The organism is Bradyrhizobium sp. MI1.3 (assembly GCF_055811695.1).
Genome location: NZ_JBVVPQ010000013.1, coordinates 94,150 through 150,364, shown reverse-complemented (window position 1 = coordinate 150,364; position 56,215 = coordinate 94,150). Strand labels below are relative to the sequence as shown.

54 protein-coding genes (2 of these 54 running past the window's edge) are annotated in these 56,215 nt (G+C 64.6%); 23 read left to right on the top strand and 31 right to left on the bottom strand.

The features are described from left to right. The 16 genes from AC0L3A_RS12605 to eno all read right to left on the bottom strand — a co-directional run. Positions 1 to 538 carry the 5' portion of a tripartite tricarboxylate transporter substrate binding protein BugD gene (locus tag AC0L3A_RS12605; RefSeq protein ID WP_473254453.1) on the bottom strand. Its footprint begins 431 nt before the window's first position, so 538 of the gene's 969 nt are visible here — the first part of the coding sequence; the start codon lies at positions 536 to 538; its stop codon lies beyond the left edge, outside the window. An 87-nt stretch (positions 539 to 625) separates the two neighbouring features. Continuing rightward, the gene (locus AC0L3A_RS12600; protein WP_219683165.1) at positions 626 to 1,867 is read right to left on the bottom strand and encodes a threonine synthase; all 1,242 of its coding nucleotides are present in this window, start codon (positions 1,865 to 1,867) and stop codon (positions 626 to 628) included. 130 nt (positions 1,868 to 1,997) lie between these two features. Continuing rightward, a complete protein-coding gene (gene lpdA, locus AC0L3A_RS12595; RefSeq protein ID WP_007590627.1) occupies positions 1,998 to 3,416 on the bottom strand; it encodes a dihydrolipoyl dehydrogenase in 1,419 nt (472 codons plus the stop codon). Positions 3,417 to 3,433: 17 nt separating this feature from the next. Continuing rightward, complete coding sequence (locus AC0L3A_RS12590; protein ID WP_007590626.1) at positions 3,434 to 3,661, bottom strand: hypothetical protein; 228 nt, start codon at positions 3,659 to 3,661, stop codon at positions 3,434 to 3,436. 20 nt (positions 3,662 to 3,681) lie between these two features. After that, a complete protein-coding gene (locus AC0L3A_RS12585; RefSeq protein ID WP_007590625.1) occupies positions 3,682 to 5,031 on the bottom strand; it encodes a pyruvate dehydrogenase complex dihydrolipoamide acetyltransferase in 1,350 nt (449 codons plus the stop codon). 61 nt (positions 5,032 to 5,092) lie between these two features. Then, a complete protein-coding gene (locus AC0L3A_RS12580) occupies positions 5,093 to 5,545 on the bottom strand; it encodes a nucleoside deaminase (protein WP_007590624.1) in 453 nt (150 codons plus the stop codon). Between the two features lie 2 nt (positions 5,546 to 5,547). Beyond that, on the bottom strand, positions 5,548 to 5,850 hold the full coding sequence (locus AC0L3A_RS12575) for a DUF5076 domain-containing protein (RefSeq protein WP_007590623.1): 303 nt from the start codon (positions 5,848 to 5,850) through the stop codon (positions 5,548 to 5,550). 3 nt (positions 5,851 to 5,853) lie between these two features. After that, positions 5,854 to 7,236 (bottom strand): pyruvate dehydrogenase complex E1 component subunit beta, encoded by a 1,383-nt coding sequence (locus tag AC0L3A_RS12570; RefSeq protein WP_473254452.1) that lies wholly within the window; start codon positions 7,234 to 7,236, stop codon positions 5,854 to 5,856. A gap of 29 nt (positions 7,237 to 7,265) precedes the next feature. Further along, positions 7,266 to 8,288, bottom strand: coding sequence for a pyruvate dehydrogenase (acetyl-transferring) E1 component subunit alpha (gene pdhA, locus AC0L3A_RS12565; protein WP_007590620.1), 1,023 nt, complete (start codon positions 8,286 to 8,288; stop codon positions 7,266 to 7,268). A gap of 267 nt (positions 8,289 to 8,555) precedes the next feature. Further along, entirely contained in the window at positions 8,556 to 10,073 is a 1,518-nt protein-coding gene (adh, locus tag AC0L3A_RS12560) for an aldehyde dehydrogenase (protein ID WP_473254451.1), read from the bottom strand. A gap of 294 nt (positions 10,074 to 10,367) precedes the next feature. Further along, positions 10,368 to 11,330, bottom strand: coding sequence for a helix-turn-helix domain-containing protein (locus tag AC0L3A_RS12555; protein ID WP_473254450.1), 963 nt, complete (start codon positions 11,328 to 11,330; stop codon positions 10,368 to 10,370). 167 nt (positions 11,331 to 11,497) lie between these two features. After that, a complete protein-coding gene (locus tag AC0L3A_RS12550; protein WP_007590617.1) occupies positions 11,498 to 11,815 on the bottom strand; it encodes an FtsB family cell division protein in 318 nt (105 codons plus the stop codon). Between the two features lie 236 nt (positions 11,816 to 12,051). Next, positions 12,052 to 12,603, bottom strand: a complete 552-nt coding sequence (locus AC0L3A_RS12545) for an NADPH-dependent FMN reductase (protein WP_219682164.1) — start codon at positions 12,601 to 12,603, stop codon at positions 12,052 to 12,054. Positions 12,604 to 12,778: 175 nt separating this feature from the next. Continuing rightward, complete coding sequence (locus tag AC0L3A_RS12540; protein ID WP_473254449.1) at positions 12,779 to 13,777, bottom strand: MBL fold metallo-hydrolase; 999 nt, start codon at positions 13,775 to 13,777, stop codon at positions 12,779 to 12,781. A 121-nt stretch (positions 13,778 to 13,898) separates the two neighbouring features. After that, positions 13,899 to 15,032: a zinc-binding dehydrogenase gene (locus AC0L3A_RS12535; RefSeq protein WP_473254448.1), complete on the bottom strand. Its 1,134-nt coding sequence runs from the start codon at positions 15,030 to 15,032 to the stop codon at positions 13,899 to 13,901. A 34-nt stretch (positions 15,033 to 15,066) separates the two neighbouring features. After that, positions 15,067 to 16,350, bottom strand: a complete 1,284-nt coding sequence (gene eno / locus AC0L3A_RS12530) for a phosphopyruvate hydratase (protein ID WP_007590612.1) — start codon at positions 16,348 to 16,350, stop codon at positions 15,067 to 15,069. Positions 16,351 to 16,473: 123 nt separating this feature from the next. Between eno and queF the strand changes: the two genes are divergently transcribed. Both queF and AC0L3A_RS12520 read left to right on the top strand, forming a co-directional pair. Next, on the top strand, positions 16,474 to 16,950 hold the full coding sequence (gene queF, locus AC0L3A_RS12525) for a preQ(1) synthase (RefSeq protein ID WP_007590611.1): 477 nt from the start codon (positions 16,474 to 16,476) through the stop codon (positions 16,948 to 16,950). A 16-nt stretch (positions 16,951 to 16,966) separates the two neighbouring features. After that, a complete protein-coding gene (locus tag AC0L3A_RS12520; protein WP_473254447.1) occupies positions 16,967 to 17,764 on the top strand; it encodes a substrate-binding domain-containing protein in 798 nt (265 codons plus the stop codon). 12 nt (positions 17,765 to 17,776) lie between these two features. Here AC0L3A_RS12520 and glsA read toward each other — a convergent pair whose 3' ends face one another. The 4 genes from glsA to AC0L3A_RS12500 form a co-directional block, all read right to left on the bottom strand. Continuing rightward, a complete protein-coding gene (gene glsA, locus AC0L3A_RS12515) occupies positions 17,777 to 19,651 on the bottom strand; it encodes a glutaminase A (RefSeq protein WP_473254446.1) in 1,875 nt (624 codons plus the stop codon). A 144-nt stretch (positions 19,652 to 19,795) separates the two neighbouring features. Beyond that, the gene (locus tag AC0L3A_RS12510) at positions 19,796 to 21,004 is read right to left on the bottom strand and encodes an MFS transporter (RefSeq protein ID WP_473254445.1); all 1,209 of its coding nucleotides are present in this window, start codon (positions 21,002 to 21,004) and stop codon (positions 19,796 to 19,798) included. Further along, a complete protein-coding gene (kdsA, locus tag AC0L3A_RS12505; protein ID WP_354170770.1) occupies positions 21,004 to 21,867 on the bottom strand; it encodes a 3-deoxy-8-phosphooctulonate synthase in 864 nt (287 codons plus the stop codon). The genes AC0L3A_RS12510 and kdsA overlap by 1 nt, the downstream gene beginning before the upstream one ends. A 125-nt stretch (positions 21,868 to 21,992) precedes the next feature. After that, positions 21,993 to 22,319, bottom strand: coding sequence for an NIPSNAP family protein (locus tag AC0L3A_RS12500; RefSeq protein WP_007610789.1), 327 nt, complete (start codon positions 22,317 to 22,319; stop codon positions 21,993 to 21,995). A gap of 198 nt (positions 22,320 to 22,517) precedes the next feature. On the opposite strand from AC0L3A_RS12500, the gene AC0L3A_RS12495 reads away from it, so the two are divergent. The 3 genes from AC0L3A_RS12495 (at position 22,518) to AC0L3A_RS12485 (ending at position 25,331) form a co-directional block, all read left to right on the top strand. Beyond that, positions 22,518 to 23,192, top strand: a complete 675-nt coding sequence (locus tag AC0L3A_RS12495; RefSeq protein ID WP_007590606.1) for a response regulator transcription factor — start codon at positions 22,518 to 22,520, stop codon at positions 23,190 to 23,192. Beyond that, the gene (locus tag AC0L3A_RS12490) at positions 23,189 to 24,565 is read left to right on the top strand and encodes a sensor histidine kinase (RefSeq protein ID WP_473254444.1); all 1,377 of its coding nucleotides are present in this window, start codon (positions 23,189 to 23,191) and stop codon (positions 24,563 to 24,565) included. Before AC0L3A_RS12495 ends, AC0L3A_RS12490 begins: the two co-directional genes overlap by 4 nt. Before the next feature lie 103 nt (positions 24,566 to 24,668). Continuing rightward, complete coding sequence (locus AC0L3A_RS12485; protein WP_219682174.1) at positions 24,669 to 25,331, top strand: class I SAM-dependent methyltransferase; 663 nt, start codon at positions 24,669 to 24,671, stop codon at positions 25,329 to 25,331. Positions 25,332 to 25,336: 5 nt separating this feature from the next. On the opposite strand, the gene AC0L3A_RS12480 is transcribed toward AC0L3A_RS12485, so the two are convergent. From AC0L3A_RS12480 to tpiA, 3 genes are all read right to left on the bottom strand, one after another. Next, entirely contained in the window at positions 25,337 to 26,968 is a 1,632-nt protein-coding gene (locus tag AC0L3A_RS12480; RefSeq protein ID WP_007590604.1) for a CTP synthase, read from the bottom strand. A gap of 166 nt (positions 26,969 to 27,134) precedes the next feature. Next, positions 27,135 to 27,521 carry a preprotein translocase subunit SecG gene (secG, locus tag AC0L3A_RS12475; RefSeq protein WP_007590603.1) on the bottom strand — a complete coding sequence of 129 codons (387 nt, stop codon included), beginning with the start codon at positions 27,519 to 27,521 and terminating at the stop codon, positions 27,135 to 27,137. Between the two features lie 141 nt (positions 27,522 to 27,662). Further along, positions 27,663 to 28,418 (bottom strand): triose-phosphate isomerase, encoded by a 756-nt coding sequence (gene tpiA, locus AC0L3A_RS12470; protein WP_473254443.1) that lies wholly within the window; start codon positions 28,416 to 28,418, stop codon positions 27,663 to 27,665. Between the two features lie 223 nt (positions 28,419 to 28,641). Between tpiA and AC0L3A_RS12465 the strand changes: the two genes are divergently transcribed. Genes AC0L3A_RS12465 through moaC form a run of 4 tightly spaced genes read left to right on the top strand, consistent with a single transcriptional unit; the run spans position 28,642 to position 32,906 of the window. Continuing rightward, on the top strand, positions 28,642 to 30,540 hold the full coding sequence (locus AC0L3A_RS12465; RefSeq protein WP_219682177.1) for a peptidylprolyl isomerase: 1,899 nt from the start codon (positions 28,642 to 28,644) through the stop codon (positions 30,538 to 30,540). 14 nt (positions 30,541 to 30,554) lie between these two features. Further along, positions 30,555 to 31,568 (top strand): anthranilate phosphoribosyltransferase, encoded by a 1,014-nt coding sequence (gene trpD, locus AC0L3A_RS12460; protein ID WP_007590600.1) that lies wholly within the window; start codon positions 30,555 to 30,557, stop codon positions 31,566 to 31,568. 7 nt (positions 31,569 to 31,575) lie between these two features. Next, positions 31,576 to 32,394: an indole-3-glycerol phosphate synthase TrpC gene (gene trpC, locus AC0L3A_RS12455; RefSeq protein ID WP_473254442.1), complete on the top strand. Its 819-nt coding sequence runs from the start codon at positions 31,576 to 31,578 to the stop codon at positions 32,392 to 32,394. Then, a complete protein-coding gene (gene moaC, locus AC0L3A_RS12450; RefSeq protein ID WP_007590598.1) occupies positions 32,394 to 32,906 on the top strand; it encodes a cyclic pyranopterin monophosphate synthase MoaC in 513 nt (170 codons plus the stop codon). Before trpC ends, moaC begins: the two co-directional genes overlap by 1 nt. A gap of 11 nt (positions 32,907 to 32,917) precedes the next feature. Here the strand turns inward: moaC and AC0L3A_RS12445 are convergent, their stop codons facing one another. Continuing rightward, positions 32,918 to 33,643: a CGNR zinc finger domain-containing protein gene (locus AC0L3A_RS12445; RefSeq protein ID WP_246648828.1), complete on the bottom strand. Its 726-nt coding sequence runs from the start codon at positions 33,641 to 33,643 to the stop codon at positions 32,918 to 32,920. Here AC0L3A_RS12445 and AC0L3A_RS12440 point away from each other — a divergent pair. Next, complete coding sequence (locus AC0L3A_RS12440; RefSeq protein WP_473254441.1) at positions 33,642 to 35,057, top strand: amidase; 1,416 nt, start codon at positions 33,642 to 33,644, stop codon at positions 35,055 to 35,057. The genes AC0L3A_RS12445 and AC0L3A_RS12440 overlap by 2 nt on opposite strands. After that, positions 35,054 to 36,310, top strand: coding sequence for an MFS transporter (locus AC0L3A_RS12435; RefSeq protein WP_473254440.1), 1,257 nt, complete (start codon positions 35,054 to 35,056; stop codon positions 36,308 to 36,310). Before AC0L3A_RS12440 ends, AC0L3A_RS12435 begins: the two co-directional genes overlap by 4 nt. On the opposite strand, the gene AC0L3A_RS12430 is transcribed toward AC0L3A_RS12435, so the two are convergent. Continuing rightward, positions 36,291 to 36,407 (bottom strand): Flp family type IVb pilin, encoded by a 117-nt coding sequence (locus AC0L3A_RS12430; protein WP_245286067.1) that lies wholly within the window; start codon positions 36,405 to 36,407, stop codon positions 36,291 to 36,293. The two genes, AC0L3A_RS12435 and AC0L3A_RS12430, sit on opposite strands and share 20 nt — an antisense overlap. A gap of 193 nt (positions 36,408 to 36,600) precedes the next feature. On the opposite strand from AC0L3A_RS12430, the gene AC0L3A_RS12425 reads away from it, so the two are divergent. The 4 genes from AC0L3A_RS12425 to AC0L3A_RS12410 all read left to right on the top strand — a co-directional run bounded on the left by AC0L3A_RS12425 (position 36,601) and on the right by AC0L3A_RS12410 (position 41,173). Next, complete coding sequence (locus tag AC0L3A_RS12425) at positions 36,601 to 39,333, top strand: bifunctional diguanylate cyclase/phosphodiesterase (protein WP_473254439.1); 2,733 nt, start codon at positions 36,601 to 36,603, stop codon at positions 39,331 to 39,333. A 172-nt stretch (positions 39,334 to 39,505) separates the two neighbouring features. After that, the gene (locus AC0L3A_RS12420; protein ID WP_245285849.1) at positions 39,506 to 40,066 is read left to right on the top strand and encodes a TetR/AcrR family transcriptional regulator; all 561 of its coding nucleotides are present in this window, start codon (positions 39,506 to 39,508) and stop codon (positions 40,064 to 40,066) included. A gap of 69 nt (positions 40,067 to 40,135) precedes the next feature. Next, positions 40,136 to 40,987, top strand: a complete 852-nt coding sequence (locus tag AC0L3A_RS12415; protein WP_473254438.1) for a DMT family transporter — start codon at positions 40,136 to 40,138, stop codon at positions 40,985 to 40,987. A gap of 54 nt (positions 40,988 to 41,041) precedes the next feature. Beyond that, entirely contained in the window at positions 41,042 to 41,173 is a 132-nt protein-coding gene (locus AC0L3A_RS12410; RefSeq protein WP_256375787.1) for a hypothetical protein, read from the top strand. Between the two features lie 75 nt (positions 41,174 to 41,248). Here AC0L3A_RS12410 and AC0L3A_RS12405 read toward each other — a convergent pair whose 3' ends face one another. Then, positions 41,249 to 42,586, bottom strand: coding sequence for a S41 family peptidase (locus AC0L3A_RS12405; RefSeq protein WP_007590590.1), 1,338 nt, complete (start codon positions 42,584 to 42,586; stop codon positions 41,249 to 41,251). Between the two features lie 306 nt (positions 42,587 to 42,892). On the opposite strand from AC0L3A_RS12405, the gene AC0L3A_RS12400 reads away from it, so the two are divergent. The 6 genes from AC0L3A_RS12400 (at position 42,893) to AC0L3A_RS12375 (ending at position 48,226) form a co-directional block, all read left to right on the top strand. Next, positions 42,893 to 44,026: an alpha-hydroxy acid oxidase gene (locus tag AC0L3A_RS12400; RefSeq protein ID WP_473254437.1), complete on the top strand. Its 1,134-nt coding sequence runs from the start codon at positions 42,893 to 42,895 to the stop codon at positions 44,024 to 44,026. Positions 44,027 to 44,034: 8 nt separating this feature from the next. Continuing rightward, positions 44,035 to 44,667: an HAD family hydrolase gene (locus AC0L3A_RS12395; RefSeq protein WP_027567128.1), complete on the top strand. Its 633-nt coding sequence runs from the start codon at positions 44,035 to 44,037 to the stop codon at positions 44,665 to 44,667. A gap of 168 nt (positions 44,668 to 44,835) precedes the next feature. Beyond that, on the top strand, positions 44,836 to 45,027 hold the full coding sequence (locus AC0L3A_RS12390; RefSeq protein WP_007590586.1) for a hypothetical protein: 192 nt from the start codon (positions 44,836 to 44,838) through the stop codon (positions 45,025 to 45,027). 222 nt (positions 45,028 to 45,249) lie between these two features. Then, positions 45,250 to 46,461 (top strand): molybdopterin molybdotransferase MoeA, encoded by a 1,212-nt coding sequence (locus AC0L3A_RS12385; protein WP_473254436.1) that lies wholly within the window; start codon positions 45,250 to 45,252, stop codon positions 46,459 to 46,461. A 176-nt stretch (positions 46,462 to 46,637) separates the two neighbouring features. Beyond that, positions 46,638 to 47,339: a transcriptional repressor LexA gene (gene lexA / locus AC0L3A_RS12380; protein ID WP_007590583.1), complete on the top strand. Its 702-nt coding sequence runs from the start codon at positions 46,638 to 46,640 to the stop codon at positions 47,337 to 47,339. 452 nt (positions 47,340 to 47,791) lie between these two features. Continuing rightward, the gene (locus AC0L3A_RS12375; protein WP_007590582.1) at positions 47,792 to 48,226 is read left to right on the top strand and encodes a hypothetical protein; all 435 of its coding nucleotides are present in this window, start codon (positions 47,792 to 47,794) and stop codon (positions 48,224 to 48,226) included. 137 nt (positions 48,227 to 48,363) lie between these two features. On the opposite strand, the gene AC0L3A_RS12370 is transcribed toward AC0L3A_RS12375, so the two are convergent. The 5 genes from AC0L3A_RS12370 to AC0L3A_RS12350 all read right to left on the bottom strand — a co-directional run bounded on the left by AC0L3A_RS12370 (position 48,364) and on the right by AC0L3A_RS12350 (position 53,808). Then, entirely contained in the window at positions 48,364 to 50,643 is a 2,280-nt protein-coding gene (locus AC0L3A_RS12370) for a ComEC/Rec2 family competence protein (RefSeq protein ID WP_473254435.1), read from the bottom strand. Between the two features lie 95 nt (positions 50,644 to 50,738). Beyond that, the gene (locus tag AC0L3A_RS12365) at positions 50,739 to 50,972 is read right to left on the bottom strand and encodes a DUF2171 domain-containing protein (RefSeq protein WP_007610829.1); all 234 of its coding nucleotides are present in this window, start codon (positions 50,970 to 50,972) and stop codon (positions 50,739 to 50,741) included. Between the two features lie 86 nt (positions 50,973 to 51,058). Beyond that, positions 51,059 to 51,445, bottom strand: a complete 387-nt coding sequence (locus tag AC0L3A_RS12360) for a YybH family protein (protein WP_473254434.1) — start codon at positions 51,443 to 51,445, stop codon at positions 51,059 to 51,061. 19 nt (positions 51,446 to 51,464) lie between these two features. Then, positions 51,465 to 53,141 carry a glutamine--tRNA ligase/YqeY domain fusion protein gene (locus AC0L3A_RS12355; RefSeq protein ID WP_219682186.1) on the bottom strand — a complete coding sequence of 559 codons (1,677 nt, stop codon included), beginning with the start codon at positions 53,139 to 53,141 and terminating at the stop codon, positions 51,465 to 51,467. A 79-nt stretch (positions 53,142 to 53,220) separates the two neighbouring features. After that, a complete protein-coding gene (locus tag AC0L3A_RS12350) occupies positions 53,221 to 53,808 on the bottom strand; it encodes an NAD(P)H-dependent oxidoreductase (RefSeq protein WP_007603660.1) in 588 nt (195 codons plus the stop codon). 67 nt (positions 53,809 to 53,875) lie between these two features. On the opposite strand from AC0L3A_RS12350, the gene gltX reads away from it, so the two are divergent. Beyond that, positions 53,876 to 55,306, top strand: a complete 1,431-nt coding sequence (gltX, locus tag AC0L3A_RS12345; protein WP_473254433.1) for a glutamate--tRNA ligase — start codon at positions 53,876 to 53,878, stop codon at positions 55,304 to 55,306. A gap of 183 nt (positions 55,307 to 55,489) precedes the next feature. After that, a protein-coding gene (gene gltA / locus AC0L3A_RS12340) for a citrate synthase (protein ID WP_007603656.1) crosses the window boundary here: on the top strand, positions 55,490 to 56,215 show its 5' portion. The gene runs 579 nt beyond the window's last position; only the first 726 of its 1,305 coding nucleotides appear in the window; it begins with the start codon at positions 55,490 to 55,492; its stop codon lies beyond the right edge, outside the window.

Genomic DNA, 56,215 nt, shown 5'->3' with positions numbered 1-56,215 from the left:
ACGGCACGTATTGCAGCTTGATGCCGCTGACGCTCTCGAAATAGACCCCGGCGATGTGGCTGCCCGAGCCCGCGCCGGCGGTGCCGGCGGTCGGCGGCGAAGGCCGCGACTTCAGCCAGTCCAGCAGCTCCTTCAGCGAGGTCGCGGGCACCGCGTTCTTGCTGACGACGATCATCGGATTGCTCGGCAGCAGCACCACCGGCTCGAGGTCCGCGACCAGGTCGTAATTGAGCTTGTAGACGGCGCCGTTGGCAACGTGGGTGCCGAGATGGCCGAACGAGATCGTGTAGCCGTCGGGGGCCGAATGCACGGCACGGCCGACGCCGATCGAGCCGCCCGCGCCAGTGACGTTCTCGATCACCAGCGGCTGGCCGAGCGCCGTCCGCATCCGCTCGGCAAGCACTCGTGCCATCGCATCTGACGGACCGCCGGCGGCGAAGGGCACGATGATGGTGATAGGACGGGAAGGATAATCGTCGGCGCGCGCGACCCCTGCAAGAGCGAGAATAGCAATCAGCGCAGCCCAGGCGGCCTTCATTGTGTTCTCCCCAGCAATGTCATTGTTGTTTTTGTCTCTTCCCGCGTACGGGAAGAGGGATCGTTCGTGAAGGGACGAAATGCCGCGCTAGAACTGCGAATAGTCGATCGGCTTGTGGCGATCGAGTGTGCGGGTGACCGGCGGCAGCGGGTATTTCAGGCCGGTGGCGCAGTTGAACAGCATCACGCGGTCACCCTTCGAGACGCGGCCGTCGGCGAGGCTGTCCTTGTAGGCGGCGTAGGTCGCAGCACCTTCAGGGCAGAGCAACAGCCCCTCCTCGCGCGCGACCTCGTTCAGCGCGGCAGAGATCTTGTCGTCGTCGACTGCAATGGCAAAGCCCTTGCTCTCGCGCACCGCGCGCAAAATGAGAAAGTCGCCGATCGCCTGCGGCACGCGAATGCCTGACGCGATGGTGTGGGCGTCCTCCCAGCGTGTGGCATGCTCGGTGCCCGCTTCGTACGCGCGCACCATCGGCGCGCAGCCGGAGGCCTGCACCGCGACCATGCGCGGGCGCTTGCTTCCGATGAAGCCGATCTTTTCGAGCTCGTCGAAGGCCTTCCACATGCCGATCAGGCCGGTGCCGCCGCCGGTCGGATAGAAGATCACGTCGGGCACGTCCCAGCCGAGCTGCTCGGCCAGTTCGAGCCCCATCGTCTTCTTGCCTTCGATCCGGTACGGCTCCTTCAAGGTCGAGGTGTCGAACCAGCCGACTTTCGCCTTGCCCTCGCCGACGATCTTGCCGCAATCGTCGATATAGCCGTTGACGCGGTAGACGGTCGCGCCCTGAAGCTCGATCTCGCTGACGTTCACCTCAGGCGTATCGGCCGGGCAGAAGATCGTGGTCTTGATGCCACAGGAGGTCGCATAAGCCGCGAGCGCCGCGCCGGCATTGCCGTTGGTCGGCATCGCCATGTGCTTGATGCCGAGCGCCTTGCCCATCGACACCGCCATCACGAGGCCGCGCGCCTTGAACGAGCCGGTCGGCAGCCGCCCCTCGTCCTTGACGATGATCTCGCCGCCGCCGAGCTTCTTGCCGAGTTTGGGCAACCGGATCAGCGGCGTGGTGACTTCGCCGAGCGAGACGATGTCCTGGCATTTGCGCACGGGCAGCAGCTCGCGGTAGCGCCACATGTCGGCGGGGCGCTGCGCCAACGCGTCCTTGGTCAGCGCCTTCTTCACACCGGCGAGGTCGTAGCGCACCAGCAGCGGCTTGCCGGCCTTGGAGAGGTTGTGGACCTGATCGGCAGCGTAGTGATCGCCTTCCATCGCGCATTCGAGATGGGTGACGAAGGTCGGGCGTTCGATGGTGAGATTGTCGTTGTCTTGCATGGGGTGATTTCCTTCTTGTTTTGCAGGCCCTACTGCTCGTCATTGCGAGCGTAGCGAAGCAATCCAGACTGCCGCTGCGGAAAGATTCTGGATTGCTTCGCTGCGCTCGCAATGACGGCGGCAGTGGTCGTCAAAGATTCAGCACCCGTCCATACGCATCCAGCACGGCTTCCTTCATCATCTCCGACAGCGTCGGATGCGGGAACACGGTGTGCATCAGCTCTTCTTCCGTGGTCTCCAGGTTCATGGCGACGACGTAGCCCTGGATCAGCTCGGTGACCTCCGCGCCGACCATATGGGCGCCGAGCAGCTGACCGGTCTTCTTGTCGAAGATGACCTTGACCATGCCCTGGTCCTCGCCGAGCGCGATCGCCTTGCCGTTGCCGACAAAGGGAAAGCGGCCGACGCGGATCTCGCGGCCATTCTCCTTGGCCTTGGCTTCGGTCAGGCCGACCGAGGCGACCTGCGGGTTGCAATAGGTGCAGCCGGGGATCATCAGCTTGTCCATGGGGTGCGGATGCAGGCCCTTGATGGCCTCGACGCAGATCACGCCCTCATGCTCGGCCTTGTGGGCCAGCATCGGGGGACCCGCGACGTCACCGATGGCATAGATGCCGGGAACGTTGGTCTTGCCGTAGCCGTCGATCACGATGCAGCCGCGCTCGGTTTTGACGCCGAGCTTTTCGAGGCCGAGATACTCGATGTTGCCGACCACGCCGACGGCAGAGATCACGCGCTCGAACTCGGCGGTCTGCTTCGCCTTGCCGTCGTCGAGCGTCGCGACCACGCTGTCGCTCTTCTTTTCGAGCTTCGTCACACCCGTGTTGGTGAGGATCTTGATGCCCTGCTTCTCGAGGCGCTTGCGGGCAAGTCCGGCAATCTCCGCGTCCTCGACCGGCAGGATCTGCGGCAGCACCTCGACCACCGTGACATCCGACCCCATCGTCTTGAAGAACGATGCGAACTCGATCCCGATCGCACCCGAGCCCATCACCAGCAGCGATTTCGGCATCCGCTCCGGCACCATCGCTTCAAAGTAGGTCCAGATCAGCTTCTTGTCGGGCTCGAGTCCCGGCAGCACCCGCGGCCGCGCTCCGGTCGCGACGATGATGTGCTTGGCCTGATAAGCCCCCTCGCCGAGCGCGCCCTTGGGCCCCTCGACGTCGGACTTCTTTACCGTCACCTTGCCGGGCGCGTCGATCGAAGCCGCGCCCCAGATCACGCTCACCTTGTTCTTCTTCATGAGGAAGCCGACGCCGTCGTTCAGCCGCTTCGAGACGCCGCGCGAGCGCTGCACCACGGCCTTCGGATCGAACGAGACGTTATCGGCCGACAGGCCGTAATCCTTGGCGTGCTGCATGTAGTGGTAGATCTCGGCGGAGCGCAGCAGCGCTTTGGTCGGGATGCAGCCCCAGTTCAGGCAGATGCCGCCGAGATAGGATTTCTCGACAATCGCGACCTTGAAGCCGAGCTGGGCGGCCCGGATAGCGGTGACATAGCCGCCGGGACCGGAGCCGATGATGATGATGTCGAAGGATGTATCGGCCATGGCGGCTCCCGTTCAACTCAAGAGGTGCCGCGGGCGCGGCGCCTGGAAATCAAAACCCTGACCAGCCATTCGAGCAGGATCGCGCCGGCCATGATAGCCAACGCGATCATAATGACCGCCTGGCCGATGCTCCGTGCCAGCTGCTCGCCGGCAAAGAACGCGGAATGCAGAATATCGAGCCCGACCGGATTGAGTGCAACCACAGCCGAGAGCAACAAGGAGATCCAGGGCCAACGCGTCCGCATTCACCCCGCGCCTCCCCGGGCTACACCATCATCATGACGGGATTTTCGATCAGCTGCTTGAAGGCCCCGATCAGCTCGGCACCGAGAGCGCCGTCGATGGCGCGGTGATCGCACGACAATGTCACGCTCATCATGTTGGCGATCTCGATCTTGCCGCCGCGGACCACAGGCCGCTCCTCGCTGGTGCCGACCGCGAGGATGGTCGCATGCGGCGGGTTGATCACGGCGGTGAAGTGGCTGATGCCGAACATGCCGAGGTTCGAGACGGCCGTCGTGCCGCCCTGGTATTCTTCGGGCTTCAGCTTGCGCGAGCGGGCGCGGGTCGCAAAATCTTTCATCTCGTTGGAGATGGTCGACAGCGTCTTGGTCTCGGCCTTGCGGATGATCGGCGTGATCAGGCCGCCGGGCATCGCCACCGCAACGCCGACGTCGGAATGATGGTGCTTGACCATGCCGCTTTCGGTCCAGCTCACATTGCAATTCGGGATCTTCTGCAGCGCCACCGCCATCGCCTTGATGACGAAGTCGTTGACCGAGATCTTGTAGAGCGGCTTCTTCTCCTTGTCCTTGGGAGCAGCCGCATTGATCTCCTCGCGCGCGGCGAGCAGCTTGCCGATGTCGCAGTCGATGGTGAGGTAGAAGTGCGGGACGTTCTGGATCGACGCGGTCAGGCGCTGCGCAATCGTACGGCGCATACCGTCATGCGGGACGACCTCGTAGGAGCCGGGTTCGAACAGCGACAGGATCTGCTTGTCCGACATGGTCGGCGCGGTCGAGGGCGCGCCCGACGGCGCCGCCGCGGGTGCCTTCAGGCCCTTGCCGGACTTGGCCTGCTCCACGTCGCGCGCGACGACGCGGCCGTGCGGGCCGGTGCCGGTCACCATCGCAACATCGACGCCAGCTTCCTTGGCGAGCCGGCGCGCCAGCGGCGAGGAGAACACGCGGCCGGCGTGGCCGTTGCTCTGCGCAGCCGGTGCTGCGGCCTGCGGTGCAGGTGCGGCGGCGGGCGCCGGCGCGGCCTTGGGCGCGGCAGGCGCAGCAGCCGGCGCAGCAGCGGGAGCTTCAGCCGCTTTCGGAGGCACGGCCGAAGCGCTGGGCTTGGCGGCGCCTGCCGCCTTCACGTCCTCGCCCTCGCCGGCCAGCACAGCGATCACGTCATTGACCGGCACGTCCTGCGTGCCCTCTGGCACGAGGATCCTGGCGATCGTGCCCTCGTCGATGGCCTCGACCTCCATGGTCGCCTTGTCGGTCTCGATCTCGGCGATGACGTCGCCGGATTTGACCTTGTCGCCTTCCTTCTTCAGCCACTTGGCGAGGTTGCCCTTCTCCATCGTCGGCGAAAGAGCGGGCATCAGGATGTTGATGGGCATGCTGACCTCAAGAAGAACTTTGCAAAAATCCGTCTCCGGACCGGAGACGAACAGACCAGGTTTAGTTGCCGATGTCGCCCTGCCACAGGCGCTCATTGGCCGGGATGGAACGCCAATTCTTCATCATGGTGATGGAGCGGTCGTCGGCAAGGTCGATCCACGGGATGCCGAACTTGTCGAGAATGTCCTTGGAGCCTTCGAAGGTGACGGACTCTCCGATCACCACGAGCTTGACCTTGAACAGCGCGAGCGCACCGGCGCACATCGCGCATGGCGACAGCGTCGTGTACATGACGGTATCGTGGAACGAGATCGCACCCGCCTCGCGCAGGCAACTCATCTCGCCGTGCAGGATCGGATTGTTCTCCTGCACGCGGTTGTTGTGGCCGCGGGCGATGACCTTGTTGTCGCGGGTCAGCACGGCGCCGATCGGCAGGCCGCCTTGCGCGATCGAGGCTTCCGCCTCGCGGATCGCCTCCAGCATGAAATCGAAATGATAGGATTCGATCGCCACGGTCAGTGCCCCTTCCCGCGCGGCGTCGTGGTGCCGGTGTCGGTGGGACGCTCGATCTCGGCCTGGAACATCTCGATGATCCGGTTCAGCGCGTCCTCCTCGGTGTATTCGCTCTCGCGCGCATAGGCGCGCGCGGCGTGACGGGCGAGATCGACGAGCAGCAGGCCCCACATGTCGGGTTCGTCGAAGGCCCGCTGAAACGCCATCGACAGCCCGCCGTCCAGCACGAACACGCGCAGGATCTCGACCGCATCATCGCGGACGAGAACGTCGGGTGGTAGTGGCTGCTCCTTCGGACCCGCCATGGTCTACCTGTAGCAGACGGCTTTGGCGGCCTCGACCACTTCGGCAGCCGAAGGCAGCGCGAGCTTTTCCAGGTTCGCGGCATAGGGCATCGGCACGTCCTTGCCGGAGACGCGGGTTACAGGCGCATCCAGATAGTCGAAGGCATGCTCCATGATCCGCGCGGCGATCTCGGCGCCGACACCGCTCTGGGCCCAGCCCTCTTCCACCGTGACGGCACGTCCCGTCTTCTTGACCGAGTTGACGATCGTCTCGGTGTCCATCGGGCGCAGCGTGCGCAGATCGATCACTTCGGCCTCGATGCCGTCCTTGGCGAGTTCGTCGGCGGCCTTCAGCGCGTAGCTCATGCCGTTCGACCACGAGATGATCGTGACATGGCTGCCGGAGCGCACGATGCGCGCCTTGCCGATCGGAATCACGAAATCGTCGAGCTTCGGCACCTCGCCAGTGTGACCGTAGAGCATCTCGTTCTCGAGGAAGATCACCGGGTTGGGATCGCGGATCGCAGCCTTGAGCAGGCCCTTGTAATCAGCGGCCGAGAACGGCGCGACGACCTTGAGGCCCGGGACATTGGAATACCAGGACGAATAATCCTGGCTGTGCTGGGCGGCCACGCGGGAAGCGGCGCCATTGGGCCCGCGGAACACGATCGAGCAGCCCATCTGGCCGCCGGACATGTAGAGCGTCTTGGCCGCGGAGTTGATGATCTGGTCGATCGCCTGCATGGCGAAGTTGAAGGTCATGAACTCGACGATCGGCTTCAACCCGCTCATCGCGGCGCCGACTCCGATGCCGGCAAAGCCGTGCTCGGTGATCGGCGTGTCGATCACGCGCTTGGCGCCGAATTCCTGAAGCAACCCTTGCGTCACCTTGTAGGCGCCTTGGTATTCGGCGACCTCTTCGCCCATCACGAAGACGTCGGCGTCACGGCGCATCTCTTCGGCCATGGCATCGCGCAGGGCTTCGCGGATGGTCTGCGTCACCATTTCGGTGCCGGCAGGCACTTCCGGGTCGGGCTCTGCGACGGCCTGCGGTGCCGGCGCAGCCTTGGGAGCTGGCGCTTCGGCTTTTGCAGCGGCGGGGGCTGCGGATTCGGCAGCCTTCTGCTGCGGAGCGGGCGCCTTGGCGAGATCGGCGGCACTCTCGCCATCGGCGAGAATCGTCGCAATCGGCGTGTTCACGGCAACGTCGGCTGTGCCCTCGGGGATCAGGATCTTGCCGAGCGTACCTTCATCGGTCGCCTCGACCTCCATGGTCGCCTTGTCTGTCTCGATCTCGGCGATGACGTCGCCGGACTTGATCGTCTCACCCTCTTTTTTCAGCCATTTGGAGAGGTTGCCCTTCTCCATCGTGGGCGACAACGCGGGCATCAGCACTTGAATTGGCATATCGACTCCAAAAGAAAGCTTGCGCGCGTTCAGCGGTAAATATCGGTCCAGAGCTCGGCGGCATCCGGCTCGGGATCATGCTGGGCGAAATCGGCGGACGCATTGACGATGTCGCGCACCTCGGCGTCGATCGCCTTCAGATCCTGCTCGCTGACCTTGGCGGCCAACAGGCGGTTGCGCACCTGCTCGATCGGATCCTGGTCGTGGCGGACTTTCTCGACCTCCTCGCGCGTTCTGTACTTTGCGGGATCGGACATCGAGTGGCCGCGATAACGGTAGGTCTGCATCTCCAGGATGAAGGGTCCCTTGCCGGCGCGGCACCAGGCCGCAGCTTCGTCGCCGGCGGCCTTGACGGCACGGACGTCCATGCCGTCGACCTGCTGGCCGGGAATGTTGAAGGAGGCGCCGCGCTTGGAGAAATCCTGCTGCGCCGAGGCGCGCGAGACCGAAGTGCCCATGGCGTAGCGGTTGTTCTCGATGACGTAGATCACCGGCAGCTTCCAGAGCTCCGCCATGTTGAAGCTCTCATAGACCTGGCCCTGGTTGGCCGCACCGTCGCCGAAATAGGTGACGCTGACATTGTCGTTGTCGCGATAGTGATTGGCGAAAGCGAGCCCGGTGCCGAGCGAGACCTGGGCGCCGACGATGCCGTGGCCGCCGTAAAAGTGCTTCTCCTTGCTGAACATGTGCATGGAGCCGCCCTTGCCCTTGGAATAGCCGCCGCGACGGCCCGTGAGCTCGGCCATGACGCCGTTGGCCTCCATGCCGGTGGCGAGCATATGGCCGTGATCGCGATAGCCGGTGATGACCTGATCGCCCGGCTTCAGGGCCATCTGCATCCCGACCACCACGGCCTCCTGGCCGATATAAAGGTGGCAGAAGCCGCCGATCGCGCCCATGCCGTAGAGCTGGCCGGCCTTTTCCTCGAACCGCCGGATCAGGAGCATGTCGCGGAGCGCCTTGAGCTCCTGCTCTCTGGTGAATTCCGGGGGCGAACCGCCGTCGGTCTTGTCCTGTGCAGTGCTTGCGGCGGCTTTCTTGGGTGCGGCCATGGGAATTCCGGGTCAGAGAAAACTTCAGCCCTCTCTAACCCAAGTCAAACGCCCTTGGAAAGCACCGCGGCGGCATGGCACGACTTTCATTATGCCGCACTGCAACGTGATCGTAATATTGCAAAATCTTTGACGCGGATCGGGCAACAAATCGACACGGTCGCCGCACGCGCAGATTCGTGGCCGCGTCAAGCAACCTTGAGCCAACGCGGTCCCGACATTTGGAACGGGCGGCGCAGAACGGCGCCGCCCTCTCCGCCCGCCCGATCAGAAGAAGCCGAGCTTCTTGGGGCTGTAGCTGACCAGCAGGTTCTTGGTCTGCTGGTAGTGATCGAGCATCATCTTGTGGGTCTCGCGCCCGACGCCCGACTGCTTGTAGCCGCCGAAGGCCGCATGCGCGGGATAGGCATGGTAGCAGTTGGTCCAGACCCGGCCGGCCTGGATCGCCCGGCCGAAGCGATAGCAGCGGTTGGCGTCGCGGCTCCAGACGCCGGCCCCCAGGCCATAGGGCGTGTCGTTGGCGATCTCGAGCGCCTCTTCGTCGCTCTTGAAGGTCGTGACCGAAACGACGGGGCCGAAGATCTCCTCCTGGAAGACGCGCATCTTGTTGTTGCCCTCGAACACGGTCGGCTGGACGTAGAAGCCGCCGGCGAGATCGCCGCCAAGCTCGGCGCGTCCGCCGCCGGCCAGCACCTTTGCCCCCTCTTGCTTGCCGATGTCGATGTAGGAGAGAATTTTTGCGAGCTGCTCGCCCGACGCCTGCGCGCCGATCATGGTGTCGGCCGCGCGCGGGTCGCCCTGCTTGATCGCGGCGACGCGCTTCAGCGCCCGCTCCATGAAGCGGTCATAGATATCGGCATGGACCAGCGCCCGGCTCGGACAGGTGCAGACCTCGCCCTGGTTCAGCGCGAACATGACGAAACCTTCGATCGCCTTGTCGAAGAAATCGTCGTCTTCGACGGTGACGTCGCTGAAGAAGATGTTGGGCGACTTGCCGCCTAGCTCGAGCGTGACGGGAATGAGGTTCTGGCTGGCATATTGCATAATCAGCCGGCCCGTCGTGGTCTCGCCGGTGAAGGCGATCTTGGCGATGCGCGGGCTGGACGCGAGCGGCTTGCCGGCTTCCAACCCAAAGCCGTTGACGATGTTGAGGACGCCGGGCGGCAGAATGTCGCCGATGATCTCGGCCCAGACCATGATCGAGGCCGGGGTCTGCTCGGCCGGTTTGAGCACAACGCAATTGCCGGCGGCGAGCGCGGGCGCGAGCTTCCAGCAGGCCATCAGCAGCGGGAAGTTCCAAGGAATGATCTGGCCGACCACGCCGAGCGGTTCGTGGAAATGATAGGCGACGGTGTCGTGATCGATCTCGGAGAGACTGCCTTCCTGGGCGCGGATGGCGCCGGCGAAATAACGGAAGTGGTCGATCGCCAGCGGCAGGTCGGCGGCGCGGGTCTCGCGGATCGGCTTGCCGTTGTCCCAGGTCTCGGCGATGGCGAGACGCTCGAGATTGTCTTCCATGCGGTCGGCGATCCGGTTCAGCATCGCGGCGCGCTCGGCGACGCTGGTGCGGCCCCAGGCGGCCTTCGCGGCATGCGCTGCATCGAGGGCTGCTTCGACGTCCTGCGCGTCGGAGCGCGCGATCTTGCAGACGATCTGGCCCGTCACCGGCGAGGCATTGTCGAAATACTTGCCGGCGATCGGCGCGACGAATTTGCCGCCGATGAAATTGTCGTAGCGTTCGGCGAAGGGAATTTTGGTGACGCTGAGGAATTCTACCTTGTTCATTGATCGCTCCCGATGTTTGCTGTTTGCGCAATTCGTCGCGTGGTCGCGACTTGCGCCAACGATGTCGCGGGAGGCGTGTTCTGTCAGCCCTGATGGGAGCGATGACGGAGCCGACCTGTCGCAGTTCTGCGACAGGTGTCGAGGCTGCACGTCATGCCGCCGCACATACTGACCTCATCCTGAGGAGCGCGCTCGTGCGCGCGTCTCGAAGGATGGCTGGTGGTGACAGCAGGGCCTCTTGTGGTTCGCGACGACCGCTTCGCGGTCTCCTCACCATGAATATCTACCAGCAGCTCAATGCGCGTTCAGCTCGAACCGCTTGAGTTTTCTGTGCAGCGTGGCGCGGCTGACGCCGAGGGCCTTGGCGGCCGCCGACACGTTGCCACCGGCGCGCAGCAGTGCCCGCTGCAACACCGCGCGTTGACCGCCGGCAAGATGGTCGCGCGCGGTGTCGCCGCCAAGGAGATCGGCCGCAGGCACTGGTCGCAACGCCCGACCCGGCGCGAGCCCCAGTCCCGCCCGGGCAGTCCTGGTCGCGCCGATCACGAGATCGTCCGCATCGACCGCAACGAGGCCGCCGCACTGGCCGTCCGCAGCTTGCGTCAGCACGATGCGGGCGTGGGCGAAGGCCCTGCGAAACAGATCGGCCTCGATACGCTTGGCCGCCTCGCCGGCCGCGAGCGCGATCAGATTGGAAAACAAGTCAGTGCGGTCGGCGCGGCAGGAGGAGACGTCGAGCACGCCCGCGAACGCAGCCTCATGGTCGTAGATCGGAACGGCAGTGCAGCTCAGAAGCGTGTTTCGGGTGAAGAAATGCTGGTCGCGGTCGATCGTCAGCGGGCGCTGCTCGACGAGGCAGGTACCAATGCCGTTGGTGCCCTCATGCTCCTCGCTCCAAAGCGCGCCGGTCCAGAGGCCCCAGGACTGAAATGTCGCATCGTCCGCCGGGGTGCCGCGGCGATCGACCGGCACGCCCTCGCCGTCGGCGAGAAGCACGCAGCAGCCGCTGGCGCCGACCGCCTGGTAGAGCCGGTCCATTGCACCTCGCGCAGCGGCGAGCAGCGGCGCGACGCGTTCGCGCGCGCGGTGCAGCTCGGCTTCACTCAGCCGGTTCGGTGAGCTGCGGCCGGCGGGATCGAGACGATGCAATCTGGACGAACGGCGCCACGAGGCCACAAGCGACGAGCGTGCCGCCTGGCCTGACGCAATGGCGGCCTCGACACGGGCCGCGTGATGCCGGGGGGATTGCCCATTCATCACTGTTTCCTCCGGGTGGCAATCTAAACGGTGCCGGCACGGCCCGGTTGATCTGCGTCAACCCTGGCCATGGCGCTGGCAGCCATGAGCCCTTTGCGGCGCTGCCGTCAAGGCGGCAGTCCGGTTCCAGGCTTCAACTTGGAAGTCTTCAACTTTAGGAAGAGTGGTTAGTTCGCCGGGATCGTCCGGACGAGATCGCGCGGATTGACGTAGTCGAGCTGGAAGCGCGCCCGCTCGTCCAGCATGTCGGGGTCGATCTTCGCGGAGCGCAGCAGCGAAACGCGCTGCTCGCTCCTGGCACGCTCGCGCTTGAGCTGAGCCAGCTCGCTGGTCAGCGCCACGATCTCCTGGTCGAGCTCCTGGCGGGCGTTGAGGCCGTATTTGCCGGTATAGGCGTTGACACCGAAATAACCGACGATGGCAGCCGCCATCGCATAGAGGGCAAGACCGGTCAGGATCGATTTCAGGCGCGCGCGGGAGACCATCTTGGGAAGATGGGACAGGTTGGTTAAGGGCGTGCTAATTTCCGGCCGCTGGCCCCGCGCGCGACGCTAGCGGACCCTCATGGCGAGGAGGCGCAAAGCGCCGTCTCGCGGACGATGCTTCGCATCGCCGCGAGAACCATGAAGGCACGGCAGTTTCCCGGAGCCATCCTTCGAGACGAACGCTTCGCGTTCTCCTCAGGATGAGGGCCTATGCTGTGGCTGCGGGCGATTTGGCCTCAGCCGTGATGCTTCGCGACGTGCACCGCAAACGCGTCGATATAGGCCTGGAGCACGGGCTTCAGGGACTCCTTGGTCAGGTTGCCCTCAGCGTCGAACGCGTCGCCCACCCCGTTCAGATAGGCCTCCGGCTGCTGCATGATCGGACCGGAAATGCCCGGCAGGATGTTCTGCAGCGTCTTGGCGGCGCTGACGCCGCCGAGCGGGCCCGGCGAGTTCGCGATGATGCCGACCGGCTTGCCGTTGAACGAGCTCTTGCCATAGGGCCGCGAGGCGACGTCGATGGCGTTCTTCAGCACGCCCGGGATCGCCCGATTGTATTCCGGCGTGACGAAGATGACGCCGTCCGATTTCTGGATCTTTTCGCGGAAAGACAGCCAGTCGGCCGGCGGCGCGCCCTCGAGGTCCTGATTGAAGAACGAGATGCCGGCCGGCGTGATGACCTCGAGCTTGAGCGAGGCCGGCGCGAGCTTGGCGAGCGCATTGGCGATCTTCAGCGAAAAGCTGTCCTTGCGCAGGCTGCCGGCGATCGTGACGATATTGTAGGCCATGGAGTGTCCTCGAAATCTTCAGCGGGAGTGCCGGGGCGGCACTTAAGCGATCCCGAGTGATGGATGCAAGTGCATGGACTGGTCGGATTTGGAAACGCTGGGTTTCTGAACGGTTGCCCAAACCATCAGGCCGCCAAGTGGCGGCCTGAGTCGTTGGTGCAATCCGCAAATCGGTTCAGATCGTCGGATTCCACGCCGACGGCATCAGGCGATATTTGGCGCCGTCCTTCTCGACATGGCCGACCGAGGGAAACGTGAAGTGGAAGCCGATCACGGTCGCCTTCTCGGCCGCCGCCATGTCGTAGAACTTGTGACGCGTCTCCTGCGCCAGCGCAGCATCGGTATCGAACACCACATGCCAGTCCGGATTGCGCAGGAAGAACTCCGGGATGTTGGTGACGTCGGACTGGATCAGCACCTTGGCATCGCCCGAGGCGACCGCAAACGAGGTGTGGCCCGGGGTGTGACCGGGCGTCGCGATCGAGGTGATGCCCGGCGCGACCTCCTTGCCCCAGGCGTACTTCGTCACCTTGGATTCGAGGCCGGCAAAGGTCTTCTTCACGTTGGCGAAGTAGTTCTTCATCATCGCGTTGGACTCGGCCTTGGCGGCGTTGTCCTCGCTGGTCCAGAACTCCCAGTCCTTGCCCGGCACCATGATCTCCGCATTGGGGAAGGCAAGCGCGCCGTCGGCGAGACGAATGCCGTTGGTGTGGTCGGGATGCAGATGCGAGAGCAGCACGACATCGATGCTCTTGAGGTCGACGCCGGCGGCCTGGAGGTTCTGCAGCGTGCGGCCGACCGCGCCCTTGCTGGGCTCGAGATTGGCGACACCGTTGCCGGTATCGATCAGCACGAGCTTGGAGCCGGTGTTGATGAGCTGCGGGTTGAACGGCACCGTGACCATGCCCTTCGGCATGTAGGCCGCCTCGCCCGCGGCCAGCGCTTCCTCCTTCGACGCGTTGACGACGAACTTGTCCGGCATCGGGAAAGTGCGCGCACCGTCATTGATCGAGGTGCACTCGTAGCTGCCGACCTTGTAGCGGTAGAGGCCCGGCGCCTGCGTGCCGGCTTGCGGCACCGCGGCATTGGCGGTGGTCAATCCAAGCTTGGTCATCGCAGCCGCACCGAGGACGGCGGCGCCTGCGAGCAGATGGCGGCGATTGAGATCGGTCATGGAGAAGTCCCCTTCTGAGCGCGCCTTGCGGTTTTGTCCGCTTTCGATGGCGGCGGAATAATCTCCCGCTTCGCTCAGAAGGCAAGACCTTCTTTGGGTGACGTGCCGTCGCACGTGCCGATTATTTATTTGGGTTGATGAGGAATTTTTCGCCGGTGGCGCGTTTGGCGTAGACCGCGATGTTGACGGGATCGAGCGCCTCAGAAAGCGACACCACCTTGGTGTAGTGGCTGGCAAACGTGGTCTTCAGTTCGTCGATGACGCGCTGGCGCAGCCTGGCCCCGTCCGCCTGCCCGATCTTCATCAGGAACGGAAACAGCAGCCAGCCGCCGACGCCCCAGGCCATGCCGAAGCCGCGCGGCAGCTCGATCGGGCGGACATCGAGCGCGCCATAGACGTAGACCTGCTTGTGCACGTTGGAGCCGTAGCGGCTGTATTCCTTCGCGGTCTTGTTGATCGCGACTTCCATGCAGTTGAGGATGTCGCCGGCGAGCTTGCCGCCGCCGATGGCGTCGAAGGCGATGGTGGCGCCGGTCTCCACCAGCGCATTGGTGAGATCGCCGAGGAAGCTCGGCGCGGTGGAATCGACGACATATTTGGCGCCGATCTTGTGCAGGATGTCGGCCTGCTCCTTGCTGCGCACGATGTTGACCAGCGGGATCCCGTCCTTGATGCAGATCTTGTTCAGCATCTGGCCGAGATTGGATGCGGCCGCAGTGTGCACCAGCGCCTTGTGACCCTCGCGCCGCATGGTCTCGGTCATGCCGAGCGCGGTCAGCGGATTGACGAAGCAGGAGGCACCTTCGGCCGGCGTGGTGCCCTCCGGCAGCGGCAGGCACTCGCGCACTTTCAGCGTGCGATACTGCGTGTACATCGCGCCGCCGATCATGGCGACGGTCTTGCCCATCAGCGCCTTCGCGGCATCGGACGAGCCGGTCCTGATCACGACGCCCGCGCCTTCGTTACCGACCGGCATGGATTCGTCGAGCCGGCCTGCCATCGCCCGCATCGCGCCTTCCGGCACCTTCGCGGTGATGACGGGAGCACCCTTGTCGCCGGAAGCCTTTGCCGTGCTCATATCGGCTGCGCCGATCAGGAGCCCGAGGTCGGACGGATTGATCGGCGCCGCCTCGACGCGGACGACGACCTCGTCCGCGGCGGGCTCGGGGGTCGGCACGTCGAGCAGCGAGATTTCGAGCTCACCGCTCTTCTTGATCAGCGAACGCAGTTGCAGGCCGTTCTTGCCGTCGCTCATGTCGATCCTCCCCTGTCCTTGTCCGAGCGCTGGCTTATGCCAGCGCCTTCAGTGCCGCCTTGCCGCCGTAGAGCGCCTGCTTGCCGAGCTGCTGCTCGATGCGCAAGAGCTGGTTGTATTTGGCGGTGCGATCGGAGCGCGCAAGGGAGCCGGTCTTGATCTGTCCGCAATTGGTGGCGACCGCGAGGTCGGCGATGGTGGAATCCTCGGTCTCGCCGGAGCGGTGCGACATCACCGAGGTGTAGCCGGCCTTGTGCGCCATCTCGACGGCGGCGAGAGTCTCGGTCAGCGTGCCGATCTGGTTGACCTTGATCAGGATCGAGTTGGCCCGTCCGGCCTTGATGCCTTCAGCGAGCCGCTTGACGTTGGTGACGAAGAGATCGTCGCCGACGAGCTGGCACTTCTTGCCGACGAGGTCGGTCAACTCCTTCCAGCCGTCCATGTCGTCTTCCGACATGCCGTCCTCGATGGTCACGATCGGATAGCGCGAGACCAGGTCGGCAAGGTACTTGGCCTGCTCGGAGATCGAGCGGGTCTTGCCCTCGCCTTCGTAGACGTACTTGCCGTCCTTGAAGAACTCGGTCGAGGCGCAGTCGAGGCCGATGACGATGTCGGAGCCCGCCTTGTAACCGGCCTTGCCGATCGCGTTCATGACGAATTCGAGCGCGGCGTCCGCGGACGGCAGGTTCGGGGCGAAGCCGCCCTCGTCGCCGACATTGGTGTTGTGGCCGGCCTTCTTCAATTCGGACTTCAGAGTGTGGAAGACCTCCGCGCCGTAGCGCAGGCCCTCGGCGAAGGAGGACGCGCCCACGGGAAGGATCATGAACTCCTGGAAGTCGATCGGGTTGTCGGCGTGCATGCCGCCATTGATGATGTTCATCATCGGCACCGGCAAGAGACGCGCGGAGGTGCCGCCGACGTAACGGTACAGCGGCATGTCGAGCGAGTTCGCGGCCGCCTTGGCGCAGGCGAGCGACACGCCGAGGATGGCGTTGGCGCCCAGCCGGCTCTTGTTCGGCGTGCCGTCGAGGTCGATCATGATCTGGTCGAGCTGGGCCTGCTGCTCGACATCGAGGCCGCTCAGCGCCTCGAAGATCTCGCCGTTGACGGCGCCGACCGCCTTGGTGACGCCCTTGCCGAGATAGCGGGCCTTGTCGCCGTCGCGCAGTTCCACCGCCTCATGGGCACCGGTCGAGGCGCCTGACGGCACGGCGGCACGGCCGAGCGCACCATCTTCCAGCACGACGTCGACCTCGACGGTGGGATTGCCACGGCTATCCAGGATTTCGCGTCCGATGATGTCGATGATGGCGGTCATGAGGGCCTCTTTTCGGGGACTAAGCAGTCAGTTGGGGTGCTTCTACCGCAATGCATCGAAACGGAAAAGGCCGGGTGACGGCCGCACGATGATTGGCTAAGAGGGCGCCACGGAGGCGGCCTGATGTCGAAAAAACCCAGCAAATCGAACAACTCCCCTGCTTTGCAGCTTGGCCGCGCCGTGGAATGGCCGGATGCGCCCGAGAAGGCAAAACTCGACCGCGTGCCCAATCCGCAAGGAGGCACCGATTATCTGGTCCGTTTCACCGTGCCCGAGTTCACCTCGCTCTGCCCGGTCACCGGACAGCCGGATTTCGCACATCTGATGATCGACTACGCCCCCGGCCAATGGTTGCTGGAGTCGAAATCGCTCAAGCTCTACATCGCGAGCTTCCGCAATCACGGCGCCTTCCACGAGGATTGCACGGTGATGATCGGCAAGCGCATCGCAAGCGAGATCAAGCCGAAGTTCTTGCGCATCGGCGGCTATTGGTATCCGCGCGGCGGCATCCCGATCGACGTGTTCTGGCAGACCGGCCGCGCGCCCAAGGGATTGTGGGTGCCGGAACAGGGCGTCGCGCCCTATCGCGGAAGGGGTTAGTGGGAGAGGAACAACAATGAAATCGACCTCAGCAACATTCCGAAACCTTGGATTGGGCCTTCTGGGCATCCTGTGGCTGACCGGCGCGGCCGAGGCTGTCGAAGTCCGGGTGATGATCTCGGGCGGCCTGACGGCCGCCTACAAGGTGCTTGTGCCGGAGTTCGAGAAGGCCACCGGCAACAAGGTGCTGACGGAGTATGGGCCCTCGATGGGGACCACGACCAATGCCATCCCGGTCCGGCTGGAGCGCGGAGAGGCGGCCGATGTCCTGATCATGGTGGGCTACGCCCTCACCGATCTCGCCAGCAAGGGCAAGGTCGTTGCCGGCAGCCAGGTCGACCTGACGAGATCGCCGATCGGCATCGCCGTGAAATCTGGCGCGCCGAAGCCGGACATCAGCTCGGTGGAAGCGGTCAAGCGCGCGTTGCTCGCGGCGAAGACGATCGCCTATTCCGACAGCGCCAGCGGCGTCTATGTTTCGACCGAAATGTTTGAAAAGCTCGGCATTGCCGATGTCATGAAGGACAAGGCGCGCAAGATTCCGGCAACGCCGGTCGGCGAGATCGTCGCCCACGGCGATGCCGAGCTCGGCTTTCAGCAGATCAGCGAGCTGAAGCCCGTGAAGGGGATCGATATCGTCGGGCCGCTGCCGAACGAATTGCAGCAGATCACGATCTTCTCAGCCGGCATCGCAAGCGTTTCTAAAGAGCCCGAGGCTGGCCGGGCCTTGATCAAGTTCCTAGCTTCCCCGGCCGCCCGCGATGCCATCATCGCGAGCGGCATGGAGCCGATCGGGGCTGGTGGAGCGAACTAAACCCTCTCGCATCTAGTACGCGCTCAGCAGATCCACCTTCGCATTCGCCAGCACGAGCCGCCGCGCCAAGATCGCAGCGAGATTGCGCATGATCTTCAGCGACGTCTCCGGATGCAGACGGCGATAGTCCGCAAAACTATCGAGCGGCAGTTCGAGGCAGGTCACCGGAGCGTCGGCGAAGACGTCGGCGCTGCGGCTTCCCTCCAGGATCGCCATCTCCCCGAATGCCATGCCCGGGCCGAGTGATGCGAGCCGCACGCCGCTGCGCAGCTTCACGCTGACCATGCCGCTCTGAAGGAAGAACAGCGAATTGGCGGGCTCGCCGGCGGCGATGATACGCTGGCCGGACGTGTAGTGCCGCGTGGTCGACAGCTTGACGATGGCGGCGATCTCGTCGGCATCGAGCTCGGCCAGCAGTGCCTGCTCGCCGAGATGCGCGCTCTCCTTCACATCGGTGAAGCCGCCGAAGCGGTAGATCACCTGATCCTCGGCCCATTCGATCGCATCGTCCAGGAGTGCAAAACGCCGTAACCGGCGCGGCTCGGACGTACGTGCCGAGATCGCCGTCCACACTGCCGAGGTCTCTTCGAAGCCTGACAGGATCGTGATGACGCCGGCATTGCCGAGCGCCGCCAGCGTCTCGCCCAGAAGTTCTGCGCCCGCTGCGGTGACATCGGGCACGCGCCGGAAATCGATGATCAGGAGCGGCGCATTCGGCGGCTCGCTGGTGAGCCTTCGCGTGACATAGTCGATGGTGCCGAAATTCATCGCGCCGACCAGTTCGAGCACGCGGATGTCGCTGTGGCGCTCGTCGAGAATCTGCTGCTCGCGCGGCGGGCGGCTTCGGCGCGAGGAAATTCCGTAGACGTCGTAGTCCGCCATGATGCTGGTGCGGACATCGGCATTACGGTTGAGCATGTGCAGGTCGAACCGCGCTGACAGCGCCTCGCACACTTTCAGGCCGCGCGCGCTGTTGAAGTGGTTGTCCAGCAGCGGCGAGAAGGTGCCGAGCCCGAGTTGCGAGGGCAGCGCCGCGACGATACCGCCGCCGACACCGCTCTTGGCGGGGATGCCGACGCGGTAGGTCCACTCGCCGGCATAGTCGTACATGCCCGAGCTCGTCATCACCGAGAGCGTGCGGGCGACGATGTGTGGCGTGATCACCTGCGCGCCCGTCACCGGATTGATGCCGCGATTGGCGAGCGTTGCCGCCATCACCGCCAGATCGCGCGCGGTGACCAGGATCGCGCATTGGCGGAAATAGACGTCGAGCACGGCGTCGACGTCATCAGGCAGCACCGCGTAATTCCGCAACAGCCAGGCAATGGCCCGGTTGCGGTTGCCGGTCGCCGTCTCCGAGGCGTGCACGGCCTCGTCGACTCCGAGCTCGCGGCCGGCAAACTGGCTGAGCTTCGAGCGGACGCGCTCGAAGGCGCCCTTCCCGTCCACCTCGTAGATCAGGCCCGAGCAGGCAATCGCACCGGCATTGACCATGGGATTGAAGGGGCGATTGTCGTTGGTGAGCCGGATCGAATTGAAGGCCTCGCCGCTCGGCTCGACCCCAATGGTCGCCGAGACGCGTTCCTCGCCGACCATCTCCAGCGCCAGTGCGAACACGAAGGCTTTTGAGACCGACTGGATCGTGAACGGCACCGCGCTGTCGCCGACCTCGTAGACATGGCCGTCGATGGTGACAAGCGCGATGCCAAAATGGTCGGGGTTGGCGCGCTTCAGCTCGGGGATGTAGTCGGCAAGCTCGCCAGAATTGTCGGCTCGGAATTCTTCGTAGCAAGCGGTCAGGAAGCGCCGGAGCGGGGGCTTGGTGGGATACCCGGTCGATCGGATCACGCTGGTCGCGCTGGGCGAACGGCTGGTCTGGGCGTCCACGATCTCACACCTCGCTTTGCCCAAAATCAAAGCAATTCATGTGCCATGCATGCACGGGCTCCCGTGGCACGGTGACGCGAGTTGCGCATTGTGCCAGCGAACAGAAGCGCGACCGTTGATCTGGCCGGTAGTTCGATACTTCCGTCAGGTCCGCGCGTCGGATGGCGCCCGCTGCTTCAACAGCCGCGCGCACACGAAACCGAGCGCCACCATGATCGCGGCGCTCGCGAACAGGGTCGGCATCTTGCCGCCATGCTGCAGGCCAAGGCCATAGGCGAGCGGCCCGACCGTCTGCCCCATGAAGAAGAAGAACGAATGCAGCGACAGCGCGGTGGCGCGTGCTTCGACCGAGAGCTCGCTGGCAAACATCTGAAGGCAACCATGGGCGATGTAGAAGCCCCAGCCCATCACGACAAGATTGAGCGCCTGCACTTCCCAGCGCGGGCCGAAGGCGACGACAACGAGCTGCGAAGCGACCAGCGTCATGCCCGCGATCATCATGCCCTTCATGCCCAGCCATGGCAGCAGGCGCGACACAGTCAGTGTGTAGAACAAGCCGCCGACCGCAAATCCCGCGATGACGATGCCCGCGATCGAGAGCGAGGTCTGACCGAGCTCGAACAGGAACGAGGCGATGTAGGGAAACAGGCCGAGCACGCAGCAGCCTTCGATGAACACCGCCGAATAACAGACATAGGCGTTCGGGTTGGTGAAGATGGTGCGATAGCCCGCCTTCAGCGCCGACAGGCTCGTCTTCGGCGGATGCTTGACCTTGGCGCCACGAAAACCGGCGGCGACCGCGACCGACGCAACAATCACGAGCACCCCGAGCACCGCCAGCACGCCGCGCCAGCCGAGGAAATCGCCGATCAAGCCGGAAGCGGAGGCGCCGAGCAGATTGCCCGTCATCGCGCCGGCGAGCGTGCGGCTGATCGCGACCTGGCGTTTCTCCGGACCGACGAGATCGCTGGTCAGGCTGAGCGCCACCGGAAAGACGCCGCCGGAGCCGATGCCGGCGAGGATACGGGTCGCGAACAGAACCGAGAACGAGCTCGAGAGCGCCCCCAGGATGTTGGCAAGGCCGAGCAGCGCGAGGCAGCCGATCATCAGCCGCGTCTTGCCGAACAGATCGGCGGCGGCGCCGACGATCGGTTGGATGATCGAGAAGGTGAAGGCGAACACCGCGGCAAAGCCGGCAGCGGTCGCGATGCTGACGCCAAAGTCCTCGGCGACGTGCGGCAGCACCGGATCGAGCGCGCGCGCGGAGAGCGCTGCGGCAAAGCTTGCACCGGAGACGACGTAGAGCGCGGCCGGCAGGCCGTGATCGTGCGCCCGCGCCTCGCCTTGCTGCATCAGCGCGGGTCGGCTTTGGTAAAATCTTTGGCGAGCGCGTCGAACGCCAGCAGCCTTCGAATCAGCGCCTCGAACTCGCGCAGCGGCACCATGTTGGGTCCGTCCGACGGCGCGCTGTCAGGGTCGGGATGGGTCTCGATGAAGACACCGGCAACACCGACAGCGACGGCTGCGCGTGCGAGCACCGGCACGAATTCGCGCTCGCCTCCGGAAGACGTCCCCTTCCCGCCCGGCTGTTGCACCGAATGGGTGGCGTCGAAGATCACGGGTGCGCCGGTGGTACGCGCCAGGATCGGCAACGCGCGCATGTCCGAGACCAGCGTGTTGTAGCCGAAGGACGCACCGCGTTCGGTCACGAGCACGTTGGGATTGTTCGCGCTCGTGATCTTGGACACGACGTTGGCCATATCCCAGGGTGCGAGAAACTGCCCCTTCTTGACGTTGACGACCTTGCCGGTCGCGGCGGCCGCGAGCAGCAGATCGGTCTGGCGACACAGAAAGGCGGGAATCTGCAGGATGTCCACCGCCTGCGCCACCTCGGCGCACTGCGCGGCGTCATGCACGTCGGTCAGGACCGGCAGGCCGAGCGACGATCGGATTTCGGCGAAGATCGGCAGCGACTGGGCAAGCCCGAGGCCACGCGCAGCCGACGCGCTGGTGCGATTGGCCTTGTCGAACGAGGTCTTGTAGACGAGGCCGATCTGCAGCCGCGCGGCGATCTCCTTCAGCGCGGAGGCCACTTCCAGCGCATGCTGGCGGCTTTCGAGCTGACACGGCCCCGCAATGATCGAGATCGGCAGATCATTGCCGAATTTGACCTTGCCAATGGTAACGACCGGCGCCGCTGACGTCGAAGAGCTCAAGGCAAATCCCTCGTTTCGGCGCGACCATAGCCGCGATGAAGGGCGGATCAACCCCATTCGGCCTCGCCTCCCAGAATATCAGGGTTGCACCCAGGCCCTCAGCTATGGCCTCGCGCCGGCGGCCTCTACTTCACCGCCGAGAAGGCGGTCGGCGCCAGGATCTGGCTGACGATGTTGCCGACAATCTGGCCGTCCGCCTCGCTCTCGGCGCGCCCTTTCATCCAGTCCGGATCGGTCATGAAGGCGGCCCACTTCTTCTCGCGCTCGGCGAGCGACTCCCAGGCCAGGAAATAGGTCAGCTCCTGGTTGGATTCACCGATCAGAGTCGTGAAAAACCCGGCCTGCTTGATGCCGTGCTTTTCCCACACCTTCAGCGTGACGGTCTCGAACCGCTTGAGCAGTGCCGGCAGGCGGCCGGGCACGCAGCGATAGATGCGCATTTCGTAGATCATTCTTGTTCCTCCCTGATCAGGTCCGGCGGTTATAACGGCTGGCCCTGACGGTGTCTTGAGGCCCGCTCGGCCGCCCCCGGTGGCGTTCCGCGCATGGCTAGGGCCCGCTCAAAGCCACTTCCTCGTGAGGCGGTTCCCGCAATGCTGCCGCAATGATACGGCCGCTAGATTGGCGTGATTGAGGTTGAGGTGCGGATCATGCGGATTTTGCTCGTCGAGGACGAGGCCGAAATGGCCGACGCGCTGGCGTCGGCGCTGAAGCGCTACGATATGGTGGTCGACCACGCCCCAACGCTCGCCGAGGCGGAAGAGGCCATTTCTGCCGACGTCCACGCCGCCGTCCTGCTCGATCGCCAGCTTCCCGATGGCGACGGTCTCACCCTGATCCCGAAACTGCGGGCGCGCGCCGACGGCGTGCCGATCATCGTGTTGACGGCGCGCGGCGAACTCGCCGATCGGGTCGCCGGACTGGACTGCGGGGCGGATGATTATCTGTCAAAGCCGTTCGCGGTGGAGGAATTATTGGCGCGGCTGCGCGCCGTGCTGCGCCGGCCCGCCGGGATGCAGCCCGACATCATGCACGCCGGCCGCCTCGCTTTCGATTTCGGCCATCGCGAGGCAAGCATCGACGGGGCTCCGCTCGAGCTGCCACGGCGCGAGCTCCTCGTGCTGGAAGCCCTGGTCCGCCGCATGGGCCGGACCGTGCTGCGCTCCGCGCTGGAAGAAGCCGTCTACAGTTTCGACGACGAGATCCAGTCGAACGCGCTCGATACGCACGTGTCGCGCCTGCGCCGCAAACTCTCGGAAGCCGATGCGCGCGTGGAGATCCACGGCATCCGCGGCGTCGGCTATCTCTTGAAGAAGCTGCCATGAGCAAGCACCACGATCCCTATTGCCTGCGCTCGCGACTGAGCTGGCGCCTGCTGTCGCTCCAGGCGGTGCTGCTCACGGCGCTCGTTGCCGTCGTCGTCGGGGCATTGAGCGCGTCCGGGTTCGTGATCGCCGGGCGCGACGAAGATCGCGTGATCGACATCGTCCAGCGCGCGCTCGCGCGCGATGCGCAAGGCAACCTGGCCCTGCGATCGACGACCGAGCTGAAACAATTGCGCAGCGAGACCCCCGATCTCTGGTTCCTGGTCCGCGACAGGCAGGGGCATTCGCTCAGCGAAGGCGCCGTGCCGGCCGAGTTCGCCGCGATCGGCAGCGGCCTCGACCAGATCAGCCAGGCGCGGCTCGGCTGGCAGCTGCTCGAGGACGATCCGCGCAAGCCCCCGGCGCGGCTGAAGCGGGTCGATACCGACGCCGGCAATGTGCAAATCATCACGGCGACGCAAGGCAGGCTCACCGGCGCGAAGGCGTTGTTCATGACGTCGCTTGCATTGCTCGGCATCGCCCTGCCCGGACTGCTCCTCATGGGTACGGCGACCTTCATTGCCACACCGATGATCGTGCGGCGCGCCTTTAGGGGGATCGATGCGACGGCGGACCAGGCGCGGCGCATCGACATCCATCAACGCGGCGCGCGGCTGTCGCTGGACCGGATTCCGCTGGAGGTCATGCCGCTCGTGACCGCGGTCAACGACGCGCTGGCGCGGCTAGACCAGGGCTATGCCCGCCACAAGCGCTTCGTCGCCGATGCCGCACACGAGTTGCGCACGCCAATTGCAATCCTGAACACGCGGCTGGAGTCGCTTCCGGCGGGGCCGGAGAAGACCCGGTTGCTGGAGGATTCCGCGCGGCTGGCTACGCTTGCCGAGCAACTGCTCGACATTCAGCGCCTCGACCGCTGCGGTCATCCCTTCACGCGCGTCGACCTCGTCGCAATCGCGCAAAGTGCGGCCGCAGATCTCGCGCCGCTGGCCATTGCCGCCGGCTACGAGCTGGCGCTCGATGCCCCCTCCACGCCGGTCGAAACGATCGGCGATGCGGCGGCGCTGGAGCGCGCGCTGACCAACCTCGTGCAGAATGCGATCCAGCACGGCCCTCGCAGCGGCACCATCGGCATTCGTGTCGGCCAGCCCGCAACTATCGAGGTTACGGACGAAGGCGCCGGCATTCCCGCCGATCAGCGCGAACAGATATTCGAGCCATTCTATCGGCTGACACCGCTCGATCGCGGTGCCGGCCTCGGCCTCAACATGGTGCGCGAGATCGTGCAGCTGCATGGCGGCCACATCTCGGTCGCGGACGGAGCGAGCGGCGGCGCGTGCTTCAGGATGTCACTGCCGCCAGTCCGGGAGAATTGACGCCATCGGCATGCCGCACGCAATGCTGTCGCAATGCACGCAAGCGATTGTTCGGCCGCCTCACCTCTGACCTGCGAGGCGCAACCAAGATGCCGGAGTGCGCATGCCCAACGATTTCCTCTCGTTCTTCCTGTCATGGATGTCAGCCCCGCGTCGCGTCGGCGCGATCGCGCCGTCAGGCGCGGCGCTGGCCGATCTCATCACCCGCGAGATCACCGCATCGACCGGCCCTGTTCTCGAGCTCGGCCCCGGCACGGGCGCGTTCACCTACAAGCTGCTCAAACGCGGCGTGCGCCAGCAGGACCTCACGCTGGTCGAATACGGCTCCGACTTCATGAAGCTGCTCCAGATGCGTTTTCCCAACGCGCGCGTCTTGTGGATGGATGCGGGGCGGCTGGCAGCGGAACGCCTCTATGACGGCGCACCCGTCGGCGCGGTCGTGAGCGGCCTGCCGCTGCTCAACATGTCGACGCGCAAGGTGGTCTCGATCGTCGGCGGCGCGTTCAGTCACGTCCGCCCCGGCGGCGCGTTCTACCAGTTCACCTACGGCATGAGTTGCCCGATCCCGCGGCCCGTGCTCGATCGGCTGGGCTTGCGCGCAAAGCTGGTGGATCGTGCCCTGTTGAACGTGCCGCCGGCCGCCGTCTACAAGCTGACGCGCCGGCCGCAGATGAAGCTCGTCACGGGATCGCTTGCGCCTGATACGTCAATGCCGGCTGCGCCGGAGCCGATGCTTCTTGCGCGTGACTGCACCGCCACGCCCTGAGCCGATTACACCAGGCGGCTCTGCACCATCGCCGCCCGAATGAACGACGCAAACAGCGGATGCGGCTCGAAGGGGCGCGACTTCAGTTCGGGATGGAACTGGACGCCGATGAACCAGGGGTGATCCTCGTACTCGACGATCTCCGGCAGCACGCCGTCGGGCGACAGGCCGGAGAATTTCAGCCCGTGCTGCTCGAGGCGATCCTTGTAGGCGGTGTTGACCTCGTAGCGATGGCGGTGGCGCTCGGAAATCTCGGTCGCGCCGCCATAGACCTCCGAGACGCGGCTGCCGCGATTGAGCGCCGCGGGATAGGCACCCAAGCGCATCGTGCCGCCGAGATCGCCGGCGTTGGTCCGCTTCTCGAGTTCGTTGCCGCGCAGCCATTCCGTCATCAGGCCGACCAGGGGCTCCTTGGTCGGGCCGAACTCGGTGGAGTTGGCCTCCTCGATCCCGACGAGATTCCGAGCGGCCTCGATCACCGCCATCTGCATGCCGAAGCAGATGCCGAAATACGGCACGTCGCGCTCGCGCGCGAACTGGGCCGCTCGGATCTTGCCTTCGGCACCGCGCTGGCCGAAGCCGCCGGGCACCAGAATGCCGTTGACGTGCTCGAGGAACGGCGCGGGATCTTCCTTCTCGAAAATCTCGCTTTCGATCCAGTCGAGATTGACCTTCACCTTGTTGGCGATGCCGCCATGCGAGAGCGCCTCGATCAGCGACTTATAGGCATCCTTCATGCCGGTATACTTACCGACGATGGCGATGGTGACGTTGCCCTCGGGATTGCGAATGCGCTCGTTGATCTGCTGCCAGCTCCGCAGCTCCGGCGGAATCCGCGAACCGATGCCGAAGGCGGCAAGCACTTCGTCGTCGAGGCCTGCGGCATGATAAGCCTGAGGGACAGCGTAGATGCTGTCGGCGTCGCGCGCCTCGATGACGGCGCTCTCGCGCACGTTACAGAACAGCCCGAGCTTGCGCCGTTCCTCCTTCGGGATCTCGCGATCGGTACGGCAGAGCAGGATGTCCGGTTGGATGCCGATCGAGCGCAGCTCCTTGACGGAGTGCTGCGTTGGCTTTGTCTTCAGCTCACCGGCGCTCGGGATGTAAGGCAGCAGCGTCAGATGAATGTAGATGGCGTGATCGCGCGGCAGCTCGTTCTTGAGCTGGCGGATCGCCTCGAAGAACGGCAGGCCCTCGATGTCGCCGACGGTGCCGCCGATCTCCACCAGCACGAAGTCGTAATCGTCGTTGCCGTCGAGGACGAAATCCTTGATGGCGTTGGTGACATGCGGAACCACCTGGATGGTGGCGCCGAGATAATCGCCGCGCCGCTCCTTGGAGATGATGTCCTGGTAGATGCGCCCGGTCGTGATGTTGTCGGCCTTGGTCGCAGGCCGCCCGGTGAAGCGCTCATAATGACCGAGATCGAGGTCGGTCTCGGCGCCGTCATCGGTCACGAACACTTCGCCGTGCTGATACGGCGACATCGTTCCGGGATCGAGGTTGAGATAGGGATCGAGCTTGCGGAGGCGGACCTTGTAGCCCCGGGCTTGCAACAGGGCACCGAGTGCCGCTGAAGCCAGACCCTTGCCGAGCGAAGAAACCACGCCGCCGGTGATGAATATGTACCGCGCCATGGGGCTTAACCTCTAATCCCTCGAATTCGATTCGCCAAAGCGATTCGTATTCCGCCCCAAACATTTTGCGGGGCTGTGGGTGAGCCAGAACTAAGAGTGGTGACAGAGCCTTGATGGGGATTGTTGATCCAGGACGGTAGAAGCCGCCCTGCATGGCCCCCCTGCTTTATTGCGAACGCGGTACTTGCGGGCCGCTCGGTGCCGGAGCCTGCTGCTGCTCGTCGGCCTTCTTCAGCGAATCCAGGATGCCGCCGGAGGTCGGCGGAGCGATCGGTCCGCCACCGGCCGGCTGGGTCTGCGACGCCGGCGCGCCGATGATCGACGACGGCTTGCGGTCGTAGCCGGCATACCAGGACAGGAACAGGCTGGTGAGGAAGAAGCCAACGGCCAAAATTGCGGTGGTCCGCGTCAAAAGGTTCGCGGTGCCGCGGCTCGACATGAAGCCTGCGCCACCTCCCATGCCCAGGCCGCCGCCTTCGGACTTCTGGAGCAGGACGGCGCCGATCATGACGGTGACGATCATGAGGTGAATGACGATGACAACAGTCTGCATAGTGTCCTTCCGTCACAAGCCGACAGCGCCGAGACGGCGGCCAATCGTGCTTCGCGGGGTTTTCCTGAAGTTGCGCGGTGTTACACGATCGGACGGGTCATTGCCACCCCCGATCGGCCGGGTCCTAAGGTTTGGAGTTAGCTAGGGACAGCCCTGCGCAATCGCAAGGAAATCGGCCGCCTTCAGGCTGGCTCCGCCGACCAGTGCGCCATTGACGTTCTTCACGGCCATCAGCTCCGCCGCGTTCGACGGCTTGACCGAGCCGCCATAGAGGATGCGCATCCCGGCGCCGTCGGCCTTGAACCGGGAGGTCAGGAATTCCCGGATAAAGCCATGAATCTGCTCGACATCCCCCGAGGTCGGGGTCAGGCCAGTGCCGATCGCCCAGACCGGCTCATAGGCCACGACCAGATTGGCGGCAGTCGAGCCATCCGGCAGCGAGCCGTTGAGCTGACCGCGCAGGATATCGAGGGTCTGGCCCGCATCGCGCTGGCCCTGCGTCTCGCCGATGCAGACGATGGCAGTCACCCCGGCGCGCCAGGCGGCCTCAGCCTTCTGCCGGATCAAGGCATCGCCCTCGCCATGGTCGGCGCGGCGCTCGGAATGGCCGACGATGATCGCGGTCGCACCCGAATCCGCCAGCATTTCGGCGGCGATATCGCCGGTATGGGCGCCGGAGGCCTTGGGGTGGCAATCCTGGGCCCCCACCGCGACCTTCTTGCCGCGTGCCTTCTCGGCAAAGGCAGCGATCAGGGTCGCCGGCGGGCAAACCAGCAGGTCGGCTTTGCCGGCCGCCTCTGCCGCGCCATTGAGCATGGCGTCGAATTCGGCAGTCGAGGCCTTCAGGCCGTTCATTTTCCAGTTGCCGGCGATCAGGGGGCGGATGGCATCGGTCATGTCAAATTCCAGCAAAATTCGGTTTGTTCATGCGCTAGCAGAGGTCCCGTGGCAGTTCCAGAGTCCAGGGGCTTTTAACCGCAGGGATCGAAAGCCTGCTAGACCCGAGGTTGCGGGGGGAAAGCCACCACTTTATGATGATTGATCAATTTGGTGACGCGCTTTTGCGGAATCTGCATTAAGACGCGCTCCCGTTCCCCTCCTGCCAAACAAGTTGGACCAAATGCTTCGAGGAATGCGCAAGGCCTCATCAAACTGGCTCGGCAAGACCATTATGGCCGTTGTGATGGGCGTGCTGATCATCAGTTTCGGCGTTTGGGGCATTGCCGACATCTTCAAGGGCTTTGGGCAATCCACCGTGGCCAAGGTCGGCGGCACCGAGATTTCGTTGAACGAGTTCCGCCAGATTTACACCGATCGCCTCCAGCAGATCAGCCGCCAGTTCGGCCGGCCGCTGTCGCCTGAACAGGCGCGCGCCTTCGGCCTCGACCGTCAGGTGCTCCAGCAGACGATCGCGGAAGCCGCCCTCGACGAAGAGGCGCGCCGGCTCGGGCTCGGCCAGTCGGACGACCAGATCCGCCAGCTCATCATGAACGACCCGAACTTCAAGGGCGTCGGCGGCAACTTCGATCCGAACCGCTTCCAGTCCGTGATCCGCAATTTCGGCTACACCGAGCAGCGCTACGTCTCCGAGCAGCGCAAGGTCTCGCTGCGTCGGCAGATCACCGGCACAATCGGTGCCGGTATCGAGCCGCCGAAGGCGATGCTCGACGTGCTGACGCGCTTCCAGAACGAGCAGCGCGCCATTGAATTCGTCAGGCTCGACGCAGCCCAGGCAGGCACCATCGACGCGCCATCGCCCGAGGCGCTCGCCGCTTATTTCGAGGATCACAAGGTCCAGTTCCGCGCGCCCGAATATCGCAAGATCGCGTTCGTCGTGGTCTCGCCGGAGGAGATCGGCAAGTGGAGCGAGGTGTCGGACGAGGACGCCAAGAAAGCGTTCGAGCAGCGCAAGGATCGGCTCGGCACGCCGGAGAAGCGCCAGATCCAGCAGATCGTATTTCCCAACGCCGCCGAGGCGCAGGCCGCACGCGAGCGGCTCACCAGCGGGACGTCGTTCGAGGACCTCGGCAAGGAGCGCGGACTGAGCGCGTCCGACGTCGATCTCGGGCTCGTGACCAAATCCTCGCTCGATCCCGCAGTTGGAGACGCTGTCTTCGCGCTTCCCGCCGGTGAAATCAGCCAGCCCATCCAGGGCCGTCTCGGCACGTCGATCGTCAAGGTCGAAAAGATCGAGCCGGGCGTGGAGGCGAATTACGCGAGCGTTGCCGCCGACATCAAGCGCGAGATCGCCACCGAGCGCGCGCGCGTCAAGGTCGCCGATCTTCGCGACAAGATGGAAGACGAGCGCGGCGGCGGTGCCAGCGTGATCGACGCGGCGCAGAAGCTAGGCCTCACTGCCGTGACGATCGACGCCGTCGACCGTTCCGGCCGCGCCCCGAGCGGCCAGCCGGTCTCCGGCATTCCGCAGGGCCTCGACGTGGTGTCGCAGGCCTTCAACACCGATGTCGGCGTCGACAACGACTCGATCTCGTTCAAGGGCGGCTATGTCTGGTACGACGTGCTTGCCATCACGCCGTCGCGCGACCGCAATCTCGACGAGGTTCGCGACCAGGTCGAGGCGCGCTGGCGCCAGGACCAGATCGCGACCAAGCTGAAGGCCAAGGCGACCGAGATCGTGCAGAAGCTCGAATCAGGCGGCAAGCTCGCCGACGAAGCAGCCGCGATCGGCGCCAAGGTCGAGACCGCCAGCGGCTTCAAGCGCGACGACTCGCCCGCCAGCGTGCCCGCAACCGTCGTGTCGGCCGCCTTCCGCGTCGGCAAGGACGGCGTCGGGCAGACGGCAGTGACCGGCGGCACCGAGGTGATCGTGTTCCGCGTCACTGAGATCATCGATCCCACGGTCGATGCCGGGTCCGAGGCGATCAAGAAGCTGAAGGACACTCTCGACCGCGCGCAGACCGAGGAGCAGGTCGCTTCCTACGTCAACAAGCTTGAAACCGACATCGGGACCACCATTAATCAGGCCGCCTTCGCGCAGGTGACCGGCGCGAACCAGTGAGTTGAAAGCACGCGATGGACGACCTGAAATCGATCATTGGAAAAGTGGCGACCGGCGCCAGCCTGTCGCGTGACGAAGCGGCGTCCGCCTTCGACGCCCTGATGTCCGGCGAAGCCACGCCTTCGCAGATGGGCGGCCTCTTGATGGCGCTGCGGGTGCGCGGCGAGACCGTCGACGAGATCACCGGCGCGGTCATGGCAATGCGCTCCAAGATGCTGACCGTGGCGGCACCGCCCGAGGCCGTCGACATCGTCGGCACCGGCGGCGACGGCTCCGGCTCGGTCAACGTCTCGACCTGTGCCTCCTTCATCGTCTCGGGCACAGGCCTGCCGGTCGCCAAGCACGGCAACCGCGCGCTGTCGTCGCGCTCGGGCACCGCCGACGTGCTGGCCTCGCTCGGGGTGAAGATCGATCTGAGGCCCGAGCAGGTCGGTCGCTGCGTGCGCGAATGCGGCATCGGCTTCATGTTCGCCCCCGCCCATCATCCCGCCATGAAGAACGTCGGCCCGACCCGGGTGGAGCTTGCCACGCGCACGATTTTCAATCTGCTCGGGCCGCTGACCAACCCAGCCGGCGTGAAGCGGCAGATGGTCGGCGTGTTCTCCCGGCAATGGGTGCAGCCGCTGGCGCAAGTGCTCAAGAACCTCGGCTCCGAATCCGCCTGGGTCGTACACGGTTCCGATGGCCTCGACGAGATCACCCTCACCGGCCCGACCTTCGTCTCCGCGCTCCACAATGGCGAGATCCGGAATTTCGAGGTGACACCGGAGGACGCGGGCCTGCCGCGCTGCGAGGCCGGTGCACTCAAAGGCGGCGACGCCGACGCCAACGCTATCGCCTTGCAGGGCGTGCTCGACGGCAAGCCGAGCCCCTACCGTGACGTCGCGCTGATCAACGCCGCTGCCGCATTGGTCGTGGCCGGGCGTGCCAGGGATCTCAAGGAAGGTGTCGTGATCGGCGCAAAATCACTCGACAGCGGAGCGGCGCGCGCGCGGCTGAAACATCTGATCGCGGTCTCTAACGACTGAGCCTGACATGTCGGACATCTTGACCAAGATCGAAGCCTACAAGCGCGAGGAAATCGCTGCGGCCAAGCGCGCGCAGCCGCCGTCGGCGGTGGAGGCGAAGGCCAGGGCGCAACCAGCACCGCGCGGCTTCCTGCGCGCGATCAAGGCCAAGCACGCCGATGGCGACTATGCGCTGATCGCGGAGGTCAAGAAGGCCTCGCCCTCAAAGGGCCTGATCCGCGCCGATTTCGATCCGCCGCTGCTGGCCAGGGCCTATGAGGCCGGGGGCGCTGCCTGCCTGTCGGTGCTGACGGACACGCCCTCGTTCCAGGGCCATCTCGACTTCATGGTGGCGGCCCGCGCGGCAACGTCACTGCCGGTGCTGCGCAAGGATTTCATGTTCGACACTTATCAGGTGGCGGAGGCCCGCGCGCACGGCGCCGACTGCATCCTGATCATCATGGCGGCGCTCGATGATGCCACGGCCAAAGAGCTCGAGGACGCCGCGATCGCCTATGGCATGGACGTACTGATCGAGATCCACGACCGCGCCGAGCTTGACCGCGCGCTGAAGCTGCGCTCGCCGATGATCGGCGTCAACAATCGCAATTTGCGCACCTTCGAAACCACGCTTGCGACCAGCGAAACATTGGCTCCGCTGATCCCCGGCGACCGGCTGATGGTCGGCGAGAGCGGCATCTTCACGCCCGCCGATCTCGCCCGGCTCGAGCGCGTCGGCATGTCGACCTTCCTGGTCGGCGAGAGCCTGATGCGGCAAGCCGACGTTACCGCTGCGACGCGCACACTGCTGGCGCGCGAGACCGCGCGCGCCACAGGCACGAACTGATGGCGCGTCAGCCCGCAAAGGCCAAACCGACCAAGACCGGCCCTGCCCTCACCCATATCGGCGCTTCCGGCGAGGCGCGGATGGTTGACGTGTCGGACAAGCCCGCGAGCGAGCGGCTCGCGGTCGCGGAAGGACGCGTCGTCATGACCAGGGCGACGCTTGACCTGATCGTGTCCGGCAACGCCAAGAAGGGCGACGTGCTCGGCACCGCCCGCATCGCCGGCATCATGGCCGCCAAGCGCACCGCGGAGCTGATCCCGCTCTGCCATCCGCTCGCGCTGTCGAAGGTGACGGTCGAAATCGAGCCCGACGCAAAGCTGCCGGGCTGCCTCGTCCGCGCCAGCGTGAAGGTCACGGGACCGACCGGCGTCGAGATGGAAGCGCTCACCGCCGTCTCGGTCGCCTGCCTCACCATCTACGACATGATCAAGGCGGTGGAACGCGGCGTGCGCATCGAAGGCATCCATCTGGTCGAGAAGCTCGGCGGCAAGTCCGGCCATTACCGCGTCTGATTGCGGCTAATCTATTTCGCCTCGCGCTGCCGCTCGCGATAGGCACGCGTCTTCATCCGATTGCCGCACAGCGTCGACATGCACCACCGCCGCGTCGATGGCTTCGACCGATCGAAGAACACCCGCCGGCATTCCTCAGAGGCGCACATCTTCAACCGGTCCAACGTTCCCACAAGCGTTGCGTTGTGCAACTCAATGGCGATAGCCGACAGGCCGGCGAGCGCATCGTCGCGCATCGCCGATAATACTGCGCCGCAGCCAACCCGCGCCTCCACCCGCAACGGAAACGCCGCGAGCGCGTCACCGAGCGCGCCGAGAACCTCCTTGTTCCGGCGCCGCTCGGCCGGCTCGCATTGCAGATAGGCGCGTAGCGCTTCGCGCAGCCGCAGCGCGGTCGCGAACATTGCGGGCGTGATGCGCCCGCCGCCGAGGCCGCGCTCCTGCATCCAGTCCGCGAGCTGCTTCATCCCGGCAAGTTCGTCGCTCTGCGGGTGCTCCACCCCGAAATGCGAGAAGTGGCGAACATCGAGCGTGTTGGCGAAATCGTAGATGTTCGCCAACGCGTCAGGAACCTGGAACTTGCGTGACTCTTTCGACATCGGAATACCCGGAGAATTGGAACACCAGTAAAACATATTTACCGGTTGACAGCAACAGACACCGGTATATTTATTATACAGGTGTCTGCATCTCATCGAAATCGAGCGAGGTTGCGATGACAAAATGGAGAACGCCATGGCCGAAGCCCCGCACTATCTCGAACTCATCGAGCTTGCTGCACGCCTCGAGGCGCGCGAAATCTCCGCGTTGGAGGTGACGCGCGCGCAACTCGACCGTATCGACGCCCTGGACCATGAACTCGGCAGCTACGTTCACGTGATGCCGGAAACGGCTATCGCCGAGGCGAAGGCCGCGGACGCTGAGATCGCAAATGGCCAGTATCGGGGCCCCCTGCATGGCGTGCCGATTGCGCTGAAGGATCTGTTTTGGACCAAGGGCATTCCGACGGCGGCCGGCACCACGCTTCATCGCGATTTCCGTCCTGGTGAAGATGCGACCGTCACGCGCAGGATCAGGGATGCAGGCGGTGTGGTGCTCGGCAAGTTGCAGCTCACCGAGGGCGCCTATTCCGATCACCACCCGCTGGTGACGCCACCGAGAAATCCATGGAATCCGGATTACTGGCCGGGTATCTCGTCCAGCGGCTCGGCGGTCGCGACGGCCGCCGGACTTTGCTTCGGCTCACTTGGCTCCGACACCGGTGGCTCGATCCGCTGGCCCTGCGCCGCCAACGGCCTGACCGGGCTGAAGCCGAGCTGGGGCCGCGTCAGCCGCCACGGCACGTTCGAGCTGGCCGCGACGCTCGACCATATCGGACCGATCGGCCGCAGCGCGGTCGATGCCGGCGTACTGCTTGGGGTCATCGCCGGACACGACCCGAACGACCCGACGTCGCTGCTCAATCCGGTGCCTGACTATCTTGCCGCGGCCGCACGGGACGTGCGGGGTCTGCGGATCGGTGTCGACGCTGCCTGGAACGGCGGGGACGTGGACGTTGCGACACAGCACGTGTTGGCGGATGCCATCGATGCTTTTCGTGCGCTTGGCGCCCACACCGTCAACGTCAGATTTCCCGACGTAGAACCGGCGATCGCCGACTGGACCCCTAATTGTGCGGTGGAAGCTGCGGTCGCGCACGAGGCGACCTATCCTGTCCGCAAGAATGAGTATGGCCCAATCCTCGGCTCGCTGCTCGAGGCTGGTCGCGCGCTCTCCGGTCTCGATTATCAGAAGATCCTGCTGCGGCGGCTGGCACTGCGCGGCCAGGTGACCGCACTGTTCGAGACCATCGACCTGCTGCTGATCCCGGTCCACCCTTTCGCGCCGTTGACGCTGGCCATGATCCAGACGCTCGGCGAGCAGCCGGATCTGATCGCGAAGTTGCAGCGCTACACCTGCCCGTTCGATATGACCGGTCATCCCACGATCACGCTACCAGGTGGTGCATCGGCGGACGGACTGCCGATCGCGTTCCAGCTTGTCGCAGCCCATCTCGACGAGGCCACGCTGGTTCGCGCCGGCGCTGCGTTCCAGCGTGTCACGTCCTGGCATCGTCGCCATCCTTCCCTCACCTCGCGGAGGCAGCATTGACCATTCCATTCAATCCCGTAGGTCGAAGCATTTTCCACGGCTGGTTCGTCGTCGCGGCGGCATTTGCCGTGATGTTCGTCGGCTTTGGTTCTGTCTACACCTTCAGCGCATTTCTGGAGTCGCTCCAGCGCGATTTCGGCGCCTCCCGTGGTTCAATCTCGCTGGTGTTCTCGATTCCGGGCTTTCTGTACTTCGCTCTCGGACTCGTCAGCGGTCCCCTCGCCGACCGGCTCGGTTCGCGTCCACTGGCCGTAGCGGGCATGGTCCTAATGGCGGTTGGACTTGCGGCCGCGAGCGCTGCACGTTCCCTCGTGGAGGTCTATCTCGCCTACGGGCTCGGTGTCGGCCTCGGCGTCGGCTGCGCCTATGTTCCGGCAATCGGCGCGGTGCAACGCTGGTTCGTCAAGCGCCGCGGCTTTGCCTCTGGGCTCGCGGTGAGCGGCATCGGGCTCGGCACGCTGGCAATGCCGCCGCTCGCCTCCTTGCTGATCGCATCGATGGGCTGGCGCGGCGCCTATCTGGCGCTGGGCGCGATTGCGCTGGTGCTGGGCGGCGGGATGTCGATGCTCATCGAGAACGATCCGAAGGACCGCGGCCTCCGGCCCGACGGCGATCCACCTTGCGACGCGGCGGACACGGTCAACGCCGGCGGCGCCTCGGTGCGCGAGGCCGTCCGGTCGACGCGTTTTGTCGCCCTTTACGCATCGTGTCTGGTCTGCTCGTTCGGCGCCTTCGTTCCATTCGTTCATCTCGTGCCTTACGCGCGCGACCACGGTGTCGCGGCGTCCTCTGCCGTGCTGCTGCTGGGCGTGATCGGGGCCGGCAGCACCGCTGGTCGCTTCTTTCTCGGCGCGATCGCCGACCGGATGGGCCGCGATCGCTCTCTGATCATGGTCATGATCGGAATGGCGTTCGCGATGGCGATCTGGGCCATTGCCGCTGATGTCCGGACCCTCGCCGCTTTTGCCTTCATTTACGGCGTGTTCTACGGCGGCTGGGTCGCGGTGCTGCCCGCCGTGGTCATGGACTATTTTGGCGGACGCAACGTCAGCGGAATCATCGGCATTCTCTACACCAGCGTGGCGTTCGGGACATTGGTTGGTCCGAGTGCGGCCGGCTTCGCCTACGACCTCAATCACAGCTATACTTTGCCGATCCTGATCAGCGCCGCCGCGAACATCGTCGCGGCACTGATCGTGTTGGCGATACTGGCGCGCAGCGAAACCCGGCCGATCAGCGCAACGACGCGCTGATCGCCCCGAATTTTGAATTGAGCTTGCTGCCCAGGCCGTTCACCACGGCAATGATCGCAAGCGCGATGCCGGCGGCGATCAGCGCGATGGTCGGCAGAAATTGTCCGGCCGCGCGGAAGCTTCCGACAATGCTGCACGTCTCGCGTCCCGCATATTGATTGCTTTTGCGAGCGTCCGTTCACGGCGCATTAACCCAGCTTGCTAACTTCGCCTCCACTCCGTTCCCGTAAACCGACGGATGTTCCCGGGGCCAAGAATTGACCCTGACGTGTGCACCACAACGATCGATCATGATGACGGGATTCGGCAGTCGCCTTTTTGACCAGGCCTTCGTGCGCAGCGGACCGATCCGCTGGCTGGTGGTGGGCGGCACGCTGCTGATCGCTGCGATCGCGGTCGGCGCGACCCTGATGGCGCAGAATTTCCGCGAACGTGCGCTGCGCAGCTCCGGCCGCGAGCTGGAAAACACCGTGCTGATGCTGGCCCATCATTTCGACCAGCAATTGCAGGATTTCGCAGTCATCCAGAAGGATTTCGTCGACTACGTCCGCGCGAGCGGCATCACCAGTGCGGCGGACTATCGCAAGCGCCTCGCCGGCCAGGACCTCCACCGGATGCTGCGCTCGAAGATCGATGCACTACCCCACATAGGCGGCCTGAATGTCATCGATGCCGAAGGCAATTTGATCAATTCGTCGACGGCATGGCCGGCCCCGAACGTGAACGTTGCCGATCGCGCCTATTTTCGCACCTTCCGGTACGATCCCGATGCTCCCGACGTCCTGATCGAGCCACTCTACAGTCGCATCTCCGGCGCCTGGACCATCCTGATCGTGCGCAAGGTCGTCGGACCGAACGGCGAATTCTTGGGTGCGGTCGGACGCGGCATCGAGCCGGCAAATTTCGAAAAGTTCTTCGAGTCCGCCGTGCTCGGCGAAAGCACGACGATCTCGATGCTGCACCGGGACGGCACGATGCTCGCCCGTTATCCCCATTCCAGCGAATTGATGGGGCGGAATTTCAAGAACGGTCCGTTCGCGCATCAAAGGGTTTTCGGGCTCGACCATTTTGCCGGCCGCTTCATGAGCCCCGTCGACGGCGAGGACCGGCTGATTTCCTCACACGCCCTGCCTCACTTCCCGATCCTGATGATGGCCACCACGACGCGCGCGACGGCCCTGACGGACTGGCGCGAGCAGATCGGCATCCTGATCTCGGTCGCCGCCTCTTCCGCGCTCGCCATCGCGGGCGTGCTGATCGCGATCATACGCAAGCTCCTGGAGCAGCATCGTCTTTCGCGGGAACGGCTGACGCTGGAAAAGCAGCGTCTCGACCGCGCCGTCAACAACATGACCCAGGGCCTGCTGCTGTTCGACGCATCGCAGCAGCTCGTGATCTGCAATCAGCGCTACATCGAGATGTACGGGCTGTCGTCCGAAATCGTGAGACCCGGCTGCAGCTTCCACGATATCATTGCGCACCGCAGAGCCACCGGCTCGTTCACCGGCGATGTGGACCAGTATGTCGCACGGGTCCTGCGCGACGTCCACGTGCGCAATTCCATGGTAGTCGAGACCTCCGACGGTCGCTCGATCCAGATCGTCAACGAACCGCTCACGGACGGCGGCTGGGTCGCGACGCATGAGGACATCACGGAGCGCCGGCGTATCGAGGAGCGCATCACCCATCTCGCTCACTACGACGCGCTGACCGACCTGCCCAACCGCACCATGTTCCACGAGCATCTACGTCAGGAACTCGATCTCGTCGCCGGGGGCGAACAACTCGCGGTGCACTACATCGATATCGACGAGTTCAAGGGCGTCAACGACGCGCTCGGGCATCTCATCGGCGACGAGCTCCTGAAGTCAGTCGCGCAGAGCCTCCACCGGTGTGCGGGTCCGACAGACTTCGTGGCGCGCCTCGGCGGCGACGAATTTGCCATCATCCAGAGCGCGGTGACATCGCTGGATCAGGTCAACGAGCTCGTCGCGCGGGTGTTTGAGGCCATCCGCGCGCCGTTCGACTGCATGGGACATCATCTTGCCACCGACGCCAGCATCGGCATCGCGCTGGCGCCGCAACATGGAACGGCGCTGGACCAGATCCTGAAGAACGCGGATATGGCGATGTACGCCGCTAAAGCCGCCGGGCGCCGCACTTATCGCTTTTTCGAGCCTGAGATGGACGCCAAGATCCACGAGCGGCGGCAGCTCGAGATCGACCTGCGCCACGCCATCGCTCAAGGCGGGCTCGAAGGCGGCCTCGAGGTGTATTACCAGCCTTGCCTCAGCCTGAAGGACGACCGCATCACCGGCTGCGAGGCGCTGGTGCGCTGGCGCCATCCCGAACGCGGCATGGTCTCGCCGGCCGAGTTCATCCCGATCGCCGAGGACACCGGCCTGATCAACGAGATCGGCGAATGGGTGCTGGCGACCGCCTGCCGGGACGCAGCGAACTGGCCCGACGACGTCCGCCTCGCCGTCAACGTCTCGCCGGTGCAGTTCAAGAGCGGCACGCTGGCGCTGAAGATCATGGCAGCGCTTGCCGCCTCCAATTTGCCGGCAAGCCGGCTCGAGCTTGAGATCACCGAGGCGGTGCTGATCCGCGACGACGACACCGCGCTTGCGATCCTGCATCAACTCCGCGCCATCGGCGTCCGCATCGCGCTCGACGATTTCGGCACCGGCTACTCCTCGCTGAGCTATCTGCACCGCTTCCCGTTCGACAAGATCAAGATCGACCGCTGCTTCGTCAACGACATCGCCGGCCCCGACGGCTCCTCCAGCATCGTGCAGGCGGTCGTCAATCTCGCGGCTGCCCGCCGCATGACCACCACGGCCGAGGGTGTCGAGACCGAGGAGCAGCAGCGGTTGCTGCGCGCGCTCGGCTGCTCCGAGATGCAGGGCTATCTGTTCAGCGCCGCCAAACCCGCCGACAAAGTGCTGGAGCTGTTCGCAGCTCATCGCGGCCGTCTCGCCCAGCGCGGCGGCAACGAAGGCCGCCGCCGGGAGGCAAGCTAGGGCCTGGACTCACACAGGCGCAATTGTCGGCTCGGGAGGCCAAGCAGAAACATCGGCGGACGGCCAAACGGCGGTGGCGCCCCTAGAAATTAAAGACCATTCGGTCTATATATCGGCAATGCCCCGCCAAACCCCTGTGCAGTTGCCCCGTGGCCGTCCCCGAAGTTTCGACATGGAATCCGCCGTCGAACGCGCGATGGATGTGTTCTGGTCCCGCGGCTATCACGCCACGGCGCTACCGGACCTTCTTCGTGCGACGAAGCTCTCGCGGGGCAGCCTCTACGCCGCTTTCGGCGACAAGCACTCGCTGTTCCTGCTTGCGCTTGATCGCTACATTGCCATTGCCTTGACACGGATGGATATCGAACTCGACCCCCGCAGGGAGCCGATCGACGGCCTAAGGGCCTACCTTGCCGGCTATGTTGACCGCAACAGCGGTGCCAATGGTCGGCGCGGATGCCTGTTGGTAGCCACAGCCATGGAACTGGCTGGCCGTGATGCCGAAATTGATCGTCGCATCGGGAGCTTTTTCAAAGCTATGGAGGCTCGGGTGGCTGGTGCACTTTCCCGTGCGAAGGCAGCGGGCAAGCTGGCCGATGGTGTCGAGCCTTCGAGTGCCGCCCGAATTCTCGTCTGTTTCGTCGAGGGCCTGCGGGTGGTCGGCAAAACGGCACCGACACGGATCATTTCGCAAGCCACCGTTGACGCTTTTCTCGACCGCTTCATCAGGTAGACAGCCATGGACGTTTCCGCTGCTCGCACGCCTATATCTAGACCGAACGGTCTTGAAAAGAACGATACCATGTCCGGCTTTCAGATCGTCTGCGCGGTGGTCGTCCCCTTGCTCTGGGGTTATCAATTCGTGGCCATCAAAGTGGGCGTTATGGAGTTTCCACCCCTCTTCTTCCTCGCGCTGCGCTTCCTGGCCATCGCGCTGCTGCTTGTTCCCTTTGTCAAAAGGCCCGCACGTCAACAGTTTGGCCCGATCGCAGCGATTTCGTTTTTCCTTGGCGGACTGAACTTCGGGCTCTTCTATGTTGGCCTCGGCCTCGGCTCGGGAAGCATGTCGGCCGTCGCAATTCAACTCGCCACGCCCTTCACCGTCCTGCTGGCCTGGCCGCTGCTCGCGGAGCGGCCGTCTCTCACCACGTCCGCTGGAGTGGTGCTTGCATTTGTCGGCGTGGTCGTGCTGGCAGCGGGGCCCGGCCCGTCCGCAAACGCGCTTCCACTGCTGCTCGTGGTCGGGGCAGCCTTCGCATTCGCGGTGTCCAATGTCCTGACGAAACGCTACGGCCCTTTTGATCCCCTGATGTTGATGGGATGGTCCTCGCTGTTCACGGTGCCGCAGGTCATGTTGATGTCGCTGCTCCTTGAACGTGGACAACTCGCGAGCCTCGTCACTGCAGATGGACGTGGTTGGCTGGCACTCGCCTATACGATTTTCATCGGGGGAATTGTCGGATTTGGCCTGTGGTTCTGGCTGATCGGGCGTTGCTCCATGGGTCGCGTCGCGCCCTTCGGTTTGCTGCTTCCGGTGTTCGCCTTGATGTCGAGCGTGTTGTTTCTTGGCGAACGCATGACCCCAATGTTGATGATCGGCGGGCTGCTCGCGATCTCCGGCGTCGCTGTCACTCAGCTAAGACCGAGCGCTTGACGAATTTGACCTTGGAAGTCGCGTCGTTGGCAGATTCTCAGCACGCGGCCGACCTTGTTAACGCAGCCGCTGGAGCTGCGGGTCCATCCCCGCGACGAAGTGCTGGTCGAGCGCGACCGCGCCCTGCGCTGGGCCGAGCGCGATGGCTGCTACGAGGCCACCCTTGCGGCCATGAATCCCAGCTGAGACGGCGTCCAAAACGAAATCGCCCGGGAGCGGTCAACCACGCCCGGGCGATTGATCTCTGGAACTGGCGAGGGCCTAGTTCGGCACCGCAGCCCTCGACGCCGGCTTGGCGGCCACCGCATTCGCAGTTTGGCCGTGCAGGAAGTCGTAGGCCGTATGCAGGGCCTTGTCGTCTTTCGCTTCCGGCGGGACATAGGACTGCGACCCGGTCTGCTCGGTGCCGTCGGCTGCCTGGAGATGACCGCGCATCTGGGACTCCGCCATGGTGTCCATCCGGCCCTTCAGCTCGGCCGGCACGTCCTGGAGGATCTCGATGTCGGGCGCGATGCCCTGGGCCTGGATCGAGCGGCCCGAGGGCGTGTAGTAGCGCGCCGTGGTCAGCGCCAGCGCGCCGTTGCCGGTGCCGAGCGGAATGATGGTCTGCACCGAGCCCTTGCCGAACGAGCGCGTGCCGATCAGCGTGGCGCGCTTGTGGTCATGCAGCGCGCCGGCCACGATCTCCGAGGCCGAGGCCGAGCCGCCATTGACGAGAACCACCAGCGGCTTGCCCTTGGTGAGGTCGCCTCCATGCGCCGTGAAGCGCTGGGTCTCTTCCGGATTGCGGCCGCGGGTCGAGACGACCTCGCCACGCTGCAGGAACGCGCTCGACACCGACACGGCCTGATCGAGCAGTCCGCCCGGATTGTTGCGCAGGTCCATCACATAGCCGACCAGCTTCTCCGGCGGAACGTCCTTGGAGATCGATGCGATCGCCTTCTTCAGGCCATCGGTCGTCTGCTCGTTGAACGAGGTGACGCGGATATAGCCGATGTCGCCGTTCTCGACGTGGAAGCGCACCGGGCGCACATGGATGATCTCGCGCTTGATCGCGACGTCGAGCGGGGCGTCGGCGCCCTTGCGCACGATCGTGAGCTTGGTCTGGGTCTCGACCGGCCCCTTCATCTTGTTGACGGCCTGCTCGAGCGTCATGCCCTGCACCGCATCGCCGTCGATCTTGCTGATGAGGTCGCCCGACATGATGCCGGCTTTAGACGCCGGCGTGTCGTCGATCGGCGAGACGACCTTGACGAGACCGTCCTCCATCGTGACCTCGATGCCGAGCCCGCCGAACTCGCCGGAGGTGGTCTCCTGCATCTCGGTCCAGGCCTTGTCGTTCATGTAGCGCGAGTGCGGATCGAGCGAGGTCACCATGCCGGTGATCGCGCCTTCGATCAGCTTGGCATTGTCAGGCTTCTCGACGTAGCTCGCCTTCACCCGCTCGAACACTTCGCCGAACAAATTGAGCTTGGAATAGGCGTCATCCGCGCTCGCTGCCGCCCGTGCCGCCCATACGCCGCCGTGCGGACTGGCTACCAGAAGGGTCAGACACGCTCCGGTGAGCGCGCCCAGTGGAAACAGCAGGGTTTTCCGCATGGATAGGCTGGCCTTTTTGCTTCGCGGTTCGGTGGGGCTGGGGAGCCGCCATGCAAATGGCGATCCAGCCTGCTTCTCACAATACCATTCTGGTTTCTTCAAGGCCGGGATGCCACGCCGGCGGGTACACCGTAAAAATCCCTTCGTCCGGACCTAAACTTTCGGCAACGTTGCAGGACCCGGTTGGTGCGCAGCGGGGGTCGGCCGGCCGGCCCACGCCTCGCTGCCATGCCATTTTAGGATGGTTTTGGCGCCCCGGACGGGTTAGGCGATGAGGGAAGGCTTCAAATTCTCGGGAGGATAACAATGAACGAAGCACCCCGCATCCAACCGGAAAGGAACGTCGAGCTCGGCGCCAGCACCGAGCCGTTCCAGAATCTGCATGAATTCGTCCGGAAAGCCCGCGCCAACCTCAACCAGAATGCCTGGGATTATATCGTCGGCGCGGCCGAGACCGAGACCACGATGCGTCGCAACCGCATGGCACTGGACGAGATCGCCTTTCGCCCGCGCGTGCTGCGCGATGTCCGCAAGGTCACCGGCTCGGTCGAGCAGTTCGGCCGCAAGATGCGCCTGCCGGTGGTACTCGCCCCCGTCGGCGCGCTTGAGATCTTCGATCCGGATGGTGCGGCGAGCGTGGCACGCGCCTGCGGTACTTTCGGTGCGGCGCACATGCTCAGTTCCGTGTCCGAGCCCGGCCTCGAGAAGACCGCCGAAGCTGCGCCCGACGCGCTGCGCCTCTACCAGCTCTATGTGCGCGGCGACGACGCCTTCGTTGCCGACGTCGTCAGCCGGGCCGAGAAGAACGCCTACGCCGCCTTCTGCCTGACCGTCGACACCGCTCATTACAGCCGTCGCGAACGTGACATCGCCAAGCGCTACGTTCGCGAGAGCCGCCTGCGCGCCACCGGCGGCGATTACCAGAAGGGTCTGGAGTGGCGGACGGTGAAGATGATCAAGGACAAGTTCAAGATCCCGCTGATCCTCAAGGGCATCGCGACGCCAGAGGACGCGCTGATCGCGATCGATCACGGCGTCGAATGGATCTACGTCTCCAACCATGGCGGCCGTCAGCTCGATCACGGTCGCGGCGCCATGCATGTGCTGCCCGAGATCGTCGATGCCGTGAACGGCCGCGCCAAGATCATGGTCGATGGCGGTGTCTGTCGCGGCACCGACATCGTCAAGGCGATCGCGGCGGGCGCCGACCTCGTCGGCATCGGCCGGCTGCAATGCTGGGCGCTGGCGGCGGCCGGCGAAGCCGGCGTGGCGCGCATGCTGGAGCTGCTCGAGGACGAAGTGCTGCGCTGCCTCGGCCTCTTGGGTGCGACGTCGTTCGCCGAGCTCGACAAATCCTGCCTGCACCAGGCGACCGCAACCAACGCGCCGAGTGTGTTCAGCGCGTTTCCGCTGTTCGACCACGAGCCATATCGATACTGAGTGAAAGGATGCAGGTGACATCGCTCTCTCCCGGCAGCGCGGATGCGCTCCTGTTCGATCTCGGCCGCGTAGTGCTCGATATCGATTTCTCCAAGGCAATCGCCTGCTGGGCGGGACATGCCGGCTGCAAGCCCGAAGCCATCGTCGCGCGCTATGTGCGGGACAGCGAAGCCTATCGGTTGCACGAGATGGGGAAGATCAGCGATGAGGATTATTTCGCCTCATTGCGAGCCTCGCTCGGAATCGGCATTTCGGACGCGCAGTTCCTGGAAGGCTGGAACGCGATCTTCGCCGGCGAAATGCCTGACATCGCCGAGCTGCTGCCGCGGGCAGCGAAGCAGATGCCGCTCTACGCTTTCTCCAACACCAACCGGCCGCACGTGGACCATTTCTCGAGGGAATATGCCGACCTCCTCGGCCACTTCCGAGAGCTGTATTTGTCGTCCAGCATCGGCCTGCGCAAACCGGATGCGGAGGCTTTCGACCACGTCGTTGCGGCGATCGGCGTGCCCGCCGGGCGCATCGTGTTCTTCGATGATCTTGCTGAAAACATCGAGGGAGCGCGGGCGCGCGGCTTGACGGCGGTGCATGTGACCTCGCCGCGTGACGTCGGGAACGCATTGAAGGCATTGGGCATTTGACGAGGAGTCGGTGTCGCGAAACCCACGGCGGCACCGCCCGCCGGGACCAATTTTGAGAAATTGAGGAACCCGATCACTTTGTGCATTTTTGTACAGAGTTCCGGGAACGGAATACCGCCTTCCGGACTCTTAGAGTCCGTTGGGACTTCTACGGACGGATGCATCATCGTGCTGGGCAAAACCTACCTCACCAAGCAGGCCTCTCTTCTTCTTGAATTCGCCAGGACAACTTCAGATTCGGACCTTTCCGCCAAGCTTGTGAGCAAGGCCGCCGACCTGAAATCCCAGGCCGATCCGCTGCCCGACAAAGACCAGGGAGCCAAGGCGCCCGACGTAACTCCCGGGCAGGCAGGGAGCTGATCGATGCAGCCCGGGGCGCTCGTCGTTCTCGCCTTGCCGTGATTTTCCTTGCCGTGATTTTCGTCGCTTCCATGGCCGCGCGACGCGCTTGATCCTGCCTTCCGGAACAATGTGAAGCGGCGGGATGACTGTGCCCGCTCAGCGGTTTTTGCCTCTGCGCCCGCGCTCGGCTAGAAGACGTGCGGAACATTCGCCCGAACGTGCCGAGCAGGAGTTTTCGCCGTGGCCTTGATGCCGGTTTCCGACGCGCTTGCCGCGGTGCTGGCGGGTGCAGAGCCGCTGCCGGAAGAAATGATTTCCCTCGACGAGGCCCATCATCGCGTGCTCGCGTGTGACCTCGCGGCGCGGCGCACGCAGCCGCCGCAGGCGATGTCGGCGATGGACGGCTACGCGGTGCGCGCGGCCGATGCCGCGACGATCGATTCGGAGCTCACCGTGGTCGGCGAAGTCGCGGCGGGCCGACCGTTCGCCGGGACGATCGGCGCCGGCGAGGCCGTACGGATCTTCACCGGCGGCGTCGTTCCCGGTGGCGCGGACGCCGTCGTGATCCAGGAGGACACGGTCGCCGCCGGCAAGCGGATCATGATCAAGGAAGCCGCGATCGCCGGTCGGCACATCCGCCCCGCCGGCGTCGATTTCCGCGAGGGTGACGTGCTCCTGCGCAAGGGAAGCCGTGTCACCGAGCGCGACCTCGCGCTCGCTGCCGGGATGAATCATCCGCACCTTGTCGTTTTCAGGCGTCCAAAGGTCGCGATTCTCGCCACCGGCGACGAGCTGGTGATGCCAGGCACCACGCCAGGCCACGGCCAGATCGTCTATTCCAACGGCTACGCCCTGCACGCGCTCGCCCGCAGCGAAGGCGCCGAGACGATCGACCTCGGTATTGCCGCCGATACGCTGGAGGCGACCACCGCCGGCATCCGCCGCGCCCGCGAGAGCGGCGCCGACATCCTGATCACGACCGGCGGCGCATCGGTCGGCGACCACGATCTGGTCCAGCAGGCACTGCGGGACGAAGGCATCGCGATGGCGTTCTGGAAGATCGCGATGCGGCCAGGCAAGCCGATGATGCACGGGCGACTCGGCGCAATGGGTGTGATCGGCCTGCCGGGCAATCCCGTGTCGTCCTACGTGTGCGCTTTCCTGTTCATGGTGCCGCTGATTCGCGCCCTGTCGGGCCGTTCAGTGATTCACCATCGCCGCGAACGCGCCGTGCTCGGCCGCGGCGTCGGCGCCAACGACCAGCGCGAGGACTATCTGCGCGCGCATCTGGAGGAGCGTGACGATGGCACACGCGTCGTTCTTCCCGTCAATCATCAGGACTCTTCGCTGCTTGCGAATCTCGCTGCAGCACAGGTACTTCTCGTGCGCGCACCATTCGCGCCGAAGGCCGAAGCCGGCACGGCTTGCGAAGTGTTGCGGCTCCCCGTCTGAGCACCCCCGCAACGCGCGTTCTGCGAACTTTGCTCTGTTCACGGTAAATTAAGCAGTTGCGGAACATGTATCGAACATATAGTGTCCGTTCATGATTTGTTTCGAGCATGTAGCGGCTTATTGCCGAATTCTGCGTCTCGGAATCGGACGACATCAACCGGGGGACTTTGGTCGAGATGTTAACGCGCAAACAATACGAGCTTCTGCGGTTCATCAGTGAACGTCTGAAGGAAAGCGGCGTGCCGCCCTCCTTCGACGAGATGAAGGATGCGCTCGATCTGCGCTCGAAGTCGGGCATCCATCGCCTGATCACGGCGCTCGAGGAGCGTGGCTTCATCCGACGCCTGCCCAACCGCGCCCGTGCGATTGAAGTCATCAAGCTGCCGGAGCTCCAGGCAGCCGCCGGCAGCCGCCGCGGCTTCACCCCCAGCGTCATCGAGGGCAATCTCGGCAAGGTGCGTGCGGGCTCCAGCCTGCCCGCGGACGAGGGCGAACGCCCCGTGGCGGTACCGGTGATGGGCCGCATCGCCGCCGGCACGCCGATCGAGGCGTTGCAGACACGCAGCCACACCATCAGCGTACCGCCCGACATGCTCGGCTCGGGCGAACATTACGCGCTGGAAGTGCGCGGTGATTCCATGGTTGATGCCGGCATCCTTGACGGCGACATGGCGCTGATTCAGCGCAACGAGAGCGCCGATACCGGCGACATCGTGGTGGCGCTGATCGACGACGAGGAAGCGACGCTGAAGCGCTTCCGCCGTCGCGGCGCCTCGATCGCGCTCGAGCCCGCCAACGCTGCCTATGAGGTCCGCATCCTGCCGCCCAATCGGGTGAAGATTCAGGGCAAGCTGATCGGGCTTTACCGGAAGTACTGATACCGGACGTACTTGATACCTGGAGAAGTTGGCGCCTCGCGCGCTTCCGATCGGCATCGCCGGTCAGAGATTGGAGCGGATCATCGTCCGCTCCGGCTGGATAGTCTTTCTGGTTCTGCACAGACTATCCGGCCCCTCCTCCGGCGCTGGCTACTCGCGACGCCCAAGAAGCAGCACCGAAACAGCACCGCTTCGCGGCTCGAGTGTGCGAGGAAACAGCGACGAGCGATCGAGGTCGTTGCACCAGCCGGCAATATTCGCGCATGCGCCTCCCGAATGCATCGCAACTCTCTTTGTTCCTATTGAATTCGGGAAAGATAATGTGATCGCGGCTTGCGGAAACCAGCCGCAGATTTGCCCACAACCGAGCAGAGCTTTCGTGCTTCAACTCTGATAGAGGCCTGCGCCTCGATAAGAGACGCGGGTTGCTATCCCAGCATGAGGAGCACCCGATGTGTGACTACAGCCTGCATGCCGTCGCGTCGCGCCCCGCCGAAGTCGGCGAGACGATCGTCACGACAAATTTCCGCGGCACCTCGACGCGCGGCTTCGCCTCCGCAGCCGATCCGTCTGTTGCCGTCTGCCTGCTGCCGGGAACGGAGCTCGCCTTCGCAGACGACGTCCGCTACGACAATCGCTGGATCTGGACGCGGACCATCAATTCCCGCGTGGGCAAGTTCGGCAAGATCGATCCGCACGTTCCCGACCGCCATCATGACGCGATCGAATTCCCCGACGGCAAATTTGTGCTGGTGACGCAGCTCGTCGAAGGCCAGCGCGCGACCGTGCTGCAACTGCCTGTGACCCAGTCGGTCATCGAGCGCGAGCACAAGGCGCAGATCATCGCCGACAGGCAGCCGACCGTCACGCACCTGCCGATCGGCTGAAACAGCCGCCCTCCGGCTACGAGGTCGGAGGTCAGGATTGAATTGCCATCGCCGGCCGTGGCCGGCGAGATGGTGTGGTTTGCGCCAGCGAATCCGAGCGGACGCACCGACCCGCTGCGTTGCTCCGCACCATCAGATCAATCGTCGGCCTGCAAGTCGGTCTCCGCCGGCGTTGCGTCCTTGATGCGGGGCGCGGTCGCCTTCGGCGCAAGGCTGCCGTCGAAATCACCCTCGCCGGCGCCGGCCGGCAACCAGGGGCGGCTCGTGCCTCTCGCCCTCACCGCCTGAACCACAAATCCGTCACCACGCTGCGTCAGCGCCAGTGCGCTCTGGCTGGCGAGCCGCTGCCGATCGACCACCATCGCCGCGCAATCGGGCGGCGCGGGACGCGTCGTCACCACCAGCGCGGCCCGACTGCAATCGTCGGCGAGAGCGTCGACCCGCAGTGCCAGCGCGACCAGCCTCCCGTCGATCAGTGGCGTCACGCAGCCGGATTCGTCACAGGACACGCCATCAGCCAGCGAGGCTCTGCCGGCATCGCGCGGATCGGCGTCGGCAGCGAGCCATTCCTTGAGCAGAAAGCTGTCCTTGCTGGTCCTGATCAGGTGCAGATATCCGTCCTTGCCCCGCACGGCGACGCTCGCGCCATCCCCGGCGATCAGGATGTCGGGCTGCCGCGCCGACAGTCCCCAGAGGATCGCTGCCAGCAGCACCAAGGCGCCGGACCAGCGCAGCGGCGTCCGCAACAAGCCCAGCACGATGATTCCCAGGCTCGCCGCGATCAGCGGCCCGATCCCGAACGCCGCGATGCGGCCGACGGCACCCGGCAATGCTGCGACCCAGCGCGAGACCGCGACCATCCAGTCGATGCCGATCCCCATCAGCCACCAGAACACGCTGTCCAGCCCGAACGGTGCAGCAAGCAGCCCCAACAGCCCCGCCGGCATCACCAGCGCCGAGACCACCGGCATCGCGCCGAGATTGGCCAGCACGCCGAACGGCGTGACACGGTGGAAGTGGAAAGCGGCGTAGGGTGTGGTCGCAAGTCCCGCAATCAGCGAAGCCATGAACAGCATCGCGATCTCGCGGCCGCCCCACATCGCAATGCGTGCAGTCGCCGAATGGTCCGGCGAGGCAAACAAATTCGGCATGCCGATCTGCACCAGCGCCACCAGCCCGAGCGTTGCTGCAAACGACATCTGGAAGCTCGGATGCACCAGCGCTTCCGGCGCGACCGCGAGCACGATCAGCGCGGCGACAGCAAGCGTGCGGAAGGTGATGGCGCGGCGATCGACCATCACCGCGATCAGCACTACCGCGGTCATGAAGAACGACCTTTGCGTCGCGACCTCCGCACCTGACAGCAGCAGGTAGAACGCAGCGGCGACCAGCGCGGCGGCGGCCGACCATTTCTTGATGGCAAAGCCGGCCGCCAGTCCGGGGATCAGAGCGAGCAGCGCGCGCACCGCGAAGAACACGACACCGGCCACCACGGCCATGTGATAACCGGAGATCGAGAGCACGTGGCCGAGGCCGGAGATGAACATCGCGTCGTTGACGGGCGTGGTGATCGCATCGCGCCGCCCGGTGAGCAGCGCGGTCGCGATCGCCCGGTTGTCGCCGTCGAGCGTCGCCCGGATGCGGGCATCGATCGCATCGCGCAGGCCTTGCATGAAGGCCGCGTAACGCAGCCGCAAGCCGGCGGTCTCAGGCGGCGCCGCCACCGTGATTGCGCCCATCGCGAAGCCGGAGGCGCCGATGCCCTGGAAGAACATGTCACGCGAAAAGTCGTAGCTGCCGGGCCGCACCGGCGCGAGCGGCGGCATCAGCCGCGCCTTCAGCTGAACGAAATTGCCGACCTCCGGCGCCGTGCCCTTGCGGACCGACAGGCGCACGCGCTCGAGCCTGACGTCGCTGCGCTGCGCCTCCATCGCGGTGACGCGCAGCACGAACCTGTCGGTACGCTCGCGGATGTCGCGGGCTTCGACGAAGCCCGACAACGATACCGAATAGAGCGACTTTGCCAGCACCGGGTGAGCGATGCGCGCCGTCTTCCAGGTCGCCACGGCAAAACCGGCCGCGACCGCCGCGATCATGATGGCCGGGGCGAACAGCCGGCTCCGCCGCAACAGAGCCGCGCCAAGCAGGAGCGCGATGGCGGTCGTGGCGACGATCCACAGCACCGGCTCGTGATCGGCGGAAAAATAAAGCGCGATGCCGCAGCCAAACGCTACGGGCACCCACGGCAACAGCCGCCCGGCGCCAGCCTCGGCGCGTAGCCAGGCGCGGACGGTCTCGGCCAGCGATGTCCAGAGGTCGAGGCCTGCAGGCGCGAGGCCGCCAGCGGACGCGGCGCGGCCCGCGGGCCACGTCCCCGCAATCCCCTGCGACCGTACTGGCCGGCCCGGCTCCGCCATTCCCTGCACTCGGTGATACGCAACGAAGGCCGAAGCTACCGGAACGTGCAGGCGGGCGGATAGCGGTACGGATCAGGAACGAAAGGGCGCGCCCCCTACTTTTCCTCTTCCATCGTCACCGCGACATCCGCCTTGGCCGACAGCCGGACCTTGTTGCCCTCGATGTCCGCGACGAGGCCCTTGTCGATGAAGTGATGATGCCCCTTGTGGCTGCCCTCGCCGCTGTCCTTCTTGGTCAGCTTGATGCGATTGCCTTCGACCTTGTCAACGGTGCCGATATGGACGCCGTCGGCGCCGATGACTTCCATATGCTCTGCGATGTTCTGCATGGTGGGTTCCTTGTTGGACCCACCCCAACGCGCGGGATGCACGTTCGTTCTCTCACGAGAATGACGAAGCCGTGTCCCCGCGCTCGTCAGATCAGCGGCGCCTGCGACGAAGCATGGTGATTGACGATCTTCCAGTCGCCGTCCTCGCGCACGATGACCCAGCTCATCTTGACCGAGAAATCGGGGCTTTCGCCGGCGAGATCGAACGAGATGGTTGCGGCCATGTTGATGAGGTCAGGACCTGCCTGCACCGCCCTCACGTCGGAGAACACAGCGCTCGCCTTGCGCCAGCGCGGCAGGCCGTTGAAATAGTCTGCGACGCCATCCCTGCCCCGATAGAGCTTTGGGTTGGAGCCGAAGAAGAAGGCGTTCTTCGAATACAGAGACGAGAGTGCCGCGGCGTCGAGCGTTGCGAAGCCGGCGCGCCATTTGGCGATGATGGCGGAAACGATCGCGTCGGCTTCGTCGCTCATTGTGGTCTCGCAGCCCTTTTCAGCCCTTCGCGACTTCCTTCGCGAACGTGTCGCGCAGACCAATGGTCCTGGAAAATACCGGCTTGCCGGGTGTCGAGTCGTTGTCGCGCACGAAATAGCCCTGACGCTCGAACTGCATCGGCTCGGTCGAATTGCTCTCGGCGACCGATGCTTCGACGCGGGCATCAGCTAGAATTTCCAGCGACTGCGGATTGAGATCGGCGGCGAAGTTCGAGGCGTCCGGGCTCGGGTTGGCAAACAGCTGGTTGTAGATGCGGATTTCCGCGGGCACGGATGTCGCCGCCGACAGCCAGTGCATGGTGGCCTTGACCTTGCGGCCATCGGGCGCGTTACCGCCTTTGGTCGCGGGATCGTAGGTGCAGCGCAGCTCCACCACCTCGCCGGCATCGTTCTTGATCACGCCGGTGCATTTGACGAAATAGGCGTAGCGCAGCCGCACCTCGTTGCCTGGCGACAGACGGAAGAACTTCTTCGGCGGGTTCTCCATGAAGTCGTCCTGCTCGATGTAGAGCTCACGGCCGAACGTGACCTTCCGGGTGCCGGCAGAGGGATCGTCCGGATGGTTGATCGCCTCGAGCTCCTCGGTCTGCCCTTCCGGATAATTCTCGATCACGACTTTTAGCGGCTTCAGCACCGCCATCCGCCGCTGTGACGTCCGGTTCAGCTCCTCGCGAATGCAGAACTCGAGCATGCCGACGTCGACGACGCTGTTGGCTTTCGCCACGCCAATGCGCTTGACGAATTCGCGAAGGGCGGCCGGCGGCACGCCGCGGCGGCGCATGCCCGCCATCGTCGGCATGCGCGGATCGTCCCAGCCCGCGACATGGCCCTCGCGGACGAGCTGGGTCAGCACGCGCTTGGACAGCAGCGTGTAGGTCAGGTTCAGCCGCGCGAATTCGTACTGGTGCGGCTTCGATGGCACCGGCAGCTTCTCGATGAACCAGTCGTAGAGCGGCCGGTGGTCCTCGAATTCCAGGGTGCAGATCGAGTGCGTGATACCCTCGATCGCGTCCGACTGGCCGTGCGCATAGTCGTAGCTCGGATAGATGCTCCACTTGGTCCCGGTGCGCGGATGGTGCGCATGCAGGATGCGGTACAGCACGGGGTCGCGCAGATTGATGTTGCCCGCACCCATGTCGATCTTGGCCCGCAGCACGCGCGCCCCATTCGGGAATTCGCCCGCCTTCATGCGGCGGAACAGGTCGAGGTTTTCATCCACGGTGCGATCGCGGAAGGGCGAGTTCTTGCCGGGCTCGGTCAGCGTGCCGCGCGCAAGACGGATCTCCTCCTGGGTCTGGTCGTCGACATAGGCGAGCCCGTCTCGGATCAGCTGCTCCGCCCATTCATAGAGGCGGTCGAAATAGTCCGAGGCGAAGAACAGGTTCTTGCCCCAGTCGAAGCCGAGCCAGCGCACGTCTGCCTGGATGGAATCGATATATTCCTGCTCTTCCTTGACCGGGTTGGTGTCGTCGAAGCGCAGATGGCAGCGGCCCGGAAACTCCTGGGCGATGCCGAAATTGAGCGCGATCGACTTGGCGTGGCCGATATGGAGATAGCCGTTCGGCTCCGGCGGGAACCGGGTCACGATCTCCTTGTATTTGGCCTGATCGAGGTCGGCCTGGATGATGTCACGAATGAAATCGCGCCCAACCTCGTTCGCCACCGGTTCTGTCATTACGAAAATCCTGTAGGGAAATCAGCGGCCCTTCTGCCAAATTCGAGCCCCTAGGCCAAGCCCCATGCCCACCGTCCGTTCAAACTTCGGCGATTCTGGCACGCACGCGCTCGATGAAGGCAGCCCGGGATGCCAAGGTGGAGCGATCCATATCGTAGTGCGCCAAATAGAACGACCGAACGCCGGATCCGCACATCGGTTTCAGTGCCCTAAGCAACACCTTGCGGCCGGGGTCTTGCATGACGATCCGGCTCAACCACCACGGTGAGCCGTAGCTCGTCACAACGCCGAACAGGCGGATGTTGGTCAGCAGCGGCTTGATGCGCCCACCCTTCAGATCGTGGGCGAACGCCGTACCCGGCGCCCAGACCCGGTCGAAATAGCCCTTGAGCATGGCAGGCATCGAAAACCACCAATGCGGAAAGCAGAAGATAATGCCGTCGACGCGCCGTACGTGCTCGATGAGGCTCGCCACCGCGTCCTCTGCATAGGGGCCGTGATAGTAGCTGCGCCGCTCCGCCTCGGTCATCTCCGGGGAAAACCCCTCGCGGTAAAGGTCAGTCGCGATCACTTCGTGTCGAGTTTTCAGCGTCTCGACGATGGTATGGAACAGTGCATGGTTGTAACTGTCCGCGAGCGGATGGCTATGAACGACCTGGATTAGCATTGGCACAATCTCCCGCGCCTATGATACACGGTCGCCAATCAGCCACCTCCCTTATCCCGCGCGGTCAATGAACACCTCTCCCGTCGTCACCCGCTTCGCTCCCTCGCCGACCGGCTTCCTCCATATCGGGGGCGCGCGCACGGCGCTGTTCAACTGGCTCTATGCGAAGAAGCACGGCGGCAAGATGCTGCTCCGGATCGAGGATACCGACCGGGAGCGCTCCACCGAGGCGGCGATCGGCGCCATCCTCGACGGCCTGAAATGGCTGGAGCTCGGCTGGGATGGCGATGTCATCTACCAGTTCAGCCGCGCCGCCCGCCACCGCGAAGTCGCCGAGCAGCTGCTCGCCGACGGCAAGGCCTATCGCTGCTACGCCACCGCCGAGGAGCTCACCGCGATGCGCGAGAAGGCGCGCGCAGAGGGGCGCACCCGCCTCTATGACGGCCTGTGGCGCGACCGCGATCCGGCGACGGCCCCAACCGACGTGAAGCCCACCATCCGGCTCCGCGCGCCCCAGACCGGCGAAACCGTGATCGAAGACCAGGTCCAGGGTCGCGTGGTCTGGCAGAACGAAAACCTCGACGATCTCGTCCTGCTGCGCGGCGATGGCAACCCGACCTACATGCTCGCAGTGGTGGTCGACGACCACGACATGGGCGTCACCCATGTCATCCGCGGCGACGACCATTTGATCAACGCGGCCCGCCAAAAGCAGATCTACGACGCGATGGGCTGGACGCTGCCGAGCATGTCTCACATCCCCCTGATCCATGGCCCGGACGGTTCGAAGCTCTCCAAGAGGCACGGCGCGCTCGGCGTCGATGCCTACCGCGCCATGGGATACCTCCCGGCCGCGCTCCGCAACTATCTCGTCCGGCTCGGCTGGAGCCATGGCGACCAGGAAATCTTCTCGACCGAGGAGATGATCGCAGCCTTCGACCTCGCCAGCGTCGGCCGCGCAGCAGCGCGCTTCGATTTCGCCAAGCTGGAAAACCTCAACGGCCACTACATCCGCAATGCCGACGATCAATCACTCGTGAAGATGTTCGAGGACGTGCTCGACCACGTCGTGCCCAGCCGCGACGAGATTAAGGCCAAGTTAAACGACGTCACGCGCGCGCAGCTCCTGAAGGCCATGCCGGCCCTGAAGGAGCGCGCCAAGACGCTGATCGAGCTGATCGACAGCGCCTATTTCATCTTCGCCGACCGGCCGCTGGAGCTTGATCCAAAGGCGGCAGCGCTGCTGACCCCTGAGAACCGCAAGCTGATCGGCCAGCTTCATTCCGCGCTGGAGAAAGTCGAGACGTGGAGCGCGGCCAATGCGGAAGCCGCCCTGCGCGCCTATGCCGAGGAAAATAGTCTCAAGCTCGGCGCGGTCGCCCAGCCGCTGCGGGCGGCGCTGACCGGACGGACGACGTCGCCCGGCATATTCGAGGTCTTGGACGTCCTGGGACGCCAGGAAAGCCTGGGCCGGCTTAAAGATCAGGCCAAGGACTAGGCCAAGAATCGGGGCCAAGAACCAGGCTACGACGTAAGTCGACCATGCGTGGCGCCATCTTGCAGCGCACACAGCAATAATATACCCATCTCACCCGTACCTTCTGGAACATCCGGCCTGCCCCGCGATATCTCGTCGGGGCCTCCGGGTCCGGCCCGTTTCACCATACATCGGGGACCTCTGATGGACGCAAAACCAAGCAATAAGACCGCCACACTGACGGTCGGAAACAAGAATTTCGATCTTCCGATCCACAGCGGCAGCGTCGGGCCCGACGTCATCGATATCGGCAAGCTCTACGGCCAGTCCGGCCTGTTCACCTACGATCCCGGCTTCACCTCGACAGCGAGCTGCCAGTCCAAGATCACCTATATCGACGGTGACGCGGGCGTGCTGGAATACCGCGGCTATCCGATCGAGCAGCTCGCCGAGAACGGCGACTTCCTCGAGACCTGCTATCTGCTGCTGTTCGGGGAGCTTCCCACCGCCGCGCAGAAGAAGGATTTCGACGATCGCGTGATCCATCACACGATGGTGCACGAGCAGATGGCCCGCTTCTTCCAAGGCTTCCGCCGCGACGCCCATCCGATGGCGATCATGGTGGCGGCTGTCGGCGCGCTCGCCGCGTTCTATCACGACTCAACCGACATCAACGATCCGAAGCAACGCATGATCGCCTCCATGCGCATGATCGCCAAGATCCCGACGCTGGCTGCGATGGCCTACAAGTACACAGTCGGCCAGCCCTTCGTATATCCGAAAAACTCGCTGAAGTTCGCCGAGAACTTCCTGCACATGTGCTTCGCCGTGCCGTGCGAGGAGTACAAGATCAACCCGGTGCTGGCTGACGCGCTGGACAAAATCTTCATCCTGCACGCCGACCACGAGCAGAACGCCTCGACCTCGACG

Bases quoted from the DNA above. Each gene is read 5' to 3' on its own strand.
- trpD (WP_007590600.1), top strand. From the start codon at position 30,555: ATGGACGACCTGAAATCGATCATTGGAAAAGTGGCGACCGGCGCCAGC.
- lpdA (WP_007590627.1), bottom strand. From the start codon at position 3,416: ATGGCCGATACATCCTTCGACATCATCATCATCGGCTCCGGTCCCGGC.
- tpiA (WP_473254443.1), bottom strand. From the start codon at position 28,418: ATGACCGATGCCATCCGCCCCCTGATCGCCGGCAACTGGAAAATGAAC.
- AC0L3A_RS12360 (WP_473254434.1), bottom strand. From the start codon at position 51,445: ATGAGCGACGAAGCCGACGCGATCGTTTCCGCCATCATCGCCAAATGG.
- AC0L3A_RS12555 (WP_473254450.1), bottom strand. From the start codon at position 11,330: ATGAATGGGCAATCCCCCCGGCATCACGCGGCCCGTGTCGAGGCCGCC.
- pdhA (WP_007590620.1), bottom strand. From the start codon at position 8,288: ATGGCCGCACCCAAGAAAGCCGCCGCAAGCACTGCACAGGACAAGACC.
- AC0L3A_RS12395 (WP_027567128.1), top strand. From the start codon at position 44,035: ATGCAGGTGACATCGCTCTCTCCCGGCAGCGCGGATGCGCTCCTGTTC.
- adh (WP_473254451.1), bottom strand. From the start codon at position 10,073: ATGAACAAGGTAGAATTCCTCAGCGTCACCAAAATTCCCTTCGCCGAA.
- AC0L3A_RS12575 (WP_007590623.1), bottom strand. From the start codon at position 5,850: ATGGCGGGTCCGAAGGAGCAGCCACTACCACCCGACGTTCTCGTCCGC.
- gltX (WP_473254433.1), top strand. From the start codon at position 53,876: ATGAACACCTCTCCCGTCGTCACCCGCTTCGCTCCCTCGCCGACCGGC.
- AC0L3A_RS12500 (WP_007610789.1), bottom strand. From the start codon at position 22,319: ATGATCTACGAAATGCGCATCTATCGCTGCGTGCCCGGCCGCCTGCCG.
- AC0L3A_RS12415 (WP_473254438.1), top strand. From the start codon at position 40,136: ATGTCCGGCTTTCAGATCGTCTGCGCGGTGGTCGTCCCCTTGCTCTGG.
- AC0L3A_RS12355 (WP_219682186.1), bottom strand. From the start codon at position 53,141: ATGACAGAACCGGTGGCGAACGAGGTTGGGCGCGATTTCATTCGTGAC.
- AC0L3A_RS12535 (WP_473254448.1), bottom strand. From the start codon at position 15,032: ATGAGCGACGGCAAGAACGGCCTGCAACTGCGTTCGCTGATCAAGAAG.
- AC0L3A_RS12550 (WP_007590617.1), bottom strand. From the start codon at position 11,815: ATGGTCTCCCGCGCGCGCCTGAAATCGATCCTGACCGGTCTTGCCCTC.
- AC0L3A_RS12465 (WP_219682177.1), top strand. From the start codon at position 28,642: ATGCTTCGAGGAATGCGCAAGGCCTCATCAAACTGGCTCGGCAAGACC.
- AC0L3A_RS12425 (WP_473254439.1), top strand. From the start codon at position 36,601: ATGATGACGGGATTCGGCAGTCGCCTTTTTGACCAGGCCTTCGTGCGC.
- AC0L3A_RS12445 (WP_246648828.1), bottom strand. From the start codon at position 33,643: ATGGCGTTCTCCATTTTGTCATCGCAACCTCGCTCGATTTCGATGAGA.
- AC0L3A_RS12480 (WP_007590604.1), bottom strand. From the start codon at position 26,968: ATGGCGCGGTACATATTCATCACCGGCGGCGTGGTTTCTTCGCTCGGC.
- AC0L3A_RS12350 (WP_007603660.1), bottom strand. From the start codon at position 53,808: ATGCTAATCCAGGTCGTTCATAGCCATCCGCTCGCGGACAGTTACAAC.
- secG (WP_007590603.1), bottom strand. From the start codon at position 27,521: ATGCAGACTGTTGTCATCGTCATTCACCTCATGATCGTCACCGTCATG.
- AC0L3A_RS12400 (WP_473254437.1), top strand. From the start codon at position 42,893: ATGAACGAAGCACCCCGCATCCAACCGGAAAGGAACGTCGAGCTCGGC.
- AC0L3A_RS12585 (WP_007590625.1), bottom strand. From the start codon at position 5,031: ATGCCCATCAACATCCTGATGCCCGCTCTTTCGCCGACGATGGAGAAG.
- AC0L3A_RS12365 (WP_007610829.1), bottom strand. From the start codon at position 50,972: ATGCAGAACATCGCAGAGCATATGGAAGTCATCGGCGCCGACGGCGTC.
- AC0L3A_RS12370 (WP_473254435.1), bottom strand. From the start codon at position 50,643: ATGGCGGAGCCGGGCCGGCCAGTACGGTCGCAGGGGATTGCGGGGACG.
- AC0L3A_RS12600 (WP_219683165.1), bottom strand. From the start codon at position 1,867: ATGCAAGACAACGACAATCTCACCATCGAACGCCCGACCTTCGTCACC.
- AC0L3A_RS12440 (WP_473254441.1), top strand. From the start codon at position 33,642: ATGGCCGAAGCCCCGCACTATCTCGAACTCATCGAGCTTGCTGCACGC.
- AC0L3A_RS12485 (WP_219682174.1), top strand. From the start codon at position 24,669: ATGCCCAACGATTTCCTCTCGTTCTTCCTGTCATGGATGTCAGCCCCG.
- AC0L3A_RS12510 (WP_473254445.1), bottom strand. From the start codon at position 21,004: ATGCAGCAAGGCGAGGCGCGGGCGCACGATCACGGCCTGCCGGCCGCG.
- trpC (WP_473254442.1), top strand. From the start codon at position 31,576: ATGTCGGACATCTTGACCAAGATCGAAGCCTACAAGCGCGAGGAAATC.
- AC0L3A_RS12570 (WP_473254452.1), bottom strand. From the start codon at position 7,236: ATGCCAATTCAAGTGCTGATGCCCGCGTTGTCGCCCACGATGGAGAAG.
- lexA (WP_007590583.1), top strand. From the start codon at position 46,638: ATGTTAACGCGCAAACAATACGAGCTTCTGCGGTTCATCAGTGAACGT.
- AC0L3A_RS12375 (WP_007590582.1), top strand. From the start codon at position 47,792: ATGTGTGACTACAGCCTGCATGCCGTCGCGTCGCGCCCCGCCGAAGTC.
- AC0L3A_RS12490 (WP_473254444.1), top strand. From the start codon at position 23,189: ATGAGCAAGCACCACGATCCCTATTGCCTGCGCTCGCGACTGAGCTGG.
- AC0L3A_RS12520 (WP_473254447.1), top strand. From the start codon at position 16,967: ATGAAATCGACCTCAGCAACATTCCGAAACCTTGGATTGGGCCTTCTG.
- AC0L3A_RS12420 (WP_245285849.1), top strand. From the start codon at position 39,506: ATGGAATCCGCCGTCGAACGCGCGATGGATGTGTTCTGGTCCCGCGGC.
- eno (WP_007590612.1), bottom strand. From the start codon at position 16,350: ATGACCGCCATCATCGACATCATCGGACGCGAAATCCTGGATAGCCGT.
- AC0L3A_RS12405 (WP_007590590.1), bottom strand. From the start codon at position 42,586: ATGCGGAAAACCCTGCTGTTTCCACTGGGCGCGCTCACCGGAGCGTGT.
- AC0L3A_RS12495 (WP_007590606.1), top strand. From the start codon at position 22,518: ATGCGGATTTTGCTCGTCGAGGACGAGGCCGAAATGGCCGACGCGCTG.
- AC0L3A_RS12545 (WP_219682164.1), bottom strand. From the start codon at position 12,603: ATGGCCTACAATATCGTCACGATCGCCGGCAGCCTGCGCAAGGACAGC.
- AC0L3A_RS12540 (WP_473254449.1), bottom strand. From the start codon at position 13,777: ATGACCGATCTCAATCGCCGCCATCTGCTCGCAGGCGCCGCCGTCCTC.
- moaC (WP_007590598.1), top strand. From the start codon at position 32,394: ATGGCGCGTCAGCCCGCAAAGGCCAAACCGACCAAGACCGGCCCTGCC.
- queF (WP_007590611.1), top strand. From the start codon at position 16,474: ATGTCGAAAAAACCCAGCAAATCGAACAACTCCCCTGCTTTGCAGCTT.
- AC0L3A_RS12590 (WP_007590626.1), bottom strand. From the start codon at position 3,661: ATGCGGACGCGTTGGCCCTGGATCTCCTTGTTGCTCTCGGCTGTGGTT.